General features: G+C 65.0%; 55 protein-coding genes and 1 pseudogene (2 of these 56 only partly in view). 25 read left to right on the top strand and 31 right to left on the bottom strand.

The window, feature by feature from the left end:
• Positions 1–222: the 5' portion of a DUF308 domain-containing protein gene (locus tag JC881_RS12815; RefSeq protein ID WP_198786084.1), read on the bottom strand. 366 nt of this gene lie to the left of the window's left edge; the window shows 222 of its 588 coding nt (coding positions 1–222); it begins with the start codon at positions 220–222; the stop codon falls past the left edge of the window.
• Positions 223–422: 200 nt separating this feature from the next.
• Here JC881_RS12815 and JC881_RS12810 point away from each other — a divergent pair, with 200 nt between their 5' ends.
• On the top strand, positions 423–1,925 hold the full coding sequence (locus JC881_RS12810; protein WP_198786083.1) for an HD domain-containing phosphohydrolase: 1,503 nt from the start codon (positions 423–425) through the stop codon (positions 1,923–1,925).
• Between the two features lie 72 nt (positions 1,926–1,997).
• Here the strand turns inward: JC881_RS12810 and JC881_RS12805 are convergent, their stop codons facing one another.
• Positions 1,998–2,384, bottom strand: coding sequence for a nuclear transport factor 2 family protein (locus JC881_RS12805; protein ID WP_198786082.1), 387 nt, complete (start codon positions 2,382–2,384; stop codon positions 1,998–2,000).
• 218 nt (positions 2,385–2,602) lie between these two features.
• On the opposite strand from JC881_RS12805, the gene JC881_RS12800 reads away from it, so the two are divergent.
• Positions 2,603–3,520 (top strand): alpha/beta hydrolase, encoded by a 918-nt coding sequence (locus tag JC881_RS12800; RefSeq protein WP_233101742.1) that lies wholly within the window; start codon positions 2,603–2,605, stop codon positions 3,518–3,520.
• 153 nt (positions 3,521–3,673) lie between these two features.
• A complete protein-coding gene (locus JC881_RS12795; protein WP_198786080.1) occupies positions 3,674–4,060 on the top strand; it encodes a VOC family protein in 387 nt (128 codons plus the stop codon).
• A gap of 34 nt (positions 4,061–4,094) precedes the next feature.
• Here JC881_RS12795 and JC881_RS32415 read toward each other — a convergent pair.
• Positions 4,095–4,340, bottom strand: a pseudogene (locus tag JC881_RS32415) (short-chain dehydrogenase/reductase); the annotation flags it as partial.
• A 286-nt stretch (positions 4,341–4,626) separates the two neighbouring features.
• Between JC881_RS32415 and JC881_RS12785 the strand changes: the two are divergent.
• Positions 4,627–5,136: a DUF1993 domain-containing protein gene (locus JC881_RS12785; protein WP_198786079.1), complete on the top strand. Its 510-nt coding sequence runs from the start codon at positions 4,627–4,629 to the stop codon at positions 5,134–5,136.
• A 325-nt stretch (positions 5,137–5,461) separates the two neighbouring features.
• Here JC881_RS12785 and JC881_RS12780 read toward each other — a convergent pair whose 3' ends face one another.
• Complete coding sequence (locus JC881_RS12780) at positions 5,462–5,905, bottom strand: hypothetical protein (protein WP_198786078.1); 444 nt, start codon at positions 5,903–5,905, stop codon at positions 5,462–5,464.
• A 267-nt stretch (positions 5,906–6,172) separates the two neighbouring features.
• Between JC881_RS12780 and JC881_RS12775 the strand changes: the two genes are divergently transcribed.
• Genes JC881_RS12775 through JC881_RS12765 form a run of 3 tightly spaced genes read left to right on the top strand, consistent with a single transcriptional unit; the run spans position 6,173 to position 14,172 of the window.
• Positions 6,173–6,856, top strand: coding sequence for a response regulator (locus tag JC881_RS12775; protein ID WP_198786077.1), 684 nt, complete (start codon positions 6,173–6,175; stop codon positions 6,854–6,856).
• Positions 6,853–8,616 carry an ATP-binding response regulator gene (locus JC881_RS12770; RefSeq protein WP_198786076.1) on the top strand — a complete coding sequence of 588 codons (1,764 nt, stop codon included), beginning with the start codon at positions 6,853–6,855 and terminating at the stop codon, positions 8,614–8,616. Before JC881_RS12775 ends, JC881_RS12770 begins: the two co-directional genes overlap by 4 nt.
• Positions 8,617–8,652: 36 nt before the next feature.
• A complete protein-coding gene (locus tag JC881_RS12765) occupies positions 8,653–14,172 on the top strand; it encodes an alpha/beta fold hydrolase (protein WP_198786075.1) in 5,520 nt (1,839 codons plus the stop codon).
• A 269-nt stretch (positions 14,173–14,441) separates the two neighbouring features.
• Here the strand turns inward: JC881_RS12765 and JC881_RS12760 are convergent, their stop codons facing one another.
• Positions 14,442–14,678, bottom strand: a complete 237-nt coding sequence (locus JC881_RS12760; protein ID WP_198786074.1) for a hypothetical protein — start codon at positions 14,676–14,678, stop codon at positions 14,442–14,444.
• Positions 14,679–15,046: 368 nt separating this feature from the next.
• Between JC881_RS12760 and JC881_RS12755 the strand changes: the two genes are divergently transcribed.
• Positions 15,047–16,513 (top strand): aminotransferase-like domain-containing protein, encoded by a 1,467-nt coding sequence (locus tag JC881_RS12755; RefSeq protein ID WP_198786073.1) that lies wholly within the window; start codon positions 15,047–15,049, stop codon positions 16,511–16,513.
• Positions 16,514–16,712: 199 nt separating this feature from the next.
• On the opposite strand, the gene JC881_RS12750 is transcribed toward JC881_RS12755, so the two are convergent.
• The gene (locus tag JC881_RS12750) at positions 16,713–17,195 is read right to left on the bottom strand and encodes a GreA/GreB family elongation factor (RefSeq protein WP_198786072.1); all 483 of its coding nucleotides are present in this window, start codon (positions 17,193–17,195) and stop codon (positions 16,713–16,715) included.
• Between the two features lie 240 nt (positions 17,196–17,435).
• Between JC881_RS12750 and JC881_RS12745 the strand changes: the two genes are divergently transcribed.
• Entirely contained in the window at positions 17,436–17,840 is a 405-nt protein-coding gene (locus JC881_RS12745; protein WP_198786071.1) for a hypothetical protein, read from the top strand.
• A gap of 112 nt (positions 17,841–17,952) precedes the next feature.
• Here JC881_RS12745 and JC881_RS12740 read toward each other — a convergent pair whose 3' ends face one another.
• The 4 genes from JC881_RS12740 to JC881_RS12725 form a co-directional block, all read right to left on the bottom strand.
• On the bottom strand, positions 17,953–18,567 hold the full coding sequence (locus tag JC881_RS12740) for a hypothetical protein (RefSeq protein ID WP_198786070.1): 615 nt from the start codon (positions 18,565–18,567) through the stop codon (positions 17,953–17,955).
• A 110-nt stretch (positions 18,568–18,677) separates the two neighbouring features.
• Positions 18,678–19,286: a DUF6630 family protein gene (locus JC881_RS12735; RefSeq protein WP_198786069.1), complete on the bottom strand. Its 609-nt coding sequence runs from the start codon at positions 19,284–19,286 to the stop codon at positions 18,678–18,680.
• Positions 19,287–19,389: 103 nt separating this feature from the next.
• Complete coding sequence (locus JC881_RS12730) at positions 19,390–19,860, bottom strand: hypothetical protein (RefSeq protein ID WP_198786068.1); 471 nt, start codon at positions 19,858–19,860, stop codon at positions 19,390–19,392.
• A gap of 160 nt (positions 19,861–20,020) precedes the next feature.
• The gene (locus JC881_RS12725; RefSeq protein ID WP_198786067.1) at positions 20,021–20,452 is read right to left on the bottom strand and encodes a hypothetical protein; all 432 of its coding nucleotides are present in this window, start codon (positions 20,450–20,452) and stop codon (positions 20,021–20,023) included.
• A 300-nt stretch (positions 20,453–20,752) separates the two neighbouring features.
• Here JC881_RS12725 and JC881_RS12720 point away from each other — a divergent pair, with 300 nt between their 5' ends.
• Positions 20,753–21,373: a tRNA-uridine aminocarboxypropyltransferase gene (locus JC881_RS12720; RefSeq protein ID WP_198786066.1), complete on the top strand. Its 621-nt coding sequence runs from the start codon at positions 20,753–20,755 to the stop codon at positions 21,371–21,373.
• An 85-nt stretch (positions 21,374–21,458) separates the two neighbouring features.
• Here JC881_RS12720 and JC881_RS12715 read toward each other — a convergent pair whose 3' ends face one another.
• Together JC881_RS12715 and JC881_RS12710 are read right to left on the bottom strand one after the other, a co-directional pair.
• The gene (locus JC881_RS12715) at positions 21,459–21,770 is read right to left on the bottom strand and encodes a hypothetical protein (RefSeq protein ID WP_198786065.1); all 312 of its coding nucleotides are present in this window, start codon (positions 21,768–21,770) and stop codon (positions 21,459–21,461) included.
• Positions 21,771–21,870: 100 nt separating this feature from the next.
• Entirely contained in the window at positions 21,871–22,200 is a 330-nt protein-coding gene (locus tag JC881_RS12710; RefSeq protein WP_198786064.1) for a hypothetical protein, read from the bottom strand.
• Positions 22,201–22,606: 406 nt separating this feature from the next.
• Here JC881_RS12710 and JC881_RS12705 point away from each other — a divergent pair, with 406 nt between their 5' ends.
• The gene (locus tag JC881_RS12705) at positions 22,607–22,966 is read left to right on the top strand and encodes a hypothetical protein (protein ID WP_198786063.1); all 360 of its coding nucleotides are present in this window, start codon (positions 22,607–22,609) and stop codon (positions 22,964–22,966) included.
• Between the two features lie 167 nt (positions 22,967–23,133).
• Here JC881_RS12705 and JC881_RS12700 read toward each other — a convergent pair whose 3' ends face one another.
• The 5 genes from JC881_RS12700 to JC881_RS12680 form a co-directional block, all read right to left on the bottom strand.
• On the bottom strand, positions 23,134–23,484 hold the full coding sequence (locus JC881_RS12700) for a hypothetical protein (protein WP_198786062.1): 351 nt from the start codon (positions 23,482–23,484) through the stop codon (positions 23,134–23,136).
• An 84-nt stretch (positions 23,485–23,568) separates the two neighbouring features.
• Positions 23,569–24,051 carry a hypothetical protein gene (locus JC881_RS12695; RefSeq protein WP_198786061.1) on the bottom strand — a complete coding sequence of 161 codons (483 nt, stop codon included), beginning with the start codon at positions 24,049–24,051 and terminating at the stop codon, positions 23,569–23,571.
• 557 nt (positions 24,052–24,608) lie between these two features.
• On the bottom strand, positions 24,609–24,887 hold the full coding sequence (locus JC881_RS12690) for a hypothetical protein (RefSeq protein ID WP_198786060.1): 279 nt from the start codon (positions 24,885–24,887) through the stop codon (positions 24,609–24,611).
• Positions 24,888–24,917: 30 nt separating this feature from the next.
• Positions 24,918–25,565, bottom strand: coding sequence for a hypothetical protein (locus tag JC881_RS12685; protein WP_198786059.1), 648 nt, complete (start codon positions 25,563–25,565; stop codon positions 24,918–24,920).
• Positions 25,566–25,607: 42 nt separating this feature from the next.
• Positions 25,608–25,898, bottom strand: coding sequence for a copper-binding protein (locus JC881_RS12680; RefSeq protein ID WP_233101741.1), 291 nt, complete (start codon positions 25,896–25,898; stop codon positions 25,608–25,610).
• On the opposite strand from JC881_RS12680, the gene JC881_RS12675 reads away from it, so the two are divergent.
• From JC881_RS12675 to JC881_RS12665, 3 genes are all read left to right on the top strand, one after another.
• Positions 25,897–26,106: a hypothetical protein gene (locus JC881_RS12675; protein WP_233101740.1), complete on the top strand. Its 210-nt coding sequence runs from the start codon at positions 25,897–25,899 to the stop codon at positions 26,104–26,106. The two genes, JC881_RS12680 and JC881_RS12675, sit on opposite strands and share 2 nt — an antisense overlap.
• A complete protein-coding gene (locus JC881_RS12670) occupies positions 26,103–26,807 on the top strand; it encodes a phytanoyl-CoA dioxygenase family protein (RefSeq protein ID WP_198786057.1) in 705 nt (234 codons plus the stop codon). The genes JC881_RS12675 and JC881_RS12670 overlap by 4 nt, the downstream gene beginning before the upstream one ends.
• A 133-nt stretch (positions 26,808–26,940) precedes the next feature.
• The gene (locus JC881_RS12665) at positions 26,941–27,423 is read left to right on the top strand and encodes a hypothetical protein (RefSeq protein ID WP_198786056.1); all 483 of its coding nucleotides are present in this window, start codon (positions 26,941–26,943) and stop codon (positions 27,421–27,423) included.
• An 85-nt stretch (positions 27,424–27,508) separates the two neighbouring features.
• Here the strand turns inward: JC881_RS12665 and JC881_RS12660 are convergent, their stop codons facing one another.
• Entirely contained in the window at positions 27,509–28,360 is an 852-nt protein-coding gene (locus JC881_RS12660; protein ID WP_198786166.1) for a class I SAM-dependent methyltransferase, read from the bottom strand.
• 153 nt (positions 28,361–28,513) lie between these two features.
• Here JC881_RS12660 and JC881_RS12655 point away from each other — a divergent pair, with 153 nt between their 5' ends.
• On the top strand, positions 28,514–29,527 hold the full coding sequence (locus tag JC881_RS12655) for an AraC family transcriptional regulator (protein WP_198786055.1): 1,014 nt from the start codon (positions 28,514–28,516) through the stop codon (positions 29,525–29,527).
• Between the two features lie 39 nt (positions 29,528–29,566).
• On the opposite strand, the gene JC881_RS12650 is transcribed toward JC881_RS12655, so the two are convergent.
• Together JC881_RS12650 and JC881_RS12645 are read right to left on the bottom strand one after the other, a co-directional pair.
• A complete protein-coding gene (locus tag JC881_RS12650; protein WP_198786054.1) occupies positions 29,567–29,821 on the bottom strand; it encodes a hypothetical protein in 255 nt (84 codons plus the stop codon).
• A 188-nt stretch (positions 29,822–30,009) separates the two neighbouring features.
• Positions 30,010–31,104 carry an alpha/beta fold hydrolase gene (locus JC881_RS12645; protein ID WP_198786053.1) on the bottom strand — a complete coding sequence of 365 codons (1,095 nt, stop codon included), beginning with the start codon at positions 31,102–31,104 and terminating at the stop codon, positions 30,010–30,012.
• 157 nt (positions 31,105–31,261) lie between these two features.
• On the opposite strand from JC881_RS12645, the gene JC881_RS12640 reads away from it, so the two are divergent.
• A complete protein-coding gene (locus tag JC881_RS12640; protein WP_198786052.1) occupies positions 31,262–32,221 on the top strand; it encodes a hypothetical protein in 960 nt (319 codons plus the stop codon).
• A 21-nt stretch (positions 32,222–32,242) separates the two neighbouring features.
• On the opposite strand, the gene JC881_RS12635 is transcribed toward JC881_RS12640, so the two are convergent.
• Positions 32,243–33,169: a LysR family transcriptional regulator gene (locus JC881_RS12635; protein ID WP_198786051.1), complete on the bottom strand. Its 927-nt coding sequence runs from the start codon at positions 33,167–33,169 to the stop codon at positions 32,243–32,245.
• Positions 33,170–33,378: 209 nt separating this feature from the next.
• Here JC881_RS12635 and JC881_RS12630 point away from each other — a divergent pair, with 209 nt between their 5' ends.
• The 4 genes from JC881_RS12630 to JC881_RS32705 all read left to right on the top strand — a co-directional run bounded on the left by JC881_RS12630 (position 33,379) and on the right by JC881_RS32705 (position 38,616).
• Positions 33,379–34,737: an MFS transporter gene (locus JC881_RS12630; protein ID WP_332875237.1), complete on the top strand. Its 1,359-nt coding sequence runs from the start codon at positions 33,379–33,381 to the stop codon at positions 34,735–34,737.
• Positions 34,738–34,923: 186 nt separating this feature from the next.
• A complete protein-coding gene (gene chrA / locus JC881_RS12625) occupies positions 34,924–36,309 on the top strand; it encodes a chromate efflux transporter (protein WP_198786050.1) in 1,386 nt (461 codons plus the stop codon).
• Between the two features lie 9 nt (positions 36,310–36,318).
• The gene (locus JC881_RS12620; protein ID WP_198786049.1) at positions 36,319–37,581 is read left to right on the top strand and encodes an MFS transporter; all 1,263 of its coding nucleotides are present in this window, start codon (positions 36,319–36,321) and stop codon (positions 37,579–37,581) included.
• 306 nt (positions 37,582–37,887) lie between these two features.
• Positions 37,888–38,616: a winged helix-turn-helix domain-containing protein gene (locus JC881_RS32705; protein WP_198786048.1), complete on the top strand. Its 729-nt coding sequence runs from the start codon at positions 37,888–37,890 to the stop codon at positions 38,614–38,616.
• Positions 38,617–38,660: 44 nt separating this feature from the next.
• Here JC881_RS32705 and JC881_RS32700 read toward each other — a convergent pair whose 3' ends face one another.
• Positions 38,661–40,814: an FG-GAP repeat protein gene (locus JC881_RS32700; protein WP_198786047.1), complete on the bottom strand. Its 2,154-nt coding sequence runs from the start codon at positions 40,812–40,814 to the stop codon at positions 38,661–38,663.
• A gap of 228 nt (positions 40,815–41,042) precedes the next feature.
• On the opposite strand from JC881_RS32700, the gene JC881_RS12605 reads away from it, so the two are divergent.
• Positions 41,043–41,687, top strand: a complete 645-nt coding sequence (locus JC881_RS12605) for a dihydrofolate reductase family protein (protein ID WP_198786046.1) — start codon at positions 41,043–41,045, stop codon at positions 41,685–41,687.
• Positions 41,688–41,732: 45 nt separating this feature from the next.
• Here the strand turns inward: JC881_RS12605 and JC881_RS12600 are convergent, their stop codons facing one another.
• The 4 genes from JC881_RS12600 to JC881_RS12585 all read right to left on the bottom strand — a co-directional run bounded on the left by JC881_RS12600 (position 41,733) and on the right by JC881_RS12585 (position 44,791).
• The gene (locus JC881_RS12600) at positions 41,733–42,713 is read right to left on the bottom strand and encodes a tripartite tricarboxylate transporter substrate-binding protein (RefSeq protein ID WP_198786045.1); all 981 of its coding nucleotides are present in this window, start codon (positions 42,711–42,713) and stop codon (positions 41,733–41,735) included.
• Positions 42,710–43,582, bottom strand: a complete 873-nt coding sequence (locus JC881_RS12595) for a LysR family transcriptional regulator (protein WP_198786044.1) — start codon at positions 43,580–43,582, stop codon at positions 42,710–42,712. The genes JC881_RS12600 and JC881_RS12595 overlap by 4 nt, the downstream gene beginning before the upstream one ends.
• 254 nt (positions 43,583–43,836) lie before the next feature.
• Positions 43,837–44,313, bottom strand: coding sequence for a hypothetical protein (locus tag JC881_RS12590; protein WP_198786043.1), 477 nt, complete (start codon positions 44,311–44,313; stop codon positions 43,837–43,839).
• Positions 44,314–44,350: 37 nt separating this feature from the next.
• Positions 44,351–44,791 carry a hypothetical protein gene (locus tag JC881_RS12585; RefSeq protein WP_198786042.1) on the bottom strand — a complete coding sequence of 147 codons (441 nt, stop codon included), beginning with the start codon at positions 44,789–44,791 and terminating at the stop codon, positions 44,351–44,353.
• 282 nt (positions 44,792–45,073) lie between these two features.
• Between JC881_RS12585 and JC881_RS12580 the strand changes: the two genes are divergently transcribed.
• On the top strand, positions 45,074–45,574 hold the full coding sequence (locus JC881_RS12580; RefSeq protein ID WP_198786041.1) for a hypothetical protein: 501 nt from the start codon (positions 45,074–45,076) through the stop codon (positions 45,572–45,574).
• A gap of 87 nt (positions 45,575–45,661) precedes the next feature.
• On the top strand, positions 45,662–47,902 hold the full coding sequence (locus JC881_RS12575; RefSeq protein WP_198786040.1) for a hypothetical protein: 2,241 nt from the start codon (positions 45,662–45,664) through the stop codon (positions 47,900–47,902).
• Positions 47,903–48,249: 347 nt separating this feature from the next.
• Here the strand turns inward: JC881_RS12575 and JC881_RS12570 are convergent, their stop codons facing one another.
• The 3 genes from JC881_RS12570 to JC881_RS12560 are packed head-to-tail and all read right to left on the bottom strand — an operon-like array spanning position 48,250 to position 51,075.
• On the bottom strand, positions 48,250–49,674 hold the full coding sequence (locus JC881_RS12570) for a hypothetical protein (protein ID WP_198786039.1): 1,425 nt from the start codon (positions 49,672–49,674) through the stop codon (positions 48,250–48,252).
• 49 nt (positions 49,675–49,723) lie between these two features.
• Positions 49,724–50,077: a hypothetical protein gene (locus JC881_RS12565; protein ID WP_198786038.1), complete on the bottom strand. Its 354-nt coding sequence runs from the start codon at positions 50,075–50,077 to the stop codon at positions 49,724–49,726.
• A gap of 17 nt (positions 50,078–50,094) precedes the next feature.
• Positions 50,095–51,075 (bottom strand): tripartite tricarboxylate transporter substrate-binding protein, encoded by a 981-nt coding sequence (locus JC881_RS12560; protein WP_198786037.1) that lies wholly within the window; start codon positions 51,073–51,075, stop codon positions 50,095–50,097.
• 451 nt (positions 51,076–51,526) lie between these two features.
• On the opposite strand from JC881_RS12560, the gene JC881_RS12555 reads away from it, so the two are divergent.
• Positions 51,527–51,796: a hypothetical protein gene (locus JC881_RS12555; protein WP_198786036.1), complete on the top strand. Its 270-nt coding sequence runs from the start codon at positions 51,527–51,529 to the stop codon at positions 51,794–51,796.
• A 199-nt stretch (positions 51,797–51,995) separates the two neighbouring features.
• Here the strand turns inward: JC881_RS12555 and JC881_RS12550 are convergent, their stop codons facing one another.
• Positions 51,996–52,628 carry a restriction endonuclease gene (locus JC881_RS12550; protein WP_198786035.1) on the bottom strand — a complete coding sequence of 211 codons (633 nt, stop codon included), beginning with the start codon at positions 52,626–52,628 and terminating at the stop codon, positions 51,996–51,998.
• A gap of 161 nt (positions 52,629–52,789) precedes the next feature.
• Between JC881_RS12550 and JC881_RS12545 the strand changes: the two genes are divergently transcribed.
• The gene (locus JC881_RS12545; protein WP_198786034.1) at positions 52,790–53,794 is read left to right on the top strand and encodes a restriction endonuclease; all 1,005 of its coding nucleotides are present in this window, start codon (positions 52,790–52,792) and stop codon (positions 53,792–53,794) included.
• Positions 53,795–54,133: 339 nt separating this feature from the next.
• Here JC881_RS12545 and JC881_RS12540 read toward each other — a convergent pair whose 3' ends face one another.
• Positions 54,134–55,373, bottom strand: the 3' portion of a protein-coding gene (locus JC881_RS12540) for a UvrD-helicase domain-containing protein (protein WP_198786033.1). It continues 599 nt past the right edge of the window; only the last 1,240 of its 1,839 coding nucleotides appear in the window; the start codon falls outside the window, past its right edge; it ends in the stop codon at positions 54,134–54,136.

Here is a 55,373-nt window from a genome sequence, read left to right as displayed (position 1 = left end):
CGTGGGGTTGGCCTTGGCGCCGCCGGTCATCCGGGCGTCCCACAGGTTCGCCAGCGCGTCCCACGCGGGGTAGACGACGAGCAGCGCGGTCGCCACGACGGGCGAGCCCTTGGCGACGGTGAAGGCGAGCGCGACCCACGCGAAGGAAAACGCGGCGCGAACGAAGTAGAGCTTGCGAAGCCACGCGGCTCGCTGAAGTGCAGAGGGGTTGGTGTTGGACATGGCAATGGCGGCGGAGGCCGCGAGGTTGAAAAGAGGAAGAAGAGAAAAGAGGAAGAAAGCTCGTCGCCCCTCAAGCGAGGCGGGTGCAGGCCATTCTGTTGAAGCCGCCCCGGCCGCGGTATCGGTCGAATGACCGACAAGGCCCGAAAGACTGTGCGATGCTGGCTTTTGCTTCCACCCTCTCCTCCCTTCCGCCCCTCATGTCCGACGACTCGACCATCGCCGTTTTCGACGCCATCCGCGCGCTCGCCTTCATCGGCGACCTGAGCATGGGCCAGCCGACCGACCATTCGCTGCGCACCGCGTGGCTCGCGGGAATGATCGCGACCGAGGCGCGCTGCGCCCCCGCGCAGGTCGAGGCCGCCCGGCACGTCGCGCTGCTGCGCTGGTCGGGCTGCACGGCCAACGCGCAGGAGTTCGCGGACTTTCTGGACGACGATGTGCAGGGCCGGCAAGCGCTGCTCGCATCGCAGAAGCCGCGCGCACCGCAGCAGCAACTACAGCAGCAGCAGCAACCGCGCAGCGCGGCCATCCCGGGCGCGATGCTCGCCATGGCCAACATCCATTGCGAGATCGCCGGCGACATCGCGAACACGCTGAGCCTCGGCCCCGACACCGAAGCGGCGCTGCGCGCCATCTTCGAGACCTACGACGGCGGCGGCGTGCCCGGTCTTTTGCAGGGCGATGCCGTGCCGCTCGCGACCTACGTCGTGGCGCTGGCGAGCGACATCGAAATCTTCAGCCGCCTCTACGGCCTGGACAAAGCGCTCACGCTGGCGCGCGGTCGCGCAGACAGCGTGTACCCGGGCGCGCTGGTCGATGCCTGCGCGCCGCTGATTTCAACGTGGCTCGCGACGCTGGATTCCCCCACGCCGCCGTGGACCCACATGACAGACGCGGCCGACCATCCCGCCTCGATGCTTCGCCGCGTCGGGCTGGAGCTCGTGGGCGACGTCATCGATCTGAAGCTGCCGTGGATGACGGGCTACTCCCGCCGCGTGGCCCAGCTGGCGCGCGATGGCAGCGCGCGCGCGGGCCTCGATGCGGCGCTGTGCCACCGCACGTACAAGGCCGGGCTGATCCACGGCATCGGGCGCGCGTCGGTGCCCAACGCGATCTGGAACGCGCCCGAGCCGCTGCCGGCTTCGTCGCTCGAACGGCTGCGGCTCGTGCCGTACTGGACCTCGCGCGCGGCAGGGCAAATCGACGGGCTCGCGCACGAAGCGGAGATTGCCTCCTTCGCGTTCGAGCGGCGCGATGGCTCGGGTTATTTCCGCGGGCGGTCGGGCACGGCGATGCCGGTGGAAGGGCAATTCGTCGCGGCGGCCGAGCGGTGGGTGTCTCTTCGCACGCGGCGTCCGTGGCGGGCCGAGTTCACTGAAGCAGAGGCGCTCGACTGCATGAAGCAAGACGCGGAGGCGGGCCGCTTCGATGCGCATGTTGTCGATGCGCTGCTGGCCATCGCGATGTCGCATGCGCCCGCGAAGCCTGTGGCGCCGAAGGGCGGCGAGCCTTCGTTGTCGGAGCGCGAGCTGGAGGTTCTGCGCTGCATCAGCAGGGGCGAGAACACCAAGGAAGTCGCGCGCGCGCTGGGCATCAGCCCGCGCACGGTGCGAACGCATGTGGAGCGCGTTTTCATCAAGCTCGAATGTTCGACGCGCGCGGCCGCGACGTTGAAGGCGGCGACGCGCGGGTTGATCTAGCCGCGAAGTTGTGGGCCGGGATGTGGCGGGCCGGCATGTGGCGGGCCGCGATGTGGCGGGCCGCCCGCTCGATCACTCCGCTGGCCCGACCCACTGCGCGCGCCATGCGGGCGCATCGAACGGATCGGCGAAGTACTGCGTCTCGCGCGCCACCTTGCCGTCGCGAAACTCCATGATGCTCACGGTGAAGGCGCTCTTGCCCGCGTAGTCGATCTGGTACTCGGTGACCCACACGCTGCCCTCCCCCGTGATGCGCCGCACCGCGAAGCCCGAGGGCTTGCCGGGGTGGTGGCTGCGAAGCGCCTGCAGGTTGCGGCGGCCATGGATGACCTCGCCCGACTGCGGGTAGGTGCACACGGCATCGTCGTGATAAATCTCGTGCTCGGCCGCCTGGTCGCCCGCGGCGGAGGCGAGCCAGTGGCGATCGAGTGCCGAGCGGATGTGCTGCTGCGTTTGCATGGTCGATCTCCATGGGGTTCGGTGCGTGCGGCACTCACGCAACGCGTGAGGTGAAAGACCGGCGCCGGCCGGCTCCGCAGTCTATGCGCGCGGCCCGCGGGACGCATTGAAACGAATATTTCACTTGCCAACTACCGCGCTTTCACGGACCGTTCAGGGATCGCATGGCACCCTTTTTCCGAAGGGGCCTGCGCGACCCTCACAACCTGAAAGCTGCAATGCCGAATGGACGATTGGTGTGCCGGTTCCTCTCCACCGCGGGGTGGGTGGTGCTGCTGGCGGCGGCCGCGTTCGAAGGCGGCGGCGCGGGGCCGGACAGCGGCAGCCTGGCGGCGCTCGTGCCTGTGGTGCCCGCCATGTCTGTCGTTCCTGTGGCACCCGCCGATCCCGCGCCATCGGCGGCCGCACCCAAGGCAACGAGCCGCGTCGTCGCGAGCAGCATCACCTCGGCCAGGACGGGTGCCACGTATCCGCTCGAGATCTACCTGCCGGCCTCGTACGACGGCGGCTCGGTGGCCGCGTACCCGGTCATCTATGCGATGGATGGCGATGCGGTCTTCAACGCGCCGGGCACGCGCTTCGAGAACTTCGAGCGCATCCTGGAGAAGCGGCATGCGCAGGCCATCCTCGTGGGCATCGGCGGCACCGCGCGCCGTGAGCAGGACTACCTCTTGCCCGGCGCCCGCGCGTACCACGACTTCCTCGTGCAGGAGCTGGTGCCGTTCATCGAGGCGAGGTACCGCGCCGATGCGCACAAGCGCTTGCTCACGGGCCTGTCGTGGAGCGGGAGCATGACGGGCCTCGCGCTCTTCATGGAGGCGGCGAGCGGCACGCTCACGTTCTCGCACTTCCTCGCGTTCGAGGCCTCGTTCGATTCGCAGGAGGCAGAGAACAACGCGCTGGAGCAGCGGATGTTCGATGCCTGGGGCCGCAACAAGCCCCTGCCCGCGACGCTGGTGCTCACGCGCTGCGACAGCCCGAGGGACTGCAATTTCGGCAACGTGAACGACATGTACAAGCGGTTGCGGTCGCGCGGCTATCCGCAGTTCGTGATGACCGAGACCACGTACATCCAGACGCACTCCGGCACCGATGTGGCGTCGTTCGCCGACGTGGCGGCCAAGCTCTTTCCGTAGCCGCCGCCGGGGCGCAAGCGAGTGGCATCGCGCCCGGGCGGAGGGGATGGCATCGCGCGAGGCGTCGGCGTAAGCTGGTTGCCGGCCGGCCAGCCAAGGTGATGCACGCCAAGCGGCCACCGCTGCGCGCCGACTTGTGCGAAAGGACCTCCCATGTTGTCCGACTCGTCCGTCACGACCATGCTCCCCGTCAAGGACATGGACCGCGCCCGCGCCTTCTACGAAGGGTGCCTCGGCCTGAAGCCCGGGGGCTTGAAGCCCGACGGCAAGTTCGTCTACGCAGTGGGCGGCAGCACGCTGTCGCTCTTTCCCAAACCCGAAGGCACCAAGGCCGATCACACGGCGATCAGCTTCCGGGTCGACGACATCGCGGCGAGCGTCGCGAACCTCAAGCGCGCGGGCGTGGTGTTCGAGGACTACGACTTCCCCGGGCTCAAGACCGTCGACCACGTGTGCGTGCTGGGGTCGGAGAAGGCGGCGTGGTTCAAGGACACGGAGGGGAACTACCTCTGCATTCACGAGGATTTAGCGGAGGCGTAGCGAACGCGCTGCGCTGCGCCACACGGCCTCACGGTTACTTCGCCGCGGCCTCCGCCGCCCACGCCTGTGCATCCGCACCGGCCGCAATCTGCATCGGGCACGACGGATCGGTCGCCGCGCGCCACACGGCCTCGGCCACATCCAGCGGGCGGGTCTTCGGGCCCGTGGTGCCGCCCAGCCTTGCCATCGTTTGCTTCACGAGGTCCGCATAGGCCGGGTGGTCGAAGCCGTGGAGCCGGTGAGATGCGTGCAGGTGGTTGCGGGCGTTTGAGGGGCGGCGCTTGGTGAGGTCGAGGGACCGCAACGGCCCCGAAGCCGACGTTTGTTCGGTCCCACGGAGAGTCTGCTTTGCAGCGATCGCGGTCTGTCGTGCGGCTGCAATTGACGTCCGCTTATTGCCAGTGAGCTGCCTTTCAACGCGGCTGCTGCGGCTACCAGCGGGAAGAAAGCTGGCCACAAAAGCCGGCGCGATTCAGTTCGCCCTGTGCTGTTAGCCTTGCATGGTCGGCAGGGCCTCTGCCACGCCAACTCCGGCCATCGCGCCCAATCTTAGAAGTGAACTCACCATGACCAGCCCGTTGTACAACGCCTCCGTTCCCGTCCTGCAGCAGATGCTGCGCGCCCTGTCCGATGTGCTCAAGAAGGCCGAAGACCACGCGACGCAGAAAAATATCGATCCCAATGCGCTGCTGCAGGCGCGGCTGTTCCCCGACATGTTTCCGCTGGTGCGTCAGGTACAGATCGCCGCAGACTTCTCCAAGGGCATTGCCTCCCGCCTGGCTGGTGCCGAGGTGCCGTCCTGGCCCGACACCGAGGCGAGCTTCGCCGACCTGCAAGCGCTGATCGCCAAAGCCTTGGCCCATATCGGCTCCTTCAAGCCTGAGCAATTCGATTCAAGCGAGAGCCGCGAGATCGTATTGCGCCCCGGCACCCCCAAGGAAAAGAAGCTGACCGCAAGCGCATACCTTCTGCACTATGGACTGCCGCAGTTTTTCTTCCACGCGACCACCACTTATGCCATCTTGCGGCACAACGGTATCGAGATCGGTAAGCGCGACTATATGGGTGCCTACTGACCCGAGGCAGACAGGCGTTCAGCGGCTCTGGCCGCTGCCGACCGAAAACCGAAGGGCGCAGCACCCCAAGGTGCGAAGGCGTCAGCGACGAAAGCCCGAGCGGGTCGGGACAAGCAACTGCGCGGGCTCGGTGCGCAGCACGAAACAGCGGCTGGCCACGCCAGCGACGCAAAGCATCGGAGCCTGCAACCAACAGCGCGTCGAGGGGGGGATGCGATCACACAACCCACCCCTCTCACGCGAAAGAGCCCCCTCACCCACCGCCGCTCATCAGCCGCATGACTCCACACCAACAAGCACCCAACAGCAGGCCAACCAGCACCGCTCAATCGTCAGTCTGGGCCGTCTGCTGGAAGACCCCCACCGACGGCTGACGCGCAGCAGACAGCCTGAACGAGCCGCTGTCTTCCGCGAAGGCCCAGCCGACGCCGAACCCACGTCCCTCCTGCTGGAGCTCCGACAGCACCTGGGCGCGCGTGAGCACACCGGGCTGCGCATTGCGGGCCATCCACTGCGAGCCGCTGTCTTCCGACACGAAGGCCTGCAGTTCGCCCGTGAGCGCAGCGCGCAGCGTTTCGCCGCGCACATCGGCGACAGCCACCGCCGCCGTCGGCGCCTGGCGAGACAGATAGAACGAGCCGCTGTCCTCGCCGAGCATCACGCCGTAGTCGGCCGATGCATTTCCGGGGTTGGACTGGCTCGCAGCAGAGAGGCTCAACAGCGCGAAGGTGGTTGCGCAGAGGCCCTGGCAGATCCGAGTTGCATTCATGATTCACTCCTGGCGGCACCCCATGGTGAAGACAGCAGATGCGGTGGGCGCCGACGTCCTCACTGCTGTCAACCGATCGTCTCGGCATGGGAAGAACTGTCTCAAGCGCAGCGCCAACCCGCCATTGCACGCTGGGCCTGGAAACGACCTAGGCCCCTCCATCGACCAGGCTGCACCGCCCGGCCTAGGCCGAAGGTTTAGTCGGAAGTTCTCGCTTTTCAGAAGTCCTTGGGCTAGCCTGCATCCCCGCTGTCGCAGGAGTGAGTCATGCGAATACTGCTGGTGGATGACCATGAGATCGTGTGGAACGGCACCAGCCGGCTGCTGGAGCAGGTCGCTGCCGATCTCGCACCCGACGAGCCCTTCGCCTTTCAGGCCGTGCGCGACGTCGAGACAGCCTGCCGGTTCGATGCAGCGGATTTCGACCTGATCCTCCTGGACTACCACCTCCCCACGGTGTCCGGCCTGGAGGCACTGCGGGCGGTCAGAACCCACTTCGAAGGCACCCCCGTGTGCATGCAGTCGGCGGAGACGACACCGGCGCGGGTGCGAGAAATCATCGAAGCCGGCGCCGCCGGCTTCATCCCGAAGTCCTACCGGCTCCAAGACATGGAAGCGGCCCTGCGCGTAGTGCTGCGTCACCGCATCTACCTGCCCGCGGAGTTCGTCCTTTCGGACGACGTCACACGCGCCCGGCAAGCCGATGAGCTCCCCCGCGAGGATCTCGCCCGCTTCCTTCGCGTCGAGCTGTCGCCCCGCCAGCGCCAGGTCCTCGCACTGGCCATCCGCGGCACCCCGGTCAAGCTGATCGCACGCCAGCTGCAGATCGCCGAGGGCACCGTGAAAGTGCACCTGTCCATGGTCTACCGCGCCCTGGGTGCGCGCAACCGCACCGATGCGCTGTGCCGCGTGTTCGATGCCCAGGCCGCCGCCGCACTGGACAACCCATGAACGCCGCTGCGGCCCCGTCCGTGTCGGCCTCCGCTGCACTGGAGCTCGACGAGAGGCGGCTGCAGGTGGTGGCGGAGCAGGCCCTGGGCCTGCGCTGGCAGATCGTCCTCACGGCCACCATCGTCGTTGCCATCGTCTGGAACTCCGTGCATCCGATCGCCGCGCTCGCGTGGGTGACGGCCGTCATCGTCAGCCGCGAAGTGCGCGCCAAAGCCCTCGCACGACTGGTCGCCGATCGCAAGCGCCCCATTCGCCGCCGGCTCACGGCAGTCGTGCGCTGGAACCTCCTCATCGGTGCCTGCAACGGCTCCGCGGCGCTGTTCATGGGATGGCTGGAACCCCTGCTCGATGCAGTCCTCACCATGATCCTGGTGTCATGGGGCGCGGGCGCCGTGTCGACCAGTTCGACCGTGATGCGCGCATTCCTCGCCTACGCGGGCTTTCTGTTCGTTCCCACCGCATTCATGTGGCTGCTCTCGGGCACCTGGCTGGGCCTGGGTGTCGCGGCATTGGTGCTGATGTTCTTCGGCGTGCAGATCCGCTTCGCCCGGCGCAACCTGCAGACCTTCGAGGAATCCTTCCTCATCCGCCAGGAGAACGAGGAGTTGGCCAAAAGCCTCGAGCACGAACGCGCACAGCTGGCCATCGCACGCGACACCGCGGTCAAGGCCAACCACGACAAGAGCAGATTCCTCGCGGCCGCAAGTCACGACCTGAGGCAGCCCCTGCAAGCCCTTACCCTCAACGCAGGAGCCCTGCGCGGCCTCTCCATGGGCCAGGAGGCGCGCGAGGTATCCGACGTGCTGGACGCGAGCCTCGCGCAGTTGTGCTCCATGCTCGACGCCCTGCTCGATGTCTCCAAGCTGGACGCCGGCGTCGTGCTCGCGCAGCCGCGCCGCGTGCAACTGGATCGGCTGCTCACCGCGATAACGGCGAGCTTCAACGCCCGCGCACACGACGAGGGCGTGGGCCTCGCCCTGCAATGCCCCGACGGCATCGCCGTCGTGTCCGACCCCGACCTGCTGCGGCGCATCCTGGCCAACCTGGTCGACAACGCGATCAAGTTCACGCCGCGCGGCGGCCGTGTCGACCTGACCGCTTCAGCCCGCACAGCCGATGTAGAGATCGCCATCCGCGACACGGGCCTGGGCATCGCGACCGAGCACCACGCCGTGATCTTCGAGGACCTGGTTCGTTTGCAGCGCGCGGGCACACCGGCGCCAGCAGGCCATGGCCTCGGCCTGGGCATCGTGCGGCGCATGGCCGAACTGCTGCAGGTACCGATCCACCTGGACTCGACCCCGGGCGTGGGCAGCACCTTCCGGATCACCCTGCCCCTGGCTGACGCAACACACGACCTCGACGACGTACCCGAGTTGCGCTGGAGCCTGGCGGGACGACGAGTCCTGGTGCTGGACGACGATGCGATGGTGCGCGGCGCCTACGTCAACGCCCTGGGCGCCATGGGATGCCGCGCGTTCGCCGCATCCACCCTCGATGAAGCCACCGATGCGATTCACAGCAGCCCATGCGATGCCGCCGTGATCGATTTCCGCCTCGGCAACGGTGCCGACGGATTTGCGGCCATCGCGCGCCTTCGCGATGCGCAACCCGACCTGGCCGTGGTGATGGTCAGTGCCGATCGCGACGAGGCGCTGGTCACCGCCGCAGACCGGCAAGGATTGCTGCTGCTGCGCAAACCGGTGGACTCACCCACCCTGGGCGGCGCCCTCGCCGCGGCGATCTCCGCCAGACAGTGAACAACCGCCGGCGCATGTGCCGGCAAGGAGCCTGCGATGACCGTACAAGCCCACGACCGTTGGTTGTCCTCCGGCGCCGAGGTGCTGATCGAGGACATCGAACAGGACCCCACGGCCTTCCACTGCGACGTGCTGATCATCGGCAGCGGTTACGGTGGCGCGGTCGCGGCCGCCCGACTGGCAGGCGCCACTTCCGAAGCCAGCGGCGAAGCGATCCGGGTCTATGTGCTGGAGCGCGGCAACGAGTACCTTCCGGGAGAGTTTCCGGGCACCTTCGCCGAGATGCCCGGCCACGTGCGCTTCTCCAAACAGGACGGAAGCCCCGCCCGCGGCCGCCCCACGGGCCTCTTCGACCTGCGCCTGGGCAACGTCAACGTCGTGCTCGGCAACGGGCTCGGCGGCGGCTCGCTCATCAACGCGGCCGTCATGGAGGAGCCCTCGGCGGATGCCTTCATGGACCCGCACTGGCCCAAGGATTTTCGGGTCGGCGCGCTCGAGAACGGGTACCGCGCCGCGAAGACGATGCTGGCACCCGAGCAGATGCCCGGCAGCGTGCCGAAGCTCGATTCGCTGTTGCGCGCCGGGCACCAGATGGTGGCGTACGAGCGCCGCAAGGCCTGGCTGGCCATCGACTTCGGAGGAGGCACTACGCCAGCGGGCGTCGACATGCATGCGTGCCTGAGGTGCGGTGATTGCGTGACAGGCTGCAATCACCGCGCGAAGAAGTCCCTGGACACCAACTACCTGGCCCTCGCACAGGCCAACGGAGCCCGCCTCTTCTGCGGCGCCACGGCACACCGGCTCATGACCGTGCCGAACGGCTACGCGGTGGACTTCTTCCTCACCGACACGGCCAAGACACGCGCCGATCGCGACCGGCCTTACACCGTGCGCGCGCGCCACGTCATCCTTGCCGCGGGCGCCCTGGGGTCCACCGAATTCCTGCTGCGCTCGCAATCGGCGGGACTGCCCATCCGCGCGGACGGCCTGGGGACACGCTTTTCCACCAACGGCGACCTCATCGCCGTGGCGCACCGCCAGAACAGGCCCGCGCACGCGAGCGCGATGGAAAGCGAGCCCCCGAAAGATCGCGACGTCGGCCCCACCATCACCGGCCTGCTGCGCAAGGCGACGACGGGCCTTCCAATCGTCATCGAGGAATTCGGCATACCGGCGCCGCTGCGGCGGCTTTTCGGGGAGGTCGTCACGACGATGGACGCCCTCCATTCGCTGCCGGAATTCGATGGAACGACCCACGACGAACATGCCGGCGGCATCGACCCGATGGCGGTGAACGACCATGCGCTGGACCACACCTCGGTGTACGGGATGATGGGCGACGACGGTGCACAAGGAAAGATCGCGCTGGCCGCGAACGACGATCTGCTCACCGACGGCCGTACGCGGATCGATTGGGGAAACGTCGCCCAGGCCGCCGTGTTCGAACAGCAGATGGCTGCCTTGCGGGAGGCGCATCGGGGATTGGGAGGCCTGGGCGGCAGAGTCCTGCCCAACCCGCTGTGGAAGCCGCTGCCAGAGCTCGGGGAACTGGGCGATCTGAGACTCGGGGCGACCACCGTGCATCCGCTGGGAGGCTGCCCGATGAGCGAACCCGGAGGCGACGGTGTCGTCGATTCACACGGCCGGGTGTATGCGGAGACCGGCAGCGCATCGACCTACGTGGACGGCCTGGCCGTGCTGGACGGCTCGATCGTGCCGACCTCATTGGGCATCAACCCCGCATTGACGATCGCAGCGCTTGCGGAGCGTGCCCTGCCGGTCCTCGCCAAGAGCTGGAAGCTGCGCCTGCGCGGCAGCACCGTCCTGCAGCCTGTGCCACGTCCTGCACGTCGGGACAGGTCGCAGGCGTCCCCTCCCAAGCCGACCAGCGTGACCATCGTCGAGCGCCTGTGCGGCGACATCGTGATCGACAAGACCCCCTTCGCATTGGAGGCAGACGTGGCCTTCGCGCCCGCAGACATCCAAGACCTGCGGCACCTTCGAAGACGCCTCGTCCAGCCCTCGGTCGAGCTTCGGCTCACCACAGCAGACGGCAAGTCCACGACGATGCGATGCGAAGGCACCGTGTCGCTGCTCCCGCGCGAGGCATCGCTGCCGAGACAGCGCGTGCGGCGCGTGAAGGATCTGGTCCGAGACAAGGTCAAGGCCGCGCTCGATTTCGATCTGAACGAAACGATCTGCACCCGCACATTGCTACGGCGGCTCGCTTCGCATTTCGGGGAAGTCCGGTTGCTCCGTTACACCTGGACGGTCGTCGCGGCATCACCGCTGGCGCCGCTCCAACCAGGCCAGACGCTCGAGTTGACCAAGCGCCTGGAACTCATCGCCGGCGACCGCGGCAATCCATGGCGCCAGCTCAGCGAGGGCGAGCTTCAACTTCACGGTCGTGGCTCCCTGGGGCACATGGCACACCTGGGACGCCTGCATGTAGACCTCGACTACTTCGTCGAGCAGATGAAGCCGTTGCTCACCATCTCCAAGCAACAGGATGCACCCAATGCCCTGGGCGACCTCGCCGAGCTCGCCCTGTGGCTGCTGCGCGTGATCCTCCGGATCCATCTGGTGAACTTCCTCCCTCCCCCGCTGCCCGACCAGCCCAAATCGGACGGGCGCAAACCCGGAAAGGTCGGCGCGGTCATCCCCGACGTGAGCGACGTGCACGACGCCCCCAACCCAGCCCCAGCCCCAGCCCCGGCCCCGGCCCCGACTCCGGGCGGCAGCGAACCCCCGCCACGCTGCCAGCTGGCGCACTACACACCCGAAATGCCGGAATCGCCCGATGCCGCCCTCAGGCCCGTGCTCCTGATCCATGGCTACGGCGCGAGCGGCTCGACCTTCGCCCATCCGAGCATCCCTCGCAATCTGGTGCAGACGCTGCTGGAGGCGCGCCGGCATGTGTGGGTGCTGGACCTGCGCACGAGCATCGGCCTGGAGCAGCGCACGTACTGGCCCTTCGAGGAAGTCGCGAAGCTGGACATCCCAGCGGCCATCGCGCAAGTCAGGCGGGATTCGAAAGACGCCCGTGTCGATGTCGTGGCGCATTGCATCGGGTCCGCCATGTTCTGCGTCGAGAGCCTGCGCAACCGGACGCTGCACGAATCGATCGGGGCGGTGGTTCTGTCGCAGGTAGGGCCCCTGCTGCGCGCAAGCCCGATGAACCGGTTCCGCGGCTACCTGGCCAGCTACCTGCAGCAGTTCATCGGCGTCGAGCAGTTCGATGTGGCCGCGGAGCGCTCGCCCGCAACCTTCCTGGTCGACGCCGTGCTGACGACTTTTCCGTACCCCGACGGCGATGGCGACGCGCACGCGAACCCCACCGTCGATGCATCGGAATTCGCTGCCGTGCGCCACCGCGCCGACGGCATCTTCGGCCAGACGATGCGCCTGAAGAACATCGGCCCCAAGACGCTGCGATCGCTGGCCGACATCTACGGGTGGGTCACGGTCAAGGGACTCGCGCAGGTGAGTCACTTCGCCCGCGAGCAGTTGCTCACCGACGCCGAGGGCATGAACACGGTGGTCACGCAAGAGTCCCTGGCCAGGCAGTTCGCATTCCCGGTGCTGCTCGTTCATGGAAGGCAGAACGCCGTCTTCGACTGGAAAGGTGCCTGGGACAGCTTCGTCCTGCTGCGCGGAGTCTTCTCCAAGAAGAAGGACTGGCGCGAGCAACCACCGACGACGCCCGGCGATCTGCTGCGATTCAGCACGAGCCGCCGCCAGCAGCTGATGGTGCTGGCCGAGTATGGGCACCAGGACTGCCTCATCGGCGAGAACGCAGGTCGCGACATCTTCCCTGGCATCGTCCGCTTCCTCGACGAGTTCAAGAACCTCGCTGCGCCCGTCACGCAGGACGAGCCGCCCGAGTACCGCGCCGAATGGCCATGGCGGGGACCCGTACTGGGCCGCGCGGACCGCAAGGGCGCCGGTGCGGCCGCACGGCTGCGTTGCCGGATCGCCATCGCACCGTCGCCAGCGCGCGCGAACTCGCTGGCCGTCTTCTACGTGCCGGCCAAGCGGGTCGCAAGCGACTGGAACTTCAGCTTCGACAAGATGGTGGGCGAGAGCACGACGAACGACAAACTCCGCGCCGAAGCGCTGCAGGTGCTGCTGCGGCCCGACCGATTGGCTGACTACGACGGCTTCGCCGTGGTGACGCTGCACAACGACTTGCCGGACCAACGAAGCATCGATGTTGCGATGTGGAAGATCGTCGACGGCCCCTTCGACCTGCCCGCCATGGGACCCGACGACCCCGAGATCGAGCGGAAGGTCCGGGATCGCCTGACCGTGCGGCCGGATCCGGTGCAAGGCAGCCTCGACGCGAAGAACATCGACGCCGCCGTGGTCCGGCTCGACCCGGCATGGATCGGCGCGGCCATGCTGCCTTTCGATCAGGCCACGGTGCTGAGTTTCGCGATCGCCAGCTGCCAGTATCCGCCGGGCCTGCTGGACGGCGACCCAGCGCAGGCGTCGTGCAAACGCCTGGTCGATCACATCGATGCGGCAGCCCCGGACCGCCGCCCGCAACTGCTCCTGCTCGTGGGCGACCAGGTCTATGTCGACGAGCGAGCCGGGCTCTACCAGGCCGGCGTGGATGACGTGAACCGTGCGTACGTGCAAGGCTTCGGGCTTCAGGCCTGGCGCGCCCTGACCCGCCGGCTCCCGACCTATCCCATGCTGGACGATCACGAGGTCGAGGACGGTTGGGAGCCTCGGCCGACGACGACGGACCTGGAGCGGGAAGCGCTTCACGCATACCGCAGCAACCAGCACACATGGCAAGGCGAAGGCCTCGCGAACGGGTCACTGAGTTACGGTCTGGCCGCGGGCGGCTTTCCATTCCTCATGCTGGACACCCGCAGCCTTCGGCAGCCGCGGGCGTTGCGTGCCAGTGCGAAGGCCAAGCCCGTTGCCGAGGCACTCATCAACAAGGCATTCGACGCCGTGCAATTGAAGGCGCTGCTGGCCAACGTGCCAGGCGACCAGCCCCTGTTCATCGCCTCCTCGGTGGCCATGCTGCCGCTCCAGCGTCGTGCCGTGTTCGGCGCCACGGCCGAATGCGTGGAGCTCGACGACTGGAACGGATATCCGCGGTCGCAGTTCGACCTGCTCGAGCTGCTGCGCGATGCGCCCACGCGCCAGGTCATCCTGCTTTCCGGCGATCGCCACATGTCGAGCGTCTCCAGCTTGTCGATGCAAGGAGCGCATGGCACGGTCGAGGTGATCTCGATCGTTTCGTCGGGTCTGTACGCGCCCTGGCCCTTCGCCAATGCCGTGCCCGAGGACTTTTGGCTCGACGGCCCGGTGACCCTGCGATTGGGACAGCGGCAGATCGACGGTCATGTCACCACCATCGCCAAAGGCACCACAGATGGCTTCGCGACCGTCCGCATCGCGAAAGAAGAAGATGAGTCCAAAGGCTGGACGCTGGAAGTAGCGCTGGACCTTGCCGGAGGCCGCACCGTCTGCAAGCGTCAACTCGGCATCGACGGTCTGCACGCTTCCTGGGAAGTCGACACTTCTCTCGCCCCGTGATTGACTCCCCGAGAGGATTCACCTTGCAGCCGCTTCATCAACACAATCCAGCGCGAGCGAAAAATCCAGCCCCACCAACGCGCACACTGACGCGATGGGTCAACGCCATTGCCGCCTCTGAAGACCAGCGTCTCCGGCGAGTCGTGTCCGAGATCACGGCCCAGGCAATTCGTAGTCAGCCAAATACCGCGCCGTCGTGCAGAGGCTCGTCTCTGAAATGATCGTGCCGTTAGTCGCATTGCATCCGGGCTATCGACCGAAAATTCCAATCACCGCATGGCCAGGTCCAGACCTATCCAATTGCAAAATTCAAAGGTGAGGAACAGCATGAGGAACGCAGAAGCGACGAACGCTGTGCCCACCTTGATGGATGTCAGTACCACTGCAGCTGTCTTTTGATTCTTGTCCTTCTGTCCCCGATCGTAATGCCACTTGACGGCTAAATACATGCCCACGCTGAGCACGAGAATCTTGAAAATAACAAAAGAGATAGGGATTGAATTCATGATTTAAAAACCATCAATGGGTGACAGACGGCGAAGTGCCAAAGTGCGGCGAGTAGCTCAATAGGCCGATGAAGATATGGAAAAATCAATCTGACGAAACGCTTGCGGTGAGCTGAATGGGCATCCGCAAAGTGCGTCGAAAGGCACGCAAGACATGGGTCGAAAGGCGGGCAGTCTGCCGGCACCACAGAAGCACTCTCATCGTGCTGTCGAGTGTTCATCTTCCAGGCTGGTACGTACAGAATCAGATCTGCTGAAAATTTACGTATCAGACGCCCAGGGAGGCCGGTAGCCGCTCCGGGACAGGCCGACGCGTGATACGAGAATCTCGGGAGCGGTCCAGAAGACCGTATCAGGAAGAGATGCCCATGAATCGCTACGAGAAGCTGGCCGACAACATCGCTCAGCGCATTCGCGCGGGTAGCCTGAAGGCGAACGATCGCCTTCCCTCCGTGCGCGAACTGAAGTCGCAGATGGGCATCAGTGCGTCCACCGTGTTCTCTGCGTACTACCTGCTGGAGGCGCAAGGGCTTGTCGAAGCGCGGCAGCGGTCGGGATACTTCGTTCGAGCGGGCGCGGAAATACCGGCCAACGAGCTCGCCGCCAGCGAGCCTGTGCTCCGGTCCATGTCGGTCGACGTGTCGTCGCTTGTCTTTCAGGTCCTTGCACAGGCTCGCGAGCGCGATATGGTCCCGCTCGGCTCGGCCTTTCCGTCGCCAGAGCTGTTTCCCTTCGAGCAACTTGCCGCCGGCCTGACGCGCGCGCTCAAGCGGATGGATCCTTGGCAGACCGTCGAGGATTTGTCACCCGGAAACGCCGTATTGCGCCATCAGATATCCCTGCGTTACGGCAGCGTCGGGATGGATGTTCCTGGGTCAGAACTGGTCATCACCAGCGGGGCGATGGAAGCACTCAATCTTGCGCTCGAAACGGTGACGCAGCCAGGCGACGTCGTGGCGATCGAAACGCCAACTTTTTATGGTGCGTTGCAGGCACTGGAGCGGCGCGGTCTTCGCGCGGTCGAGGTGGAGACCCACCCGCGAACAGGCGTAGATCTCGACTCTCTTGCTCGCGTGATCGACCAGCATCCGGTGAAGGCCTGCTGGTTCATGCCGACCTTCCAGAATCCAATGGGCTGCACCATGAGCGACGCAGCCAAGGAGCAACTGGTCAGCATGCTCGCCAGCCGCGCCATACCGCTGATCGAAGACGACGTGTACGGCGAGCTCGCGCATGGGGCTCGGAGACCGCCACCAGCCAAGGCCTGGGACCGGGATGGCTGGGTGCTGCACTGCAGTTCTTTCTCGAAATCCCTGGCACCCGGATATCGCATCGGTTGGGTAGCGGGCGGTCGCTTTGCAGCCACTTTGGGTCGGAACAAGTTGATGAGCTCGCTGGCGACGGCACTCCCCTCGCAACTGGCGTTGCAGGAGTACCTGCAACACAAGAGTTTCGATCGTCACCTGCGCACCCTGCGGCATTCGCTCAGCCGCCAGCAGGCTGCATGCTTGCGACTGATCGATCGATACTTTCCGGCTGGAACGCAGGTCACGCGCCCCGAGGGTGGCTATTTCCTGTGGCTCGCGCTGCCAGAAGGTGTCGACTCGCTCGCACTGCACCAGGACGCTCTTCGGCTCGGCATAGGCGTAGCGCCGGGCCATTTGTTTTCAGCCGACCGCCGATACACCCGGCACCTGCGCATCAACTACGGATATCTCGGCGACCCGCGCCTGGAAGGGGCGATCAGGAGTCTTGGAGATCTCGCCAACGCGCAGCTTAAATCTGCAACTGGACAATCGGGGTCACCCTTCGAGGAACGTTCGTCGAGACCTTAGTTCGCGTGAATGCAGGTCGAGGTCTGCCGCCTTCGACTGACTCTCAACATCACGCGCGCCGCTTCTGTCCAGTCGTCGACGCTTCGCCGCGAGATGGCACGAAGGCCAACGGACTGCTGACCGTGCCAGCCAGCCGGCACGTTCACGATGCCTGAACGTCTGCCGACCTCGACCAATTCGGCGTGAAACTGCTCGCGGCTCAATGAACCCGCAGCACCTCGAACTGCTGTCGGATCAGAGCCACCTGTATCGACACCTCGTCACCCTCGCATTTGCCCAGCATGGCCCTGCCCAAAGGTGTTTCGCTGCTGATGACCTGAACGCGCTGAGCGCCGCTGAGCAACTTCATGCTGCCCCCATCCGGCCCGAGAAAGAGCTGTTGCTGCTTGTCGTCGGAACCGACCAGGCAGACCAGCGCGCCGAGCTGTATACCTTTGCTGGCATCGTAGGGACGTGGGCGGAATTGGCGCCAATTGGCCATTGCCTGGCGGATGGCTTCGGCGCGACGCGCCTGGCCGGTGGCCAGGTAGGCGGCTTCGAGTCCCAAGGTGTCGTATTTGTTTTCGGCGATGTTCTCTGCGTGAGTCGCCGTTTCATGGGCCGCCCGCACTGCCTGTTCGGCTTGCATCAGGTCCTCGGCGAGCCGTTCTAGCACCTGCTGTTGCAGCGTGAATTTATCCATGACGAAGGGTAGGCATCTTGAACAAGCGGGGGGTCAGGTCTTGATTATGAAGGGCCCTACCAGGCTTCGACGCTTCTGTTGGATGCAGGTTAACTTCGGCTATGGGGCCCGAAGCGGAAGTAGCATGTTCTCCAAAGCTGCCGTTGAATTCAGCTTAGGTAGCCACTGCCAAGAACACCCAGCATCGTTGAAACCTGACAACCTCGATGCCTCTCGAAGTCGTAATCAAAGAACAAAGCCATGGGCGCCCCCATCTGGATCAACAACAACGCGGACCTTTGGATCAGCAATGGGATGAAAGATGCCTTTTGCAGAGTGCTTACGACCGTCGCGACTCTCGAAGGCCACGATGTCATGGCCGTCTATACGGACGCACCAGGCGTGGCAGGCACCTACCGAGTCTCCGGTTTGGGTATTGATCTCGACGAGTTCAATGCCTATCTCGGTGGATCGGAGGGCGTACGACGCCATCTTGATGTCTGTCGCGCACGATTGCCAGAAGTCGCCGAGTCCTGCGGCCTGACGCCGACGCACGCCGGGTACATGTTGAATTTGTTCGCGTGGGCAGCGCACATCATGGATGGACACCCGCTCCCCATGAACTGTAACTACTACCTGGACTGGCCGCCCGGCATCGGGGGCTGATGCTAAAACACCGCTCGCAAACTCGAAGTCCAACGCGCGATCCGCCGCCTATAGCTGGCATTCATTTCACTCCAATCACATCGGGTTCTCTTTATCGCAGGCTTGGACTTAGTCAGCTCCAACTGTCACCGATAGCATCCTCCGACCCTAGATTCCAAGCAACCAAAGATGACCAAAAATCAATGCGACGCGTTGGACCGCACGAAGCGACGACATCGTCACTAGTGTGCTCGACAAACTCCTTCATCAGATACTCCTCAAGGTTGGCCGCGTAGCAAATGATGTCAGTCGGATAGACGACAGAAAACACTGGGTTGCCAGAGCTCGAGGGTTGATCAGGCATATAGCGATGAGCAAAAATTTGAATGAGTTTTGGTGCTTGCGCAAGAACTGCACGCATGTGACGGATGGCTTGTTCGAGATCCGCAGGTTTCGGTCCCCAACTCAAGTTCCAGATGCCTCCGAGATTTTCGAACGGATACTTAACCGCGTTCCATACGCCCTCGATAGGGCGCGCCATCATATCCAGCAGCGAGGGATCATCTAGATTTCTCCAGTTCGGAAAATCTTCTCCTACAGGAAGAAAATTGCTCAAGAGTTCGCGCAGGTCTTCCGGAAAAACAAATCCGAACCTCTGCTCAGCCTCGTTCGCCTCCAAGGCGGACAAGCCGGGAGCGAGTGCGACACCAGCGTTTTCCAAGATCGATCGGCAATTTTTCAGATCCATCGCAGTGCCATAGGTATGTTTCGCCGGACTCGTGCCATGGATGTGAATCCGACCTGCGTGCGAACGGCGGCTATTGGCCGAGAGATGTCTCACGGGCTAGCAAGACGGAGTCACGAGTTGAGCCTCGCGAACTCGGCCGTGCCAAGCACGCTCAGCCCGGCGGCCATTGCAGCCTGATGCGCATCCTCTGCGTCTTCTCCGTTGACCATGAGCGCGTAGTAAGCGTCGTGGCCGAGGTCAAGATGCAGCAGTTCGTATCCGAGCGCCGCGGCCCAACTCGCAACAGCGCAAAGACCAGCAGGCACTGTTCTGGTCTCCAGTGGGGTTGTCCAGTTCCAGCGCTCACGAATGCTGAAGCTGGTCGCAACCTCAGCGACCTGCCACTCAATCTCTTCGTGGGCTTTCCAATCAACTTGGATCACGAGCCACCGACCGTGCCTCTGACCCTCTTCGCCGAGGACCCCGTCCTCGAACGCTTCCGCCGCGTCACCGCACGAGTCAAAGCCGGTTGCCACGGCGTCGGAGAGGCGTCGGCCCTCACGTGAATCCAGGTGTGCGGTCACTAAATGCATGAAGCGCTGCAACGCATCCTTCGTCTGAGCATGCGTTGGCCGAGCTCCGACGATGTCCGGCGCTTCGCTGGGAGTGGGATTCGCGGATGGTTGTTGATGCTGCGGCTCCGCCTCAAGGCGAAATAGAGTGGCGAGACGCTTGAACATAGCTTCCTTGTTCTGCTTAACGAGTGGCCGACCTGACCTGTGGGCTACTTCTGCTCGAATTCTGCCTTGAGTTCGACCGTCTGCATTTGGCCGCGTCCTGCCTTTAGCTTATCGGCGAGACTGCATGGTCGTTCTCAAACCAATTCAAATATGCCGCCGCGAAGTGATACGCGAGCTGGAACATGGCCTCGCTGTCTTTGCTGGAAATATCCTCGGGAAAGAGATTTATGACGATGAAAAGTGGTCGTTCATCGGAGGCTTGAGCCCGGACGCTCTGCCAAATGGGTGAACTAAGTGAATCCAGGAGCTGCTTGTTCTGCAGCTCAGCGCCTGAGCGAAGAATCGCGCAAGCATAGACAACATGGTCGCCAATGCTGAAGTTGCACTTTCCCGCTGCGCACTCCACGCTCCAAGAAGTCAACGGACCATCCAAGTGGATGGCGACGATTGGTCCGCCGCACAAGAGGTCTTGGCAGTATGCGAGCCACTTCTTCGACAGTGCATCTACGTGCAAGGTCGAACTCTCCAGCAGTTCCCCATCGACTGCACAGTGCATGACCCTGAATGACTTCATTGCCTTGCTCCAATATCCGCCCTCAGTTCGATTCTGCCGCAGCAGTGAATGACGGCTCCTAGCCGACTGTAGCCGCACGAGGGAATGGTGCGAGGGGCCGAAGCGTTCGCTTGAATCGCTGAAATCGGCTACTCAGATCCACCCCTGTTTTCGTAGCGTGTCATAGAGACAGCCACAAGTACAAAGATCTTTCGGCAGTCACGGCATTGCTAGCGTGGACTGAAAGTGCGTGAATAAATTCAGATGCTTCGTCAACAGACCATCCATCCATCTGAACCTCTTCTGTTGCTTGCCATGTTTGTGCAACGTCGTGAACATTCGAAGCATCTAGACCTGCGATGCAACCGAGGATGTCGCGCGGAAATTCAAACACCCAAGGGCCTTCGTCCTTGTCGCCGCCAACGAGCTCGAACGATTTCTGAAGGTCGTTGTGATAGTCCTTGCCACTTATGGCGCAATACAGCGTCGCCAGCATTATTGTTTCCACCCCCTTCGCCTGCAAAGTAGGCCAACTATCTATGGGGCTGACGCTTTCACCAATCTGGACGCCGGAGCCGCTATCAGCGATAACAAAATCCGAAAGTATGCCCATAGAGCGTTCCTCTTGGTCGGCAGTGCCAACGTCAAATACTTGAAATTGCTGCGGGGCATTGGGTCTGCCCTGAAAGCTTGATAAGGGCTGAACTCCGCCCCGATGAAGGATCGCGTTGGGCCGCATTCTGCCGGACCAACGAGCGACCGCTCTTGGCCGACTGTAGCCTCACGCACCGTTGGCGCAAAGGGCCAACTGCGGTCTTCCGACATTGTCCAAAGCTGCCGGCCGTCGCGCCAACGCTAAGCGACATCTCCTTCCATGCATCGTCCAGCCAGGCACGCTGAATAAAATCCGGCGATGTCCCCCGCTTTAGTCCCACGCCCTCAGTGCACCGCTTGCCTGCGCCCGCTCAGTGCCTGCATCTGCCGCTGGGTCGCGCCCACCGCCCACGCGGTGGAGGTGCTGGTGCTGCAGCACCCGCTGGAGGTACACCAGGCCAAAGGCAGTGCCCGCTTGCTGCACCTCAGCTTGGCGCACTGCCGCGTGGTGGTGGGTGAGGCATTTGCCGTGCCAGTCTGGCCGGTGGACGGCAAGCACACGCTGCTGCTGTACCCGGACAGTCTGCAAGATACCGCCCCGGACCTGCGGACACCACCCCCGCTACCGCCCGAGTGGACGCAAGCCCAGTCGCGCTTGCGCCTGGTCGTGCTGGACGGCACCTGGCGCAAAAGCCGAAAGATGCTCTACCAAAGCCCGCCACTGCAACAGTTGCCCCGCTTGGCCCTGCGCAACCTGCCGCCTTCGCACTACCGCATCCGCAAAGCCCATGGGCCCGACCAGCTGTCCACGCTGGAGGCGACCTGCTATGCCTTGTGCCAACTGGAAGGCGGTGCGGCGCGGTTCCAGCCCTTGTTGGATGCCTTCGACGGGTTTGTAGAGTACGTGGAGCAGGCTGGCGGGCAGCGACGCGCAAACTGACAAGTCCTGCCCTCGGTCAAGGGTTAAGGGGTTTATTGAAGTGACCAGCTAATTGGCTGGTTTTGGCCGCGTTGTGTCCGCTGCCTTACTCTTCTGTTTGCTGGGCTTCGGCCTGGCGGCTCCAAGGAGCATCGGGCGCCGCACGCCAAGCCATCCAGCCTGGCTGCATTGCAGCAAGCTCAAGCAGCGTCTGGTCCCGCGCGACCATGCTCTCCAAAGTGACCAGCATTGCTTCTGCGATGTGGAACGCATCCCCCGTCAGGAACTGCCATCCTCCATCGTCTGCATCGCGTGATGCCATAAGGACGGGCTTTTCGCCATCAACGATGGACCGCACCGTGAAACAAACCACATTGGGTGGACTGTTGAACGGCCAACTCTGCGGCTCGGTGGTCATGCTGGGTCCCCTGTAAACGTCTGCTTCTGGCCGAATGTACCTGTTCAACATCCGCACCAGCCGCGAGGATGAGTCCACCATCTGCCAGTACAGCATCACCTCAAGGACGGTTGGTCTGAAACGATGCGCGGAAGGGGCCAGCTGGCGCCACTTTGCGTTGGCCGAGCGTTGTCAAAGCGCCGCGGATCGCGACGTTGCGAAATGACATGCTCGCCGCCCCCGAGCGATTGGAACTGAGTGCGGATGCGTAGCTGGTCCAGAGCATCCGCAGCTCGTAGGCGCCCCACGACATGAGGATGCTGGCGACAAGCACCGGCACAGAAGCCGCGATGAGCTTGTTCTTCCAGAACGCGCCGCGCGTCGCATGGCGGGCCTCGAATACCTGGTCTTTCTCCATCTCTTCAGGGTGATGTCGTGTCGATAGCTTCATGGGGGTGGGTTCTTCAGGGGCGTCACTAAACGGGGATGCTGTGGCCTTTCTCGATCAAACCGCTGACGCTCAGGCGATCGGGCAGGCCCGGACTGCCTGCGGATCGCACGTTATGAGCAAGCTTGCCTCCGGCGACTCCCGCAAACGCAAACCATGTCCCTGGCGCGCATTTTTTTGAACGGGTCCGAATGTGCGGCCGCACTGCGGGCTGGACGCCCGCCACCATGGCGCTCGCGGCGCCGTCGCGAAAGTGCCACCCGTCATCGTCGAGGGCGTACAGCGGTCAATCGAATCCTTGGATGACGGGTCCAACCTCGGGATGGTTATCCGACCGGCGCAACCGGAATTCGTATGCATCAGCCATGGCTTATGCGAAGCTGGATGCGTTCATCCCTTTGAGTGCGCAATGGTCAAAAAGACAACCGAACAGAAAAATGCAGAGGAGCGTCGCTACGTTGCTGCCAGTGGTGCAGCCAATGCAGTTGAGCTTGAGCCATTTTTGACGGACCCCAATCAATCCATCCGCTCCGTGGCGGCCATGAACCCGGTTGCAGACGCAGAGATTCTGGATCGTTTCGCGAATGACAAATTCTGGGGCGTACGAATGGAAGTGCTGCGCAATGCCAACGTCAGCCAGGCCACCCTGCGCAGGCTGTTGGAGCCTGATACGCGCAAACGCGGCGTAGTGCACCACGCAGCGCGCGCGAAGCTGGAAGAGCGCGGTGTGGAATTTGGTGTTGATGGCATGCCGGAAGATGCGGTGTAGAAAATAACGCCGCGTTTCCGAGCCCCTCATCCTCTTGGTGTAAATGCGCCGCGAACGTCGGCTTCACGCGAATTCGGCCACCTCGGCAATGTCTGGTTCTGGCCGACCACGGCCGCTGACAGCGGCGACCAACTTCAAGCCCTCTCAAGCTGCTCGCGACCCGATCCTCAATCCCACCAGCAATAAAGCGGATTGCCGCAGACGCCGTAGGCGCCAAGGCTGTCCGCATCCGGTCCCCAAAAACAGTAGTACTCGCCTTCATCGGGCTCGAAGACCAACCAGTAGCCCTCCGATTTCGCAAGGAGGTATCCAGTAATCCTGGACCCTAGCTGCCGATGGTCAAATCCAGGTTCGACAACTGTGGCCGACACCTTCTGCGCGGCAGTTGCGTGCACTCGAATGCTCGAACGAAGGCTTTCAAAGTACGTCGCTTCATCTTCCCCCTTGGGAACGATGATCCCCGACGTGTCGGACAGGGCCGCCTCAAGGTTTTCCCAGTAAGGATTGGCTTCGTTCATGTGTTTGATCCGAACGTACCCGATGCCCGGGTTTCTGCGAAATGCCTCCGAAGAGACACCGAGCGCACTCTCCGCCCAAAGAGCCTATTCGTGGTCCGGGAGTTCGACTTCGGCTTCTTCATACTGGCCCTTGCTGTCAAAGCGAATCACGACAATCGAATTGCCGTAGAACTTCTCGCTCGCGTCCCGGTACCCCAGATGACCACCCTCGGGAAACTCGATGCAAAGCACTTGCGGCGCCATGGAGGCCGCAGCCGACGGCACCTCGGCCAGATACCTGTGCCGGTCCTCCTCCGAGGCCTGGGAGCCTGCGGCCTCTGCAATCTCCTGCGCACACTGCAGTCTGAGGCTCGCCTCGTTCTTCAGCACTTTGGCAAGCAGCGCCTTGGCGTACTCGATGGATTCGGCCTGCTGCGCGCGGACGGGGTTCTCTTCATCCAGATCGATGACAAGGCGAACGCGATGCGCGCCGAGTTCGACGGTGCCAACCCAAGCGGATTCATTCCAGGAAAGTTCGCCAAGGATCGAGTCATCGCTCCGGCTCAGAGGTTCTTCGGCGCTTGTCATGTTGACGCTCTCATGCTGTTTGCTGATCTGGATCGCTGGAGGAAGTGGGCCGCCCGGGTCGTCTAGTCGCGGCGGGGGTCCTGCTCGGGTGGCACGGGCAGGACACTTAGCTCTACGTCGACAGGCATCGTTCTGAAGCCCTGTCTCGCATCTTCATATGCGGGGCAATCGGCATTTCGCGTTCTAAGAGCTCCGTTGGCATAGGTGCAGCTGATGGCCACCTTGCCACTCCCAGGCTCGAATAACTCGACGGAGTTCAATTGCCCGCGGCTGAACCTCGTCTGTGCAAGCACAGCATTGAGGTGAGTCCACACGGTTCTGCAGCCGCTGTATTCCTTCTCAATTTCCCGGGGGTAGATGAAGATGAACTGGCCATGGATTGAGTTGACCGCAGCTGCGCGAGGCGGCGCCGACAGATCACAATTCTTCGCCGCAACAGTGTTCTGAGAACTTGCACCAAGACTGACCGCACAGAGAGCCAACGCACTCAGAAATCCTCGCGAAACGAAGAAGAAATTCGCCGCAGAAGCCGAAGTTGAATCACGCATCGATCGCAGTCAAAATTTTCGCGCGGTCGACACGAAATGAACAAGGGCCATTCGGCCGCGAACGAGCGTGCTGATACACCACACCTCTTGCAGCCCGTCGAGTTGCACCGGCACTTCCTCTGCAATTGCCTCACGCAATTCTCGAACAGAAGCGTCGGCCATTCCTCGAATCGTCCCAGGCGCAATGCCCTCTGCCCATGCAGATGGTGCCAGTTCGACCGACACGGCCTCCGCTTGGGACACATAGGTCCCACCTTCAAATTCAAGTACGAATGTGTAGAGGCTCATTCGAGACATGCGTCACTGCCTTTCGTCCATTCATTTCCAGAGCGTTGAATCAGGCACGACCGCGGCATCCGCGTTCAGCGAAAACTTGTCGTGCAGCACACGCCAGCAACCGAACGGCAGCTTGGCGCGCATGTAGTAACTGCCAAACCCGCTGCCGCTCAATTGCGGTGCCTCTCGTGTGTATTCATCCAGAATGACCGCTCGCCAGCGGCTCACGTCCAACAACTCGCCTGTCTTCGTGTTCCAGCCCAGGTCGATGGGTGCCGTCAGCACTTCGGGGCTGCCGGCCTGGCGACGGGCGAGCGTTGCGACGTGCAGCTCGGGGTCCTTGAATGCCGGAACGTGCGTGATGGCCTGCAGTTCGAAGCCCATGCCGATGAACGCGGGCACGACGTCAGAAATCTTCATGCCGAGCAGCGCGGCAAGCGCCCAGTAGTCCGCATCTCCTTGGTCGAGCCGCGTTGCGCAGGCGGCGGCAAAAGCCGATGCGTTGTCGCGCCAGACCTTGGCAAATGGCGCGAGGCTGTTCTTCAAGAGGCCGACTTCGTGCATGGCGCCGAGCACGTTGATATGGTCGTCGACGGTGTCGCTGACTGAAGCGCGTGTGGCCGCTGCGGCCAGGGCCCAACGGCCCTTATCGGCGGATTCTGTTGCGAGTTTGCTGAGTTTCTTTTGCATGCTGAATTGGAATGTGCGGTGAGTGGCGGCTCGTGGCCGACTTCAGTCGCACGGCTGAAAGCGCTGGCACTCCGCGACGGTGTGGATCGACGTCACGGTGTTCTCACCGTCGATGTGCCTGGAGGTGAACTTGACCCAGGTGCCCTCAGGAATATCGGCCAGCAGCGAGCGGTCGGGCAGCCTGAAGGTCTGCGTCGTGAAGGGCATCTTGGACCTGGGCAGCAGCTTCAATCGCACGTAGTGCTTTCCGCCGGGCTCGTCGAACGAAGACGCGAGGCGCGCGCGGGTGAATACCGGGGGCGGCTCGTTGGTTTGCGCTGCGGCTGCGCTCATGATGATGACGCTCGTCGTCGCCACCACCATGGTTCTGCACCAGGCTCTCGACATCTTTTTTCCTCCAGATATTCGCGGCTCGATCGCTCGCATTCTGCATGCCAAACTTCGCGAACCGGGCTCGACGGCTGTTGTTCGACGCCCGTATCCTCATCTCCATGCGGCTCGACTTTATGGGCGAACCGCTGCAGCTTCAAGCAATGAATGAACGCATCGCCAACCGACCTCTTCGTTGACCAAGGGTACCTGCGGCTGGAAGGCTTCCATCCGAAGAAGCAGGTCGCGGGCATCCGGCAGAAGCTGCTCGACGAGCTCAAGCGGCTGAAGGCATTGCCCGGCGGAAAGAGCCCGTTGGGTTCGCTGCAAAAGCTGCCTGTCTTCCAGCAGATCGGAAAGCTCTCCGCGCTGGTGAAGGTGCCGGGCTTGCATGCGGCGCTGGTGACGCCGAGCCTCATCGAGCGCGTCGCCCAGCTGGGCGGGCGCGCGCCGACGGGCATCCAGGACACGCAGCTGCTGCTGTCCCCGCCCCATCAAGGCACCTGGACGCTCGAGGGATTGAACTGGCATGTGGACATCGCGGCGAGGCCGCAGGGCCCGTTGCCGGGCGTGCAGGCCTTCTTCCTGATCGACGACGTGGCGCCCGGTGGCGGCGCGACATTGGCGCTGGCCGGATCGCATCGCGTCGACATGCCGGGGCGGCCTTCGGCCTCCCGGCTCCGGGAGGTGTTGAAGGCAACAAACGAAGACATGGCGCGCGATCTTGCGCAGCTGGGCATCGGCATCGTCGAGATGTCAGGCCGCGCGGGCGACGTGTTCCTGATGGACCTTCGCCTATTGCACACGCCATCGGTCAACGCGACGAAGAACGTGCGGATGATGGCCACGGCGCGCTGCTTCTTCAACACCTGAACGCGTTGCCGACGCGTGCGGCGCGGCCGGCGCGGCGGGCCTGCAAGCCGGTGGAGATAGGCCGTTCGGTCGACTTCATCCGCCAAAAGAACACGATAAGAATCCACCCCTTCGGGTTCTCTGGAGTGCCGTGATGTCCGTGACTTTCCACGATGGAACGAACTTGCTCTACCGCAACTACACCAGCCACAGGGGCTGGAACAACACCGCGCTGCTGGGCCTGAACCCCGGCCGCAGCTACGACAGGCTGCTGATCGACGACTACAACAACGAAGCCAAGATGAAGGAGCTGTTCGCGCGCCCCGGCGCGCAGAACTGCTACCCGGGCGGCCCCGGCGCGAGCAAGTTGGGCGACTATGTGAATTCGGATTCGCGCGACGTGATCGTCATCAAGGGCCTGCACCAGTGGGTCGAGAAACCTGGCACGGCCGGCCGGCGCGGGGGCTCCAACTACCAGCTGCACATCACCTTCGGCCTGGACGGCCAGCTGTGGCACCTGTACGCCACCTACTTCGGCGACTCGCAGAAGATCACGTTCAGCAGCCAGTGCTCGGTGGGCGAGAAGGTCTCGCACACCGACCATGAAGGGTTCAGCAAGCAGGGGCGCAAGAAGTAGGCTGGCGTGCGTACGCGCCGCAATCGTTCGTCGTGGCGACAGAACAGATCGTCGACTCCGGGTACTGGCGCCTTGAGGTAAGCCTTCACGCCACGGTGATCACGGCCTCCGCGTATTCGCTGGGCACCACCAGGCCGCGCCCGCCGCCGATGTCCAGTTCATCGAGCAACGCAGTGATGTCCCGCTGCAGCGCCGCCTGCCCCGCCGCATCCAGCGCGCCGAAGGCCTTGTGCGTCGGCCCGTAGAACTCGCGGAAGACCTGCACGAAGTGCGCGGCCGAGCGGTAGCGGAAGTGAAACTTCCGGTGCGCGACGTGCAGGTCGCGGGCGCGCGGTCCGAACAACGCGACCAGGTGCGGCTCGGAGCCCCAGAGCGCGGGCGAGCGCACGCCCGCGGGCGGTGCCACGTGGGTGCCGATGATCTTGAAGAGGCGGCCGATGAAGCCCTCCGGGGTCCAGTTGGCCAGCGCGATGCGCCCGCCGGAGCGCACCACGCGCAGCATTTCGCGTGCGGCGCTCGCATGGTCGGGCGCGAACATGACGCCGAAGGTCGAGAGCACGACGTCGAAGGTGGCGTCCGCATAGGGCAACGCCTCGGCGTCGGCGATCTCGAAGGTGACGTCCAGCCCTTCGGCGGCGGCGCGGGCGCGCCCCTTGTCCAGCAGCGCCTGCACGTAGTCGGTGGAGGTCACCCGGGCGAAGCGGCGCGCGGCGGCCAGCGTCGCATTGCCGTTGCCGGCCGCCACGTCGAGCACGCGTTCGTCGGCGCGCACATCGGCCGCCTCGGCCAGGGTCTCGCCCACGATCTGCAGCGTGGTGCCCACGACGGTGTAGTCCCCGCTGGCCCAGGTGGCTTGCTGGCGCTGCTTGATGGCGGCATAGTCCGGGACAGCCGCAGGAGCCGCAACAGCGGCGGGGGTGGACGAGGGAGCGGTCATGGTGGACATGATGATGAATTCCTTCGAGGTGGACGTTGAATGCCGCTGCAGCCGCAGTCGGTATGCCGATGATTCCCGCCGGCGCCCTCGGGCACTTCACCCGTTGTCGCGCCGGTTTGCCCGTGCGTCCGCCGATAGGGGCGCGGCGGGCCCATGACAGCGATCGATCCGCTGTCCGACGTGCTGCGCAGCGTGCGGCTGCGGGGTTCGGTGTTTTTCCACGTCAGCTGCCGCGACCAGTGGGCCGCCATGGCGCCGGATTCGCGCGAGCTCGCGCCGGCCGTGATGCCGGGGGCCGAGCACGTCATCGAGTACCACCTGTTCGTCAAGGGCGAGGGCTGGATCGCGGTGCACGGCGAGCCGCCGCTGCGGCTGGCTGCCGGCGACATCGTCATGCTGCCCCACGGCGACGCGCACGTGGTCTCCAGCGCGCCGGGCCTCAAGCCGGAGGCCGGCGGCGAGTGGCTGTTCCAGATGCGCAAGGACGACCGGCCGCTGCCGGTGACCTACCGCGGGAACATGGTCGAGCTGGGGTTGCTGCCGCCCGAGGAGGCCAGCACCGTCATCGTGTGCGGCTTCATCGCCTGCGACCTGCGGCCGTTCAATCCGCTGATCGACGCCCTGCCCCGGCTGCTGCACCTGCGCGCCGAGGGCGTGGGCGCCTGGGTGGCGCCGATGCTGGCGCATGCGGCCTCCGAATCCGTGGACGCGCGCGCGGGCGGCGCGGCGCTGCTGCAACGCATCAGCGAGATGGTTTTCGTCGATGGCGCGCGGCGCTATCTGGAGTCGTTGCCAGAGGAGGCGCAGGGCTGGCTCGGTGCGCTGCGCGACCGGCAGATCGGGCGTGCGATCGGGCTGATGCACGGCGACCCGTCCGCGCACTGGACGGTGGAGGACCTGGGACGGCAGGTGGGCCTGTCGCGCTCCGCGCTGCATGAACGTTTCGTGGCGCTGACCCACTTGGCGCCCATGCAGTACCTCACGAACTGGCGCATGCAATGCGGCGCCCGCCTGCTGCGCGAAAGCCATTCGCCCGTGGCCGCGGTGGCGCTGGAAGTGGGCTACGAGTCGGAGGCGGCGTTCGCGCGTGCCTTCAAGCGGGCGACCGGCCTGCCGCCAGCGGCGTGGCGGCGCATGCAGCAGAAGACGGTGGATGCGCCAGCCTGAGAGTGATCCCTTTCGAACAGGCCGACTGGGCTTTCGCTCCTAGCTATTCCTCAACAGCGCGGCAGCCGTTGCTTGCAGGACGAGCGCGCGATCGGGTTCGTCCGCCACGTAGGGCGAGTTGAGCAGTTTGGAAAGAAGCCCATCGAACTGCTGGCGGACTTGTTCGGGTGCCGGATGCGCCATGTAGAGGGCGTGGAGCATCGAGCAGATGCCGGATATCTGCGTGTCCAGGACATCGATGTCACCGAGCCGTCCGGCGGCCTCGGCGGCCCGTATTTGATCTTCGTGCGTCATTGGTCTTTGACCGTCTTTTTGACAGTGTTCCCTTGGGTTGGCGCCCTCATGAGGCGCGTGCGCTTCGAAACCGAAGCCGAGCCTTAAGTACGCAAGACCAATACCAATGGACTACATCGAGCCGGGCAATTCTTGAATTTTGAGACTTATTTCACGATTTTTGTGGTGGCTCGAATCACCTGATGGGGTCACATCGGCCGGTCGCGGGCCCAGACGATCGCTTCGGCGCGGGTATGCACACCCAGCTTGTCGAGGATGCTCGACAACTGGTTGCGCACCGTCTTCTCGCTCTTGTGCAAGTGCCGGGCAATGGCATGGTTGTCCAGGCCCGTGGCCACGAGGCGCAATACCTCGCTTTCGGCCCGGGTCAGCGCTGCATCGCCGACGCTCTCGCCAGCCTCGGCATCGGCCGGGTGGGTGCCCAGAAAGGCACGAAGTTCAGCCAGGAAGGTGGCCCACGCCGGTTCGGTGTCGAGCAGCACGTGGTTGTCACTGTCCAGGGGCACGAAGCGTGCCCCCGGGATGAGCGCCGCCAGCCGCAGCCCTTCGTCGAACGGCACGCGCGCATCGCCGCGGGCATGCAGCACCAGCGTAGGCACGCGCAACTGGCGCGCGAGCTCGGTCACGTCGATGCGGTGGAACGCCTCGAGCGTGCGCGCGGCGTTCTCGGGGCTGGCGGTCAGGCGCTCCAGCTCGTTCCACCACTGGTGCTGCGTGGGCGTTCCGCCGGGGATGAACTGGTTGGTGAACACCTGGCGAAAGGCGGCGTTGTCGCGCCCCCAGCCCAGCCGGATCAGGTTGACCAGGGTCTCGGCTTCCAGGCGCTCGGCGCTGCCGGTGGCGCGCTGCAGCGCGCCGCGCGCGTAGGCGCCGGGCAGCACCAGGTGCGATACCTTGTCGGGATGGCGCACCGTGTAGGCGATCGCCACCGCGCCGCCTTGCGACATCCCGATCAGCGGAAAGCGACGCAGGCCCAGGCTGTCGATCACGGCCTCCAGGTCGCCGACCCAGGCGTCGAGCGAGAAGTCGGTCACCGTGCTGTCGGACAGGCCGCAGCCGCGCTGGTCGTAGCGGATGTACTGGTGATCGCGCGCGAGCTCGGCCAGCCACGGCCGCCACACGGGGCTGTGCAGGTCGTGCTCGACGTGGCTGAGCCAATGCGCGCAACGCACCAGCGGCGCGCCAGAGCCGATCGACGCGATCGCGATGCGGGTGCCGTCGGCCGCGGTGCAAAAGCGCAGGCTCTGGCGCGGAAGCGAAGGTGGACGCTGTACACCGGGCATGGCCGATTGTCTCGCGCCTGGGCCATCGGTCCCAGGCGGGTGTGTGAGCGATCTTTTCCTATCGCGGGCGTGGGACAGGCGCCCCATGCGCCGCCGCCCGCGCGGGTGAATCCTTCGATCACGTCGACCCGACGGCTCTCGCTCGAAAGGAACTGCCATGCAAACCCACCCCGCCCCTGCCGAAGTCTCCCGCTACGCCCGGACCATCGAGGCCTCCAAGCGCATCCGCTGGGACATCGACCGCGACGTGATCCGCGGCCGCACTTTCGACCTGGCGCACACCTTCCTGCCCGATGGCCTCTCGCTGGCCGACGAGCTGCCTTTCCTGGCCCCGGCCGAGCACCGTTTCTTCAGCCAGGTGCAGGGCCGCACCTACGCCAACATGTTCGGCTTGGTCGAGCGCTTCATCGGCGCGAAGATGCTGGAGGTGAGCCGCGACCACTGGCTCGGCGACCAGACCGCCCTCGAAGCCATCGTGCGCTTCACCGACGAGGAGCTCAAGCACCAGGCGCTTTTTCGCCGCATCGAACAGCTCGCGGGCCGCGACATGCCGGCAGGCTACCGCTTCGACGTGTCGCCCAACGACGTGGCGGCGTTCGTGCTGGGCAAGTGCACCTGGGCCGTGCTTGCGCTGACCTGCCACATCGAGCTGTTCTCGCAGGCGCACTACCGCGCGAGCATCGATGCGGCCACGGACCTGTCGCCGCTGTTCAAGGATGTGTTCCTTTTCCATTGGCGCGAGGAGTCGCAGCACGCGATCATCGACGAGCTGGAATGGGAGCGCGAAGACGGCAAGCTGGCCTCCGACGCACAGCGCGATGCGGCGGTGGACGACCTGATCGCACTGGTCGCGGGCGTCGACGGAATACTGCAGGCGCAGGCCCGGGCGGATGCGGCGTATTTCCTGGCAGCGAGCGGCATGGCGCAGGACGGCGCACGCGCAGAGCAGGTGCACGCGACGGTGCTCAAGGCCTACCGCTGGCAGTACATCGTCTCGGGCACGCTGGAGCCGCGCTTCCAGAAGCTGCTGGGCCAGCTGGTCAGCGCGGCACAGATGGGGCGCATCCAGGCCGCGCTCGCACCGCTGGGCTACGCAGTGCCGGCGCACCGGCATTGACCTGGGCCATGGCGCATGCACTCACGCCGGGCCCGCCTGCTCATCCGGCGGCCGGCACACCTGCAACACGAGGCCTCGCAGCCACCGGTGCGCAGGGTCCCGGTCCAGGCGCGGATGCCACATCTGCGACACGGTGATCTGCGCCGTGGCAACCGGCAGCGGGAACGCGCACAGCGTGCCCCGCGCCCTTTGGTATTCGAAGTACGAGGACGGTATCAACGCCACCAGATCGGTCGCGGCCGCGACCGACAACGCGGTGCTGAAGCTGGGCACCACGACCGCGGTGTTGCGCGCGAGGCCCATCGCTGCGAGCGCGTCGTCCACCGGCCCGACGGTGCGGCCGTGGCGCGACGTGACCACGTGGTCGCAGGCGGCGTAGCGCTCGGCGGTGACCTCGGGTTCGGCGAGCAGCGGATGGCCCTGCCGCACCACCGCGATGAACCGGTCGCGATAGAGCATCTGCACGCGCACCTCCGGGCCCGATTCGCCGAGAACGCCGACGTCCAGGTCGAGCAATCCTTCGCGCAAGGGCCGCACGTCCTTGTCGGGCTTGGGCGCGAAGCGCAGGCGAACGCCGGGCGCTTCGTGCGCGGCGCGTGCCACCAACTGGTGCGCGAAAGCCTCGATGAAGCCATCGTTGGCCCGTATGGTGAACAGCTGCCGAAGCGTGCGGGGGTCCATGCGCGCGTCGGCGGGCTGAAGCACCGCGCGCGATTCCTGCACCAGTTCCCTCACGCGGTCGCGCAGCGCCATCGCATGCGGCGTGAGCACCATGGCGCGGCCCGCGCGCACGAGCAACTCGTCGCCGGTCGATTCGCGCAGCCGCGCAAGCGCGCGGCTCATGGCCGACTCGCTCAGGCCCACGCGCTCGGCGGCTTTGGCGACGCTGCCTTCGGAGAGAAGTGCGTTCAGCGCAAACAGCAGGTTCAGGTCGGCATCCGTTGGCATGCCCGAAGCTAGCACGGCCGCGCCGGTTTCGACAGGCGCCGCATGCAGGGACACCTTGCGCGCCACGCGCTGTGCAAGCGATGGGTGCGGTCCTAAGCTGGCCTGGCGCGATTGAGCGTGCCTCCTCCAGTCGTCACACCATGTTGTCATCCACGTTTCGAACCAACCCTTCTTCTTCCGCCATTGCCCGCACCGTCGAACCCCCAGCGGTGAACGACGCCGACGGCCTGCCCCTGCCGCGGCGCTTCGCCGCCGTCGCCGCGATCCTGGGCGCGGGTGTGCTCGTGGTACTCGACGGCGCCATCGCCAACATCGCGCTGCCGAACATCGCGCAGCAATTGCAGGCGACACCGGCCGATGCCGTGTGGATCATCACGGCCTACCAGCTGGCTGTCGTCATGTTCCTGTTGCCGGCTTCCGCCATCGGGGAGCGGTTCGGGTACCGGCGCGTGTTCGCCGGCGGCGTCGCGCTGTTCACCGCGGCATCGGTGCTGTGCGCGGTGGCCCCGTCGCTGCCATGGCTCGTGGCCGCGCGGTGCCTTCAGGGCCTGGGCAGCGCGGCCGTGATGCCGCTCGGGCTGGCGTTGTTGCGCTTCACCTATCCGCGCCGATTGCTGGCGCGCTCGATCGGCTGGAATGCGCTCGCCGTCGCGGCCGCTTCGGCGGCGGGCCCGACTCTTGGCGCGTTCATACTCTCCGCGGCGAGCTGGCCGTGGCTCTTTGCGGTGAATCTGCCGATCGGGCTGCTCGTGCTCGCCGCCTGCGCAGGGTTGCCCAACCCGCCGCGCTCGGAGCGCTCCATCGATGTGTGGAGCATCGCGCTGAACGCGGTCATGTTCGCTTCCTTCGTGCTGGGGAGCGACCGGCTGATGACGCAACCGTTGCACGGCGGCGCGCTGCTCGTGCTGTCGGTCGTTTGCATGGTGCTGCTGGTCCGGCGCGAGATGCCCAAGGCCGCACCGTTGATCCCGCTCGACCTGCTGCGCGTGCATTCGTTTCGGGTCTCGGTCGTTGCCTCGGTGTGCTGCTTCACCGGCCAGATGGCGGCCCTTGTGGCGCTGCCGTTCTACATCCAGCACGAACTCGGCCAGAGCGCGGTGACCGCCGGCCTCCTGATGACGCCCTGGCCGCTGGCGGTGATGTTGGCCGCGCCGCTGTCGGCGCGCCTGGCCCAGCGCGTGCCGAGCGCCTGGCTGTGCGCGGCCGGAGGCGCCTGCTTCGCGAGCGGCCTGGCCCTGTGTGCGTTGTGGCCGCTGCATGGCAACACGGGCTTGCCGATCGCGATTTTCACGAGCCTCGCAGGGCTGGGCTTCGGTTTCTTTCAGACGCCGAACAACCAGAACATGCTGCTCTCGGCGCCCAAGGAACGCAGCGGCGCGGCCGGTGGCGCGCAAGGCACTGCGCGGCTCACGGGGTTGACGCTCGGCAGTCTGTTGATGAGCTTGATGTTCGGGCTGATGCCGTCGCACAGCGCGGTGCATTGGGGGTTGGCGGTGGGGGCTCTGGCTGCGTTGGCAGGGAGTGTGGTGAGCTTGCTCAGAAGCCCGGCGAAAGGTCGTGCTGCGTGATCGAGATCGGCATGAAGGAGCGCTCCTTTCGCGCCCGCATTGCCGATGCGACCGAGCGATCCGCACGCATCGCGGTTCGCTATTTCGGGTCTGCTACGATCCCGCCCATCGGGAAAACAGCCTCCCGGTCTGCAAAGCAAGACGGTGTCCCGTCCAAGCGCTGGTGACCTCACAACGGAGCCTTCCGTGGACACCGCCTCGCCCGACGCCTCGACCAACGCCTCCCCCGCGCCCTCCGCGCCCCTCCAATCCGTTTCCTTCGCAGACGCCCTGCGCTTCTGGCTGAAGCTCGGCTTCATCAGCTTCGGCGGCCCTGCCGGGCAGATCGCGATCATGCACACCGAGCTGGTCGAGCGGCGGCGCTGGATCAGCGAGAAGCGCTTTCTTCACGCACTGAACTTCTGCATGCTGCTGCCCGGCCCCGAGGCCCAGCAGCTGGCCACCTACATCGGCTGGCTCATGCACCGCACGCGCGGCGGCATCGTTGCGGGCGTGCTGTTCGTGCTGCCTTCGCTGTTCATCCTCATCGCGCTGTCGTGGATCTACCTGCGCTTTGGCAATGTGCCGGTGGTGGCCGGCATCTTCTACGGCATCAAGCCGGCCGTCACCGCGCTGGTGCTGCACGCGGCGCATCGCATCGGCGGCCGCGCGTTGAAGAACCGGTGGATGTGGGGCATCGCCGCCGCCGCGTTCGTGGCGATCTTCGCGTTCGGCACGCCCTTTCCGGCGATCGTGCTGGCAGCCGGCCTGATCGGTCATTTCGGCGCGCGCTGGGCGCCCGGGGTTTTCGCGCTCGGTGGCGGGCATGGCAGCGCGAAACACAGCTACGGTCCGGCGCTGATCGACGACGACACGCCCACGCCGCCGCACGCGCGCTTCTCGCGTGCGCGGCTGCTCAAGGTGCTCGCGATCGGGCTTGCGCTGTGGCTGCTGGCCATGGGCGTGCTGATCGCCACGCAGGGGCTGCAAGGCACGCTCACGCAGATGGGCTGGTTCTTCACCAAGGCGGCCTTGCTGACCTTCGGCGGCGCCTACGCCGTGCTGCCTTACGTCTACCAGGGCGCCGTCGAACACCACCAGTGGCTGTCGGGCGCACAGATGATCGATGGGCTCGCCCTCGGCGAAACGACGCCCGGTCCGCTCATCATGGTGGTGGCCTTCGTCGGCTTCGTCGGCGGATGGCTGCAACAAGTGCTGGGGCCGGATTCGCTGTTCCTGGCGGGCGCGCTGGCCGCGACGGTCGTGACCTTCTTCACCTTCCTGCCGTCGTTCGTCTTCATCCTCGCGGGCGGGCCCGCCATCGAGGCCACGCACGGCAAGCTGGGCTTCACCGCGCCGCTGTCGGCGATCACGGCGGCGGTGGTCGGCGTGATCCTGAACCTGGCGCTCTTCTTCGCGTACCACGTGCTCTGGCCGCAGGGCTTCGGCGGCCGCTTCGACGCGGTGTCCGCGGTGATTGCCGTCGCGGCGGCCGTTGCCTTGTTCCGCTTCAAGGTCGGCGTGATGCCGCTGCTCGGTGCCTGCGCGGCCATCGGGTTGGCGGTGACCTTGTGGCTGCCCGTGCTGCGCTAGGTGCCTTCGATGCGCACCCTTACCGAGCCTCGCGCGCGCACGGGTCTCGCGCGCCTGCTGCCTCCCGGCGTGGACCCCGAGGCGCTGCCCTTGCTGGTCGCGCGCGGGCTTCGCGCCTTCGCCGACGGGTACATGGCGGTGCTGCTGCCGGCCTACCTGCTGTCGATCGGCCTCGGGACGCTGGAGGTAGGCATCGTCAGCACCGCGACGATGCTGGGCTCGGCGCTCGCCACGCTCGCGGTCGGCGCCTGGGGATACCGGTTCGCTGGCGGCCGACTGCTGCGCGGCGCGGCGCTGCTGATGGCCGCCACCGGCCTGGGCTTTGCGGGCCTGTCCTCGTTCTGGCCGCTGCTGGTCGTGGCGCTGGTCGGCACGCTCAACCCCAGCTCGGGCGATGTGAGCGTGTTTCTTCCCCTGGAGCACGCCCGCCTCGCCGCGGCCGCCCAAGGCCATGCGCGGACCGCCCTCTTCGCGCGCTACAGCCTGCTGGGCGCGCTGAGCGCGGCGCTCGGCGCGCTGGCCGCTGCCGTGCCGGACTGGCTGGCGCGGCACAGCGCGCTTGCGCGGATCGATGCACTGCGCGGCATGTTCGTGGTGTATGCCGTGATCGGCCTGATCGTTTTCTGGATCTATCGGCGCCTTCCAGCCCAGGCCGGCGCGAACGATGGGGGCCGCGTGCCGGTGGCGCCGGCACCGCTGGGGCCTTCGCGCCCCGTCGTGATTCGATTGGCCGCGCTCTTCAGCATCGACGCGTTCGCCGGCGGGCTGGTGGTCAACGCGCTCATGTCGTTGTGGCTCCTGGAGCGATTCGGCTTTTCTCTCACGCAGGCCGGCGTGTTCTTCTTCTGGACCGGCTTGCTGGGAGCCGCATCGCAACTGGCGGCACCGGTGGTCGCGCAGCGCATCGGGTTGCTCAACACCATGGTCTTCACGCACCTGCCGGCCAATGTCTGCCTCGTGCTCGCGGCGCTGTCGCCCAACCTGCCGATCGCGCTGGGGCTGTTGACGATCCGCAGCGCGCTCTCGTCCATGGACGTTCCCACGCGCACTGCCTACGTGATGGCCGTCGTGACGCCGCCAGAGCGCGCGGCGGCCGCCAGCTTCACGGCGGTGCCCCGCAGCCTGGCGGCGGCCCTCAGCCCGACCTTGAGCGGCGCGCTCTTCGCAGCCGGATGGATTTCGCTGCCGCTCATCGCATGCGGGCTGTTGAAGATCGCCTACGACCTCGCGCTCTGGCGTGCCATGCGAAGGGACCGGCTCGATGCGGAGTGAGGTCCGAAAAGGGATCGGGGTTTGAGGCGCTGCGTTCCGCTCGGTGAAGCGCGGCGGAGCGTCGGAACACGACAGATGAGAACCATTCTCCTGCGCCGCAAAATCATCGCGCAACTGATACTTTTCCACCGCGCCGGATTGCGGCAAAGTTGATTCGTTCAAGCCTGCTTCCGTGCATTGCGCCGGAAGCCTGGGATGCGCGCTGCGCACCCGCGCCGCGCCCGCCGCACGTGCACTGCACCTGCTTGCACCTCGTCACCCTCAAGGAATCAAGGAAAAGTCATTCCTCTTGCAGAGCCGTCATCCGTGGCCGTGGTCAATGACCCGGAGCTCCAGCGCTGCGAGCTTGGACCAAAGATCGAAGCGCTGGGTCATTCGCCGCAGTACTTCGCCGACATCGTCGAACTGTTGGGCGCCCTTGTCTGCGGGCAGCGCTTCGATCTTGTCCTCACGAGCTTTCGCGCCGACAAGACCTCCTTGCACAACGTGCACGCCGTGAGCGAAGCGCTCCACTTGCCTGTCCTTCTCGTTGCCCAGCCGTCGGGATGGCCTGCCCTCTGTGAACGAGCCTCGAACAGTCAACTCGTCGACATCGTCACTTCGCAGATGTCCGAGAGCGAATTGAGATGGCGCATCGACGCATTGCTGAAAAACGCTCGGGCCGTGTCGCAGGAACTGCACAAGCGCAGCATCACCATGGGTCATTACCAGTTTCTCGAAGCGGAGCAGGTCGTGCTGCTTCGAGGCCGCCCGATCAGCCTGCAGCCCCGTCAGTTCGGCCTGGCCCAGGCGATGTTTCGCAACGTCGGCAAGATCGTCAGCCGCGACTGGCTGTGGGCAACCGTCTGGAAGACGACGCCGCCACCCCAAGGAAAGAACCGGACGATCGACGTGTGCGTGACCAACGTGCGTCGAAGGCTCGATCTGCGTGCGGAAAACGGATTCATTCTTCAGGCCGCCTACGGGCATGGCTACATTCTTTCCGCTGTGGACTCCGTTTCCGGCAGGTCCGAAGCGCAAGACAGTTCTGGCTGACCGTGGGCCGGAGCGCTCGACCTCCGCGCTCCCGTATCCGTTTTCTAGTAGAGGTACGCCGCCCCTCTGTTAAGAGCGCTGTTGTCCGTTTGACTGCCTCCGATGCCGCTCGCGGCGCTGGCTTCTCCCGTCGCCCCCACCGCGACCGTCCGGCCGTCTGCCGTGAGGTCGAGCACGTCGCCGAACAAATCGCCGCTTCCGGTGTTGGGGGCCTTCAGGTATCTCGTGTGGACGAACTGCGCGCCTGCCAGGCTGTACAGGTGGACCGCGCCGGCCGTCGGGGCCGCGCCCTGCGTCGCGTCGCCGTCGACCCCTGTTCCACTGCTCGAGTCGCCGCGCGCGGCGATCGCCATGACAGTGCCGTCTGGCGTGAGCGCCATGCCGAAACCCCCGAAGGTGGCATTCGGCGTGGGCTGGGGCGACGGAATCGTCTGGGAGAGCGTGTAGGCGCCCGCGTTGCGCCGGAACACATAGGCGACGCCCGCGCGAATCACGCCGCCGACCGACTCGTTGCGCGCGCCGATGACCACCGTGGCGCCATCGCCCGAGATGGCGGTGGAGGTCCCGAACAGATCGTCGATCCTGGGCACCGGTGCCTTGAGGTACGCACGCTTGGTCCACGTGCCTGTGCCTGTGTCGTAGCCATAGACGAATGCCGCGCCGGCGTTGGCCATGCTCGTGTCGGTTTCATCGGTGAGCGAGCCACTGCGCTCGTACTGCGCGCCCACCACGATCGTGCTGGCATCGGCCGAGATCTTGGCCTGCACGCCGAACAGCCCGCCCGGCTGCGAATGCTCGGGCTCGATGGTGGTCTCTCTGGCCCACGTGCCGCCTGTCTTGCGGTACACGTGAAAGCTTCCGCCCTTGGCGCTCACGTACTCTCCGACCACGGCCACCGTGCCGTCCCGCGAGATGCCGAGGAACGCGCCGAAATTGCCGAGGGAGCGAGGCACTGGCGGATTCCATTCGTCGGCCTGCGTCCAGCCCGATGGGGTCTTGGAGAACACCTGTACCAGGCCCTGATCGCCAAACGCGCCATCGTGGCCGAACATGCCCAACAGCAACGTGCCGTCGTCCGAGATCACGGGCCTGGGATAGCTCGCGACCTGGAAGCTCAGCGTCTGCGCCCATTGCCATCGGCCCCCGCTGCGCGTGAACAGTTCCACGGTGGCCGAAGCGCCGACGGCCATGAAGCTGCCATCGGGGGACAAAGCAATGCCTTGACCGAAGTTGCGGATGCCGGTGGAGGCCTCTGGCTTGAAATAGCCGATCGCCTTGTTGCCATCTGCCGTGACCGGCAGCGACCACGGGCTGCAGCCATTGGCATTGCAGGCCTGCAGGGCATAGCGCCAGGCGGCCGGCGGCTGGGTCAGTGCCAGGTCCTGCAGCGCATAGGTGGTGCTGCCGAGGTTGTCGGCCCGCACGGTGAAGCTGCCTGTGGCACCCGGGTCTTCGCCCAGGCGGTAGTAGGTGGCGTTGGCGATGGCCGGCCAACTGAACAGGAACGACTTGGGCGAATAGCCCACGGTCGGCGGCGCGGGAATCGGCGGCGGTACCGACAGCGGGTCGGCGGCGCAAAGCGCCACGACTGAGGCGACCGCCGCATCGACCGTGCCGCTGGCGCTGGAGAGCATGCAAAGCTGCCCGGCCGGTTGCGTGTGCACGGTCACGTCGTACATCGTGCCTTGGGGCAGCGCCTGTGCGAACGCGAAAGCGCCATCGGCCGTGAGGCTCAACGCGTCCGCGCCGTTGTTGCGCAGCACCAGCGTTCCACCAGCCAGTCCCGAGAGCGTGCCGCCCACCGTGTGCGTGGCGGCCGCGCATGCCACGCGCACATCCGTGACGTTGGCCGTGGCCGTGCCCTGGCCCGCACTCACCGCGCAGGTCTGGCCCTCGGGTTGTTGGGCGATGCTCACTGCATAGGGGTTGCCGGCCGTCACCGGGTCGGCGAAGCTGAAGGCGCCGTCGGCCTGGAGGGTGAGATCGCCCTTGCCGTTGTTGCGCAGCACCAGCGTGCCGCTCAAGCCCGAGACGCTGCCGCCGATGCTGAAGCTCGTGGCCGGCACGATGGGCAGCAGACCGATGCCACCACCACCGCCGCCCCCACCTCCTCCACCACCGCATGCTGCCAGCACCCATGCGAACACCCACGCCGCATTCCACGCAGCAAGGCGCTGCAGACTCCTCGTTTGAATCACAAGCCCGTCCCGTTTCGTTCAGTTACGGGATGCTATGCAGCGAGGCGGGCGCTGCCTATCCCAAGAAACTGGTAGACGACGGGGTGTGCCGCCCATTGGCAGAAACCGTGGCTTCGTTGTCATTGCCACTCGAATCCGCAACTTCTAGACTCGCCGCTCGATCCGCAATCCGAACAAGTCGGTCGCCCTTCTTGTTTCCTCAATGCCCTGCACCAAGGAGTGATCCGCATGTCAAAGCTTCGCTTGAGAATTTCGATGTCGCTGGACGGTTATGTCGCCGGTCCGAACCAGAGTTTGAAGGAGCCGCTGGGCACCGGCGGCGAGCGATTGCACGAGTGGGTGTTTCAACTGGAGGCATGGCGGCGCCCGCATGGCATGGAGGGCGGCGTGGCGAACGAGAGCACGCCGGTGATGGAGGAAGAGCTCGCCAACATCGGCGCGACCATCATGGGCCGCAACATGTTCGGCAGCGGGCCGGGTCCGTGGAGCGAGACCGATCCGTGGAACGGCTGGTGGGGCGACACGCCGCCGTTTCGCCACCCGGTGTTCGTGCTGACGCACCACGCGCGCGACCCGTTGGTCTTGGAGGGCGGCACGACCTTCACGTTCGTCACCGATGGCATCGAGAGTGCGCTGGACCAGGCGCGGCGCGCGGCCGGCGGAAAGGACGTGGCATTGGCGGGCGGTGCCCACGCCGCGCAGCAGTACCTGAAGGCCGGCCTGGTCGATGAAGTGCAGCTTCACCTGGCGCCCACGTTGCTCGGCGGCGGCGAGCGCCTGTTCGATGACGCCAACGCCCTGCAGGGCCTGGCCATGGTGAAGACGGTCGCGACGCCGGACGTGGTTCATCTGAAATTCGCGAAGAAGAAGTAGCAGCGCGGTGGGGATGGAAGGCGGGCACGCGCAGCAGGTGCCCGCTCAGTCCAGCCTGATCCCCGTGCGCTTGGCCAGCGCCGCGTACTTCTCGATCTGCTGTCGCAGGAACGCCGCGAAGACCTCCGGCGGCTCGACCGAGACGACGACGCCGTCGCCGGCCAGCCGGTCGCGGATGTGCGGGGTCTGCAGCGTTCTTGCGATCTCGGTGCTCAGCGTTTCGACGAAGCGCGCCGGCGTGCGGGCCGGCGCGACGAAGCCGTAGAAGCCGACCAGCTCGAAGCCGGGCACCGACTCCGCAATGGCGGGCAGCTGCGGATACGCCGCGGCCCGCCGCGCGCTCGTGATGCCCAGCGCCCGGATGCGCCGTGCCCGCAGGTGCGGCAGCGCGGACTCCAGCGTCACGAACGCGAGCGGCAAGTCGCCGCCCATCAGCGCGCGGTAGACCTGCGAGCTGCCGTTGTAGGGCACATGCGCGAGCGGCACATCGGCCTCGATGGCGAGCAGCTCGCCGGCCAGGTGCGACACCGAGCCGATGCCCAGCGATGCGTACTGCAGCGGCGGATCGGCGCGCTGCGCCAGCGCGATCACGTCGGCCACGCTGCGGGCGGCGAAGTCCGCCTGCGCGACCAGCACGACGATCGAATGGCCGCCGAGCAGGACGGGCTTGAAATCGGTCAGCGCGTTGTACGGCATGTGCTGGCGCATCGCCTGGTTCACGGCGTGCGGCGAGAACACGATGCCGAAGGTGTTGCCATCGGGCGCGGCCGTCGCCACCGCCTGCGTGCCGATGATCATGCCGCCGCCCGGCCGGTTGTCGATGAACACCGGCCGCTCGAGCGTGCCCGCGAGCTCCTTGGCGACAAGGCGCGCCATGAAGTCGGCGGCACCACCGGGCGCCTGCGGCACGATCATGCGCAATGCCCTGCCCGTTCCGTTGGCGGCCGACGCGTCGCGGCCGCACAGGCCGGCCGCCGCCATGGCGGCGAGCATCGCGCGCCGCGTGACCGACGTAGCGCCGTTCACCGCCGCAGCCTGCGCGACGCGCGCCGGAACTCGGCCGCGAGCGCCGCGGCCGGTGCGGTCAGCGGCCGCATCGTCGGGGTCATCAGGTACTGCACGGCCGGCGGCAGGTCGAGCGCGATGGGCAGCACCTTCAGCAGCCCCTCTGCCCGCAGCGGCTCCAGCGCGGCCAGGCTGTTGAGCGTCACGCAGTCGCTCTGCAGCAGCATGGAGATCAACGCGCTCGACGAATCGCAATGCGCCACCAGCGTCGGGTCGGGCAGGCCGTGTTTGCGCATGAGCGAGACGATCCCCGGCCCGCCGGTCTGCTGCACGCTGTAGAGCCAGCCGTAGGGCACCAGGCTCGCGAGGTCGCGCGCATCGGCCGCCGGGTGGCCCGCGCGCACGACGACGCCCAGGTCGGAGCTGCACAACTGCTCGGTGTGCAGGTCGGAGACGCTCTGGTCGGTGGGCAACGGGCCGACCGCGAAATCGATCTTCGCTTCGCGCAGCGCCGCGATCGTCGACGACGAGCGGCCGCCCAGCACGCTGACCAGCGCGTTGGGTGTGTGTTCGCGAAAACGCGCCACGGCCACCGGCAGCAGCATGGACTCCGCGGTGGCCGAGAGGCCCACCGTGATGAGCTTGTGCGTGTCGCCGCTGAGGCTGTCGATCTCCTCCTGCATGTGGCGCAGCTCCGCATCGACGATGCGTGCGCGGCGCAGCACGATGCGACCGAATTCCGTGGGCTCGACACCGCGCGCGGAGCGCACCAGCAACGGCACGCCCAATGATTTTTCGAGCGCGGTGAGGTTCTTGCTGACGGCGGCCTGCGCAAGGCCAAGCTTGCGCGCGGCGGATCGAACACTGCCTGTTTCGATGACGGCTATCAAATCTCTTAAATGGGCCTCGCGCACAGTGTCTCGTATGTAGTTTTCGTTGTGATCTAAACGATTATCCGGCAATGCCCCATTCGGCGCAGTGCAATCGCAAGCGCGCGCAGGGGCGCAGCGCAACGCCGCCACGCTGTGCGAATCCTCAAAAGTGCGTGAGCGCGACAGCCCGTCTGCCTACCTGCGGTGAACGAGTTAACCGATGGTGTGCGCATGGCGCGCGAAGGCCACGGCCCGCCGTGGAACGAGCGCCTTCAGGGCGCCGCGACCCGCGGTGGTTGCGCCCAGACCTTGTCGCTCGACCAGTGGAAGTGGACGATGCGAAAGCTCTCGCCCGCGCGGCGCACGATCGCCGTCTCCTGCATCACCTGGTCGATCGGCTTGCCATCGGGCAGCTTGCCGGTGACGCGGTAGGTGCTGAGCACCCAGCGCTCGTTGCCGCTGCCGCCCACGCGCCGGGCCTGCAAGGCCCAGTCGGACACGGCAGCCATGTCGATGTCGCCCGGCAGATGACTCAACGCATAGGCCTCGACCGTCGGGTCCGTCACGCCGAACTCGAACACCAGCAGCGAACGGTCCAGGTACGAGAGCGCACCGCCCGTGTCCTTGCGCTTGAGCGCGGCGTGAAAGCCGTCCACCGCATCGGCCGGCAGCTTCACGGTCTGTGCCCACGCCGTGCCGGCCAGGGCCAGGCTCGCGGCGAGCAGCAGGCGTGCACCGCGGCCGATCATCGTGATCGTCGTGTTCGTCGTCCTTTCGCGCGATGACTTACGCATTGGCATCGACCAGCTTGGGGTCGATCAATTCGATGACGACGATGTCGCCCTCGGTCACGCCTTCCATCGAAGGATCGGTGTTGCGCACCGTCAGCTCGTCGGGCGTATTGCTCTTGAGCCACAAGGTCTTGCCGAACATCTTTCCGCGGATGAAGGTCAGCCGCCAGCCGCGCAACTCGTTGCGCTTGGGCGCCACCATGCCCGGGCCGATCGGCTCGAAGCGCAGCGTGGAAATGCGCCCCGCCTTGCCGGCCTGGCCCACGCGGGTCACCTTGGCGGTGAAGCGCCGCACCGCGGGGTCGACCGCGTCGTGACCGGCGATCTGCACCCCATCGAGGCGCACCGTATCGGCCACCGCGTGCTGCGTGAGCAGCAAGGCCGCGGCCACCGCTGACGCGCGCACGCCGGCCAGGCTCCATGTCGTCAGCAACATCGTTGTCTCTTGCCTGTTCTGAAAGTCGGCGATGTTACCGGCGCAACGCGCGCGTGCAAGGGCTGGCAACGCATCGCGATCGGCGTGCGAGCGCGAAGAAAACCGCGCGACTTTCGTGCCGCGGCGCGAGTGTCCGCGCGGCTTTGCGGCAGGCGCGTCGCGTCGATTCATGTGCTCACCTGCGATGAACGAGTCAACCGTTGGTCATCTTCTGAAGCACCGGATTCACAACTAATCTCTCCGGCCACTCCACACCACATTCACCCCGACATGCCGGCTTCCGTGACGACTCGCACCCGCTGGCTCTTGTGGCTCGTGACGGCGCTCGTTGTCGTCGTGGCCGCACAGTGGTGGTGGTCGTCGTCCGAGGACGCGGTGGTGCCAACGCCGGTGGCGCCGACTGCACCCTTCGCATCCGCACCCGTCCCGCCGATCGCTCCAGCGCCGATGCCACCGGCAGCGAAGCCGGTCGATGCCGCACTGTCCGCGTCATCGCTCAAGCTCGTCGGCACGGTCGTGGCGGCCGATGGCGCCGACAGCTTCGCGCTCATGCGTCGCACGGCCGACGCGCAACTGGTGCAACTGCGCGTCGGCGCGCACGTCGAGGGCCTCACCGTCAGCGCGATCGGCGCCGACAACGTCGTGCTGGCCGGCGCGGGCCAGGCCATCGTGATCGAAGCCGACAGAACCGTCGCAGTGCCGGCACCGTCCCGCGCACCTCCTCCTCATGCCCCGGACGTGGAACCGGCATGGGCGGGAGACCCCGCCCCCTTCGGACATTGAGGCCAAGACGCTCCCCTGCTCCCTGCTCCCTGCCCCCTGCTCCCTGCCCCCTGCTCCCCGCGTTTTTTTGACAGAGAAAGAAGAACCATGAAAAGAAGACAACCCTCCAAAACCAACCTGTTGTTGATTGCGTCCCTCACCAGCGCGCTGCTGCTGGCCGCGTGCGGCGGCAGCAACGACAGCGGCGGCGCGCCGCCATTCATCATTCCGCCGGCACAGCCGCCCGCCGGCGCCGGGCAGCCACCCGCCGACACCACGCCCGTCGCGCAGGACTACGTGACACCCCCCAGGATCTGCGAGCCCGGGCTCGGCGACCAGGGCGAGCCGGGCGTCAACGGCCACATCCCCAAATCGGCCATGTACGACGCCACCGCCAACCCCGATGGCTTCCAGGGCTACTGGTGCGGCGCGAGAAAGGTCGCGCAGCACACGCTCTTCGGCCGCGGCGCCTTCGGCGACCTGCAGATCAAGGCCAAGGGCTCGACGCGTTGCGCCTATGCCTCCAACCGCGACGGCGCGGCCGGCGGCGATGCGGCGCTCACCACCGGCATCATCGTGTTCGACATGAAGACGCCCTCCAGGATGCAGGTCGTGCCCGCGAGCGGCGACACCACGGTCGTGGGCACCGCGCCGTCGGCCAGCGTCGCGGCCACGAGCACCAACAAGTTCGGCGAAGAGACCAGCGCCACCACGCCCGTCAACCCGAACGGCAAGATCCTGCGCACGCCCGCGGCGCTCGAAGCCTACTCGGGCCTGGAGCTCTCGGGTGACCTGCTGGTGGCCGGCTACAAGGACAACAAGATGGTGGACGTCTACGACGTCAGCGACTGCCTGCACCCGGTGCCGCTGAACGCGAGCTATCAGTCCTCCGGCGGCCACCACGACGGCTGGCTCTCGCCGGACGGCAAGACCTGGTACGGCGTGCCCTTCGGCACCACGGCCAAGGACGGCGGCACGACGCTCATCACCGGCGGCACATCGCCCACCGACGAGAACTTTGCCAACTACACCATCGACAACAAGCGCGTCGACCTGCACATCACCAGCCTGGACGATCCGAAGAACCCCAAGCTGCTGCTGAGCTGGAACCGCTCGCAGTTGCCCGACGAAGTGAAGAGCAACAAGAACTGGCGGATCATGGCCGCCACCAACGTGCATGACGTCAGCACCAACCCCGACGGCACGCGCATCTATCTGGCGGTGTACGGCGGCGGCGGCCAGGTGGCCGGCAACCTGCCGACCGCGAGCACGACGTTCTGGCGCGACCAGAGCTGCGCCAACGGCCTGCTGGTCATGGACTCGAGCGACATCGTCAAGCGCGTGGCCGATCCGAAGCTGAAGTACGTGAGCTTCCTCTCGTGGTGCGACCAGCAGCCCGACCCCGAGTTCGAGCAAGGCGGCTATGCGCGCATGACCTCGACCTCGGCGACGCATGCGACCGAATGGGTGCGGCACGTCAACGGCAAGGAATACATCGTCTCGACCGACGAGTCGTATGCCCTGACGACCAGCGACACCAACGGCCTGCCCAACCAGTGCAAGCAGCAGAGCTTCGGCCGCATGATCGACATCTCGGACGAAAAGCACCCCAAGATCGTCGGCACCTTCGAGCAGGACGCGAACAAGGCCAGCGTCTGCCCGACGCTGGTGGCGCAAGGCGGCAACGTGCCGATGATTCACTACCTGAACTTCGACGACCGCAACAACATGCGCGTGGCGGTGTACGCGGCGGCCTCGGGCGGCATTCGTTTCGCCGACTGGACCGACCCGACGAGCCCGAAGGAAATCGGCTACTACGTCGCACGCCGCAACACGCCCAGCAAGATGGACTTCTCGCGCCCCGACCCGCGCTACGACGCCGAGAACTGCCTGTACTACACGGGCTGGAACCAGGGCGGCCTGGTGTCGATCGAGCTGACCAACCCGCAGTACAACGCGTGCATGAGCCGCAGCGCGAGCGTCAAGGGCAAAGTGGCCACGGCGCAGGGCGACGTCACGGTTTCGCTGGAAGCCAGCCGCGGCAAGAACGGCCCGACCGCCAGCCTCGCCATCGACGGCGTGGGTAACAAGGTGCAGCTGACTTCGGTCACGCGCCTGGGCTCGGCCATCGATGCGGATGGCGCGCAGGTCACGGCGACGAAGAACTCGGTGCAGATCGACGGCGAAGGCACCTTCAACGACCAGCCGGCGAAGTTCCGCCTTCAGGTGACCGACAACGGCGCGAACAAGGGCTTCTTCTCGCTGACCTGCACCGAGGGCTGCTCGTTCACGACCAACGGTTATCTGCAGGGAGGCGGGAAGCTGTCGGTGGCGAATGTGAAGAGCTGATTCAGATCCCGGGTCGCACTGGCTGCCCTCCCCCTAAAAAGCCCCCGGCTCGCGATGAGCCGGGGGCTTTTTCTTTTGGCCTCGGCCAGTTCGCGTGCTTTGCCGATGCCGGGGGTTTGCTGCTCACGCTTCGTGCCGCGGCCGCTGCTTCATTGCGCGATGGCTCGCGCTGAGCCATGGGCCGAGCGATCTCGACGTGGCTGCGATCGACGATTGGAGTTCGCGAGCCCTGCGTTGGCGCAACGGCAAAGAGCGCTGAGCGCTGAGCGCTGAGCGCCGAGCACCTGCCGCATCAGCGGCGAGGCACCCGGCGGCAGGGCGATATCAGGTGAAGCGAAAGACGGCGATCAGCCCACGATGGGCTGCGCCATGATCCAGAGGCTCAGGCTCGTGTAAGCCACCATCAGCACGAGCATCGGCACCTGGCTCAGCAGCGCCGCACGGTGGCTCGCGAAGCGGCGCGTCGCCTCGATGTGCGCGACGATGACCGCCAGCACATGGCCCACGACGATCAGCGTGACGGCCGTGTACCAGTACCCGGCCGGGCTCACGATGCCCAGGTTGACGGCCTGCCCGCGCGTGCCGAACAGGTTCCAGCCCCAGCCGAACGGGTCCGACGCGAGCGGGACGATGAACTGCCCCGTGGTCAGCAGCAGCGATGCGTAGTGCGCGAGGTGGTAGGCCACGGCGATCGGCACCAGGCTCCAGACCATCGCGTTCAGGTCCGCATGCGCCGCGCTGCCGGCCAGGCGCAGCATGCACGCGCTCACGACGCGAAAGATCAGCACGAAGGCGAGCGGAAACAGCAGCAGCACCACGGTGTTGAGCCACTGCGTCTCGTCCATGCCCGTGGCGGAAGACAGCGCGAACAGCGCTTCGGCCACCGGGCGCGCGGTCTGCGCGGCGGTGCCGATGCTGTCCATCAGCGGCGTTTCGTGGAAGCCGTCGAAGGTGACCGTGGCGAGCATCAAGAGCACGAACGCGGCGACCGAGTTGGGCACCTCCTCCTCCGTCAGCAAGCCCGCGGCGTAAGGACGCAGGCGCAAGCGTGCGGGCTCCGTCGGCGTCGAACTGCGCAGCTCGAGCGGCGCGAAGCGGCCCAGCACGCGGAACACCATCGCGAAGGCATCGGCGCGGCTGCGCCACGCCTCCACGCCGAACAGCAGCATGCCGCACCAGCTCAACGCCGCGTAGGCCAGCAAGGCGGAGGCGAGCGCGCGGGGCACGTCCTTGTCCTGCCAGACCAGCTCGGCCCACGCGAAGGCGAAGAACAGAATGACCGCGGGCCATGCGCCCAGCCACGCGGGCCACGGCAGGTTCAGCGATTCGCGGCGGCCGGTCACGCGAGCGATGGCGCGGGCGACCGCGCGATACACCGTGGGCAGCGGATTGACGACTTCCCACAGGTCGCCGACAAGCGCGCAGAAGAACGCCATGCCGACCCACCACAGCACCCAGACCATCGTGACGATCAGGTTCGCATACGCGTCGTCGTTGCCGAGGAAGCCGGTGGCCAGCGTCAGCGCGAACACCGCGCAGCTCACGACGCGCAGCACCACCGCGAGCGGGTGCGCCGCGCGGCGCAGCGCCGCGAATTGCAGCAGGTCGACGCTGCGCAGGAACGCCGCGCCAAAGTCGCGCCGCCGCGCGAACAACGCGAGCGCCACGAAGGTCAGCACGAGCGTCGCGCCCGCCCCCGTGAGCCAGAGCCACAGCGGCAGCGGCAGGTCGAAGCGCTGGCCGAAGCCATGCGCGTTGGCGCGTCCGGTCACGCACGCCGCGGCGAAGCCGAAGGCGGATCGAAAGGAGTTCAGAGCGCGCCTACGGGTGGACTTCGATGAACATCACCGCGCGGTGATTGCCCGCCCCCTCGCGATGCTCGTGCACCGGAAAGCGCCCCGCCAGGTCGGCCTTGAAGGCCATGAGCGCGGGCGCGGGCGGCGCCACCTTCGTCTCGATGTCGTAGCCGTGCAGGTGCAGCACCAGGGGCTGGTCGCTCACCACGCTCACCTGCACCTGGTCGCCCTGCTTCACCTTCAGCGTGTCGTCGCCCTTGATGCGGCCGCCCACCAGTTCGACCGAGAACTTCGGCGAGGCCGCCAGGGCGGCGCCCGCGAACGGCGCCAGCACGGCCAGCGCGAGAAGCTGTACCCGGAGGCGATTCGGATTCGTCATGACGTTTTTCATGCGCATCACTCCGCGGTCTGCCCGGCCGCCTTGATGACCGCGCCCCACTTCTGGATCTCGGCTTCGACGAACTTCTTGTGCTCCGGCCCGTTGACCCGCGCGTCGCTGATGATGACCGCGCCCAGCCCTTCTTGGCTCTTGACGAAGGCCGGGTCTTTCAGCGCCACCTTCAGCGCCGCGTTGAGCTTGTCGGTGATCGCCTTGGGCGTGCCCTTGGGCGCGAAGAGGCCGTGCCAGATGCTCACGTTGAAGCCCTTCAGCCCGCTCTCGTCCAGCGTCGGCAGCGCGGCCAGCGCGGGCGTCTTCAGGCGCTTTTGCGTCGTTACCGCGTAGGCGCGCACCATGTCGCCTTCGATCTGCGCGGTGGTGTTGGTGGTCTGGTCGCACATCACGTCCACCTGGCCGCCGATGAGGTCGGTCATGGCGGGCGCGGTGCCCTTGTAGGGGATGGTCTGCACGTCGATCTTCAGCGCGCTCTGCAGCATCAGGCCGCACAGGTGCGAGGCCGAGCCGATGCCCGCGTTGGCCAGGTTGGTCTTGCTCGCGTTGGCTTCGAGCCACTTGCGCAGCTCGGCGAAGTTGGTGGCCGGCAGCGTCTTCTTGCTGATGACCGTCATCGGCACTTCGTTGATGAGGCCCAGGTACTCGAAGCCGTTCAGCGTGTCGTAGGGGAGCTTGCGGTACAGCGCGGGCGAGGTCGCCATGCTCACGTGATGCAGCAGCAGCGTGTAGCCGTCGTTGGCCGCGCGCGCCGCCTTGGCCGCGCCGAGCGTGCCGCCCGCGCCGCCGCTGTTGTCCACGGCGATGGCGACGTTGCCCAGCTGTTTGCGCATCGCCTCGGCGAAGTCGCGCGCCACCTTGTCGGTCGGCCCGCCGGCGGCGAACGGCACCACGAGCGTGATCGGCTTGTCGGGATACTCGGCGAAGGCAGGGAGTGCGGCGATGGCCGAGATCGCCATTGCGATCGCCAGGAAGCGCTTCTTCATTGATTGTTGTCTCGAGGGATAGGAAGCCGAAAATCCTATCCATCGCCTGCGCCGGGCAGAAGATGCCCGGTTGTTAAGGCAGTCACTTTAGGTGAACGCTGGGGGCCGATGTGCGCTGCGCATGCAGTCAATGCCGACGCATTTCGCGGACTCGAAGCGATGATGAAGCGAAACCTGCGCAATTCGAGAATTACTAGCGCATTCAGTTTCCCCGCCCGCGCCGTCTCTCTCTAAAGTGGATGGCCCCGTCACTCAACGACCCACTCTGTGGGCAAGGAAGGCATCACACGCAACAGCAACTGGTTGGATGAACCGCACCGCTTCGCGGCGGGCTTCTGTGCGATGCGCATGGAGGCGAACGCGAAGCAGAAAGGCGACGGTCGGGGGAGGTTCAGCCCCCCGACCGTCTGACCACATGACGTGCAATTACTTTGGAAAGAAGGCACACCACATGGCTAGACGAACTATAGCCCGGCCTCCCACGCCGGTACCTCCCGACGCCCCGACCATCACGGACGGCCCCAGCGCATCGGATCATCTCGAAAACAAACTCGCGCAATTGAAGTCGCTGCTGTGGTGCTGCCACGGCGAAGGCATCGATTGGTCCGGCGGGCCCGCGCCAGGGCATCTGGAGAACGTGATCTGGATCGCGGCGGAGATGGTGGATGCGGCGGTGGAGTTGCATCAGCAGTGCGCCAGCGCGTATCTCTTGCGGACCTGATGCGGGTTGGCCAGCCTAAAAAGCTACGGCGCGTGTACGGCGACGCGTCACTGCGCCGGCTGGCCGACGTCGATTGAAGCGGTGATGCAAGGGTGTCTTGCATCGCCTGTGCTGAAGATGCATCTGAGGGTTCGGTTGTATTGAAAGTGCGCCAAAGAACACATCACACACCGAGACCATCATGGGCCATCGTGCGCAACTAAGGAAGGTCCCACTGCTTCGCTTCGTCCACGACTTCCCTCGTGTAGGCAATCACCTCTTCTAGGGTTTGGAACTGAATTCCTTTGGTTGCGTAAAGAACGGGGTACTTTCCTTCCGAGGCGTCCTGCAGCAACAGCTCGCATACTGATAACTCGGAGGACAACCTAAGCCTATTGAAATCGTACTCATACTCGTCTGATTTTCGCTTCAGCTCCATCAGTCTTGACTTAGCCTTGCGAACTACCCAAGTGGTTTGGCCCAATTGAAGATCGATTGCGAATCGATCTGTGGCTTGCGATAAATCCTCGAGACTTGTCAGGGTAATGTTGGAACTTCGCGCTGCGAGCAGCGCTCCCGATTGGAAGCCAACCTCCGAAAGAAGAAACCCCCGGTCGGCACCGACGTCTTGTACTATTGCCGCGAGAGCCATGACCTTTTCCTTTGGAATATTGCTCTTCCAAGCCTTGCATTCGATTACCCACTTGAACCCGATTCCGCCATAGCTTCCCGTAGCAAATACATCTATGACGTGCGTGCCGCGTGCTCCTTGAAGCTCGAACTCAATTCGCGCGTCGAGCCCAATCGAAGCGAAGAATTGCTTAGCTTGTTTCTGATAGTCCGACCAATGCATAGTGCTTTCCTCAAACGCGCAGGTGATGGAGCGATGTCGAGACGCTGATAGCCAGAAATTGGTAATGAGGCAACCAGCTCAAGATAGTAGGCATTCAATCTCATCACGGCGCGAGATTTGCGCGGAATGGTAAATTTTTGATCAACTCTGAGAGAGACAAAGTGGCAGACCTTCAAATGCTTCGACACGACGAGTTTGAGAAACTGGTCGGTGTTTTGCTGAAGAGAACGGGCCACCGAATTCTTAGTGAACCGAGTCGTCCGGGGTCTCGCGGCCCTGATTTTGAAACGCTCTCACCTGATGGGCGTCATGTGGTGGTCGAGGTGAAGCACCTGAACTGGGCTAGAGGAATCGGCAAGTCGGCAATCCTCCAGTTAGCTGGTGACCTGGAGCGCTATCGGCAGCAGTACGCTGGCGCCGAGGCACTACTAGTGCTCTCCGAGCCACTAACCTCAGAAGCCGCACAGGCACTCGCCAAGGCGACTGAGAACACTGGAATTGCAGTGTGGGATGGCAACGCGGTCCTGTCGCAGATCGCGAGCCAACCAGACCTTCAACGGGTCATCCAGTCGTCCATTTCTTCGAAAGAGCATCTGGAGTCGAAATTCGAGGAGTTGATGCGAGACGCCCCTGGCCGTGCAGACGAACTTTGCGAAAAGCTTCGAGGACTTGCTTGCGGGCGCGATACATGGCGCGAGTACGAGCGTGTCTGCACTGAGATACTCACATATGTGTTCACTCCCGATCTAGCTGCGCCCGACATCCAAAGTCGCAGTGACGACGGATTGGACATCATCGATGCGGTATTTCCCATCAGATCGAATCACGCACCTTGGTCCCTCGTACGCGCGGAGTATCGGACGCGCTTCGTCGTAGCTGAGTTTAAGAATTACTGCGACGCGATCGGGCAGGCCCAAGTCGAATCGATAGCTCAATATCTTTGGCGACCAGCGCAACGCTTCTTCGGGCTTCTAGTTTCGCGCTCTGCCCCGAGCTCTAACGCACTAGCGCAGCGGCGAAGAAAATGGCTTGATGAGGAGAAGTGCATCGTGTTCCTTACGGACGAAGATTTATGCGAGATGATTCAACTGAAGGCAGCCAAGGGGCAGCCCTTTGATGTCATAGACCTGCAACTAGAAGACTTCTTCAGAAGCCTCACTCCGTAGTGCTTGTGAGTTAGGGGAAACGTCAATGCCTTCAGCATGTACTGCCAGAGTAGGCCCTTCGGACTCTCGTTGACTTTTCATGGCTAGCCACCTCGATTCTCGACTTGCAGGAATAGCCGAATTTATTCGTTGATGACGACTGCCTGCATCAGTCCGGACCGACATCGAACATTAAGCGGCCATCTGCTCGTGACAGATTTCCACCAGTCGACCCAATGCAAACCTAATGCTGGTTGGACCGGCCTGAGACTGAGATTAGGCGCGCGCGCAGCAATGTACTATCGCGCCGACCGAGCCCCTTCACGGAAGTAACGATGCAAGCGAGGCGAGGTCCGGGTGCTACGTCACGACGTGGATCTGATCAGGCCCCAGAAGCTTGCTGTCGATGAGTTCCGCCCGTGCTCCTTCAGGATCGGTAGTAAACATCAAGACACGCAGATCCTCCCTCGCACGCGAGAACGAGACATAGGCGAGCTTCTGGGTTAGGGATAGCTGCCTTTCTGTTGGCTGTCCGGCTGTAAGCGGAGTCAGGGCCTTGTTAAAGCTGTACTGATTCCACGCAGCCTCGACATCGTCATACACGACCATAACCTTTTCATATTCCTCGCCCTTCACCCCATGCTGTGTGCTGAAAGCCGTGTTGTTGGCGATGTAGTCGGCGTAGCTGGCGACTGAACCGCACGTCATCTGGAAGAGCGAATCTGCAAGCCAATCGCCCTTGTCGAGGCCGTGAACATCCTCATCAAACGCCTCAGTTCGAGGGGCGCGATCAAGATGCTCGCATAGCCTTTCGGAAGCCTCGACGATTTGCTTGTCGATACAGAAGCGCAGGATGGAGCCAACGGTCTCGGTGCCCCACAAAGCCTTCAGCTGACCAATGAGCGCGTTTGAGATCTCAATCATCAACTTCAGCGACTTTTCGGCGTTCAATCCGTCGACCGCGAAGGCAGGACTATCACGCCGCAGCAAATTGATTATCTGACGATCGTCGCCCTGCTCCTGCGCAGTGATCAGTGGGCAAATCGTCGAAAGAAAAGGTTTGAGAAGGAAATGCTCGCCGGCCTCGAAGGCATCTTGCGCTCGGGACGAGGCATAGTCCCCGGTGAAGAGACGGTTGAGATCGGAAAATCCCAGCCGCCGCGCAATCATTTGACGGGCGAGGAAAAGCTTTACGACTTCGTCGCGTCCCGCCCAACCCCAGTCCGCGACCGCCTCGTCCATGCGCGCCAGCGCGCGCTCAATCTGTTCCTCTGAATAGCGCCTGCGCGGCTCGGTTGGCTCTTCCGCCCTGACCAACCGGAACTCGACACTGCCTTCACATGCCTTGTTGTCGCCGGCGGCATATTGCTCGACGTCGCCGCGATAGGCGTTGAGAAGCCGAATGACGCTCATTGAACAGCGAAAGTTCTCGGTTTTCGTTATGACCTCGCCGCCTTCGGGTGGCGCGAAGGTTCCGGCGCTCCGGTCATAGATCTGCTGCCATGGGTCACCAAAATAGCCGATCACCGGTAGCCCCGTGCCGGCACAGACGAGATTCAGCCCTGCAACGATGCCCTCGAATGTGTCCTGCGCTTCATCG

Source organism: Variovorax sp. IB41, assembly GCF_016405905.1.
Lineage (GTDB): Bacteria > Pseudomonadota > Gammaproteobacteria > Burkholderiales > Burkholderiaceae_C > Variovorax.
This window is presented reverse-complemented; position numbering and strand designations above follow the sequence as displayed.

Coding starts and splice junctions, on each gene's coding strand:
- JC881_RS12810 (WP_198786083.1), top strand. CDS start 423: ATGTCCGACGACTCGACCATCGCCGTTTTCGACGCCATCCGCGCGCTC.
- JC881_RS12805 (WP_198786082.1), bottom strand. CDS start 2,384: ATGCAAACGCAGCAGCACATCCGCTCGGCACTCGATCGCCACTGGCTC.
- JC881_RS12800 (WP_233101742.1), top strand. CDS start 2,603: ATGCCGAATGGACGATTGGTGTGCCGGTTCCTCTCCACCGCGGGGTGG.
- JC881_RS12795 (WP_198786080.1), top strand. CDS start 3,674: ATGTTGTCCGACTCGTCCGTCACGACCATGCTCCCCGTCAAGGACATG.
- JC881_RS12785 (WP_198786079.1), top strand. CDS start 4,627: ATGACCAGCCCGTTGTACAACGCCTCCGTTCCCGTCCTGCAGCAGATG.
- JC881_RS12780 (WP_198786078.1), bottom strand. CDS start 5,905: ATGAATGCAACTCGGATCTGCCAGGGCCTCTGCGCAACCACCTTCGCG.
- JC881_RS12775 (WP_198786077.1), top strand. CDS start 6,173: ATGCGAATACTGCTGGTGGATGACCATGAGATCGTGTGGAACGGCACC.
- JC881_RS12770 (WP_198786076.1), top strand. CDS start 6,853: ATGAACGCCGCTGCGGCCCCGTCCGTGTCGGCCTCCGCTGCACTGGAG.
- JC881_RS12765 (WP_198786075.1), top strand. CDS start 8,653: ATGACCGTACAAGCCCACGACCGTTGGTTGTCCTCCGGCGCCGAGGTG.
- JC881_RS12760 (WP_198786074.1), bottom strand. CDS start 14,678: ATGAATTCAATCCCTATCTCTTTTGTTATTTTCAAGATTCTCGTGCTC.
- JC881_RS12755 (WP_198786073.1), top strand. CDS start 15,047: ATGAATCGCTACGAGAAGCTGGCCGACAACATCGCTCAGCGCATTCGC.
- JC881_RS12750 (WP_198786072.1), bottom strand. CDS start 17,195: ATGGATAAATTCACGCTGCAACAGCAGGTGCTAGAACGGCTCGCCGAG.
- JC881_RS12745 (WP_198786071.1), top strand. CDS start 17,436: ATGGGCGCCCCCATCTGGATCAACAACAACGCGGACCTTTGGATCAGC.
- JC881_RS12740 (WP_198786070.1), bottom strand. CDS start 18,567: ATGGATCTGAAAAATTGCCGATCGATCTTGGAAAACGCTGGTGTCGCA.
- JC881_RS12735 (WP_198786069.1), bottom strand. CDS start 19,286: ATGTTCAAGCGTCTCGCCACTCTATTTCGCCTTGAGGCGGAGCCGCAG.
- JC881_RS12730 (WP_198786068.1), bottom strand. CDS start 19,860: ATGAAGTCATTCAGGGTCATGCACTGTGCAGTCGATGGGGAACTGCTG.
- JC881_RS12725 (WP_198786067.1), bottom strand. CDS start 20,452: ATGGGCATACTTTCGGATTTTGTTATCGCTGATAGCGGCTCCGGCGTC.
- JC881_RS12720 (WP_198786066.1), top strand. CDS start 20,753: ATGTCCCCCGCTTTAGTCCCACGCCCTCAGTGCACCGCTTGCCTGCGC.
- JC881_RS12715 (WP_198786065.1), bottom strand. CDS start 21,770: ATGACCACCGAGCCGCAGAGTTGGCCGTTCAACAGTCCACCCAATGTG.
- JC881_RS12710 (WP_198786064.1), bottom strand. CDS start 22,200: ATGAAGCTATCGACACGACATCACCCTGAAGAGATGGAGAAAGACCAG.
- JC881_RS12705 (WP_198786063.1), top strand. CDS start 22,607: ATGGTCAAAAAGACAACCGAACAGAAAAATGCAGAGGAGCGTCGCTAC.
- JC881_RS12700 (WP_198786062.1), bottom strand. CDS start 23,484: ATGAACGAAGCCAATCCTTACTGGGAAAACCTTGAGGCGGCCCTGTCC.
- JC881_RS12695 (WP_198786061.1), bottom strand. CDS start 24,051: ATGACAAGCGCCGAAGAACCTCTGAGCCGGAGCGATGACTCGATCCTT.
- JC881_RS12690 (WP_198786060.1), bottom strand. CDS start 24,887: ATGAGCCTCTACACATTCGTACTTGAATTTGAAGGTGGGACCTATGTG.
- JC881_RS12685 (WP_198786059.1), bottom strand. CDS start 25,565: ATGCAAAAGAAACTCAGCAAACTCGCAACAGAATCCGCCGATAAGGGC.
- JC881_RS12675 (WP_233101740.1), top strand. CDS start 25,897: ATGATGATGACGCTCGTCGTCGCCACCACCATGGTTCTGCACCAGGCT.
- JC881_RS12680 (WP_233101741.1), bottom strand. CDS start 25,898: ATGAGCGCAGCCGCAGCGCAAACCAACGAGCCGCCCCCGGTATTCACC.
- JC881_RS12670 (WP_198786057.1), top strand. CDS start 26,103: ATGAACGCATCGCCAACCGACCTCTTCGTTGACCAAGGGTACCTGCGG.
- JC881_RS12665 (WP_198786056.1), top strand. CDS start 26,941: ATGTCCGTGACTTTCCACGATGGAACGAACTTGCTCTACCGCAACTAC.
- JC881_RS12660 (WP_198786166.1), bottom strand. CDS start 28,360: ATGACCGCTCCCTCGTCCACCCCCGCCGCTGTTGCGGCTCCTGCGGCT.
- JC881_RS12655 (WP_198786055.1), top strand. CDS start 28,514: ATGACAGCGATCGATCCGCTGTCCGACGTGCTGCGCAGCGTGCGGCTG.
- JC881_RS12650 (WP_198786054.1), bottom strand. CDS start 29,821: ATGACGCACGAAGATCAAATACGGGCCGCCGAGGCCGCCGGACGGCTC.
- JC881_RS12645 (WP_198786053.1), bottom strand. CDS start 31,104: ATGCCCGGTGTACAGCGTCCACCTTCGCTTCCGCGCCAGAGCCTGCGC.
- JC881_RS12640 (WP_198786052.1), top strand. CDS start 31,262: ATGCAAACCCACCCCGCCCCTGCCGAAGTCTCCCGCTACGCCCGGACC.
- JC881_RS12635 (WP_198786051.1), bottom strand. CDS start 33,169: ATGCCAACGGATGCCGACCTGAACCTGCTGTTTGCGCTGAACGCACTT.
- JC881_RS12620 (WP_198786049.1), top strand. CDS start 36,319: ATGCGCACCCTTACCGAGCCTCGCGCGCGCACGGGTCTCGCGCGCCTG.
- JC881_RS12605 (WP_198786046.1), top strand. CDS start 41,043: ATGTCAAAGCTTCGCTTGAGAATTTCGATGTCGCTGGACGGTTATGTC.
- JC881_RS12590 (WP_198786043.1), bottom strand. CDS start 44,313: ATGATCGGCCGCGGTGCACGCCTGCTGCTCGCCGCGAGCCTGGCCCTG.
- JC881_RS12585 (WP_198786042.1), bottom strand. CDS start 44,791: ATGTTGCTGACGACATGGAGCCTGGCCGGCGTGCGCGCGTCAGCGGTG.
- JC881_RS12575 (WP_198786040.1), top strand. CDS start 45,662: ATGAAAAGAAGACAACCCTCCAAAACCAACCTGTTGTTGATTGCGTCC.
- JC881_RS12565 (WP_198786038.1), bottom strand. CDS start 50,077: ATGACGAATCCGAATCGCCTCCGGGTACAGCTTCTCGCGCTGGCCGTG.
- JC881_RS12560 (WP_198786037.1), bottom strand. CDS start 51,075: ATGAAGAAGCGCTTCCTGGCGATCGCAATGGCGATCTCGGCCATCGCC.
- JC881_RS12555 (WP_198786036.1), top strand. CDS start 51,527: ATGGCTAGACGAACTATAGCCCGGCCTCCCACGCCGGTACCTCCCGAC.
- JC881_RS12550 (WP_198786035.1), bottom strand. CDS start 52,628: ATGCATTGGTCGGACTATCAGAAACAAGCTAAGCAATTCTTCGCTTCG.